The organism is Janthinobacterium sp. HH106, assembly GCF_001758725.1.
Lineage (GTDB): Bacteria > Pseudomonadota > Gammaproteobacteria > Burkholderiales > Burkholderiaceae_D > Janthinobacterium.
Map to the genome: position 1 here is coordinate 114,769 of NZ_LRIC01000015.1, position 55,175 is coordinate 169,943.

Here is a 55,175-nt window from a genome sequence, read left to right on the forward strand (position 1 = left end):
TGTTCGCCGTCCGGCAGGGGCGGCAATTCGATGCCGCCGCTTTTCTTGACCTGTTTCTCGGCCAGTTGCGCCAGGGTACGTGCATAGCCGTCCCAGTCGCGCGCTTTCAGGGCGCGCTGGAAACGCTTGCCAAAGTCGCCCAGTTCGCCCGCCGATTCGCTCATCTTGGCGGCGAATTGCGTCAGGACGTTTTCCGCGCCGCTCTCCGTGGGTGCGCTGGCGGCCAGCACGGCTCCCGGCGTAGCCGGCGTCTCGGCCGCTTCGCTGATGCCCGCGATTTCATTGTAGATATCGCGGTAGGCGCTCGGCGTGGGGGCGATGCGGCGCGTGGCCAGGCGGCGAAACGCTTCGCGGGCGATATCGGCCGGGTTCATCGCCGCAGCGGCGGCGGTATTCGTGGCGCCAGCGGGAGCGCCTGCTGGTGAGGATGGCAATTTACTGGACATGTAGGCACAGCCTTTTTAGATATTTCTCATTATCCTCATGATATGCGAGTTGGCAAAGAACTTATTGTGCGAGAAGCAAGGAGAAGTCCTGTCAATTCGCCCGATGCCAGCGGGCATGCCACTTTGCCGTCAATCCACCAGCTGGTTGCGGATGGCGTAATGCGTCAGTTCCGCGCTATTCTTGAGCTTCATCTTGACCAGCAAGCGGGCGCGGTATTCGCTGACGGTTTTCACGGACAATTTGAGCTCTTCGGCGATGGCGCCCACCGCCTTGCCCGAGGCAATCATGACCAGCGTCTGGTACTCGCGGTCCGACAAGGTGTCGTGCAAGGCCGTTTCGTGGTCTTCGCCCACCGTGTTGGCCAGTTCCTGCGCCAGCGAGGCGCTGATGTATTTCAACCCTTGCGCCACTTGCCGGATGGCCGTGACCAGCTCGCGCGGCGCGCTCTGTTTCGTCAGGTAGCCGGCCGCGCCCGCCTTGAGCGAACGGATGGCATACTGGTCTTCGCGGTGCATGGACAGCATCAGCACGGCCAGTTCCGGCTTTTCCTTCTTGATCTGCTTGAGTATCTCGATGCCGCTGCGGTCGGGCAGGGAGATGTCAAGCAACAACACCTGGCATTTCGAGCCGCGGAACAGTTTGATGGCGTCGTGGCCATTTTCAGCTTCGCCGGCCACGATGATGTCTTTCGTGTCGGCGAGGATTTGCTTCAAGCCTTCGCGCACGATCGCGTGATCGTCGGCGATGAATACCCGGATGGTGGCTTTTTCTTTCATGACTGCATTGTTTCCTATCTAATTCACCCACTAGGCCGCGTCTGGCGGCGGCCCGCTGTGCGCGGGCGCACTGGCTGCAGCCGCTATTATCGCCTCTCGCGGGGTGGTCAGACGGATTTTTATGCTCAGGATGGTGCCGCCGTCCGGCCCATCCATCAGGCTCAGGCTGCCGCCCAGCGCGCTGGCCCGTTCGGCCATGCCGCGGATGCCGAACGACTGCGGCTTGGCGCGGTCGGACAGGCGCATGCCGACGCCATTGTCGGCGATGGTCAGGCTGATATGCTGGCGCTGCCGGGCCAGGCGCACGCTGACCTTGCTCGCCTGCGCATGCTTGGCGATATTCGTCAGCGCCTCCTGGGCGATGCGGAACAGGCTGGTCGCCTGATCCAGTTCCAGTTCGATGTGCTGGCGGTTGGAAATGAACTGGCACTCGATGCCGGCCTGGCGCGCGAATTCCTTGACCTGCCAGTCCAGCGCGGCGACCAGGCCCAGGTCCAGCATGGAGGGGCGCAAGTCCAGCGAAATGCGGTGCACGGCGTCGATGCTGCGGTCGACCAGGGCATCGACATAGTCGGCCTTTTCCTGCAGCAGCGGGTCGTCCGGCGGCAGGCGGCGCGCCAGCATGGCCAAGGCCATCTTGATCGCCGTCAAATTGCCGCCCAGGTCATCGTGCAATTCGCGCGCCAGGCGCGTGCGTTCGTGCTCCTTGACCTTGTCGATATGCGCCGTCAGCTCGGCCAGGCGCGCGCGCGACTGGCGCACTTCGATCTGTTCGAGCCGGCTTTCCGTGATATTCGTCATGATGCCTTCCCACTGCACCGTGCCGTCGGCCAGCGCGCGCGGCGTCGAGCGCAGGTTGATCCATTTGACGTCCTTCCAGGCATCGATCCAGATCCGGCCTTCCCAGTTCCAGCTCCACAAGGCGCTTTTCGAGGCTTGCATCGATTCCAGATACGAGGCGCGGTCGTCGGCCAGGATCAACTGGTAAAACAGTTCCGGGCGCGCGTGCAGCAGCGCCGGGCTCAGGCCCAGCAGGGCCTGGCAGCCTTCGCTCAGGTAGGCAAAGGACGCCCGTCCATCCGCATGCAGGCAGAACTGGTACACGAGGCCCGGCGTATTCGAGACGATGGCGTTGAAGCGCGACTGCACCTGCGCCAGGGCGGCGGCCGTCGCCTGCGGCGTGCGCAAGTCTTCGCCCTCGGCCAGCAGCAGGGGGCGCCCCTGGCGCTGGGCGCGCGACAGGTGCAGGCTGAGCGAATACAGGCTGCCATCGCGGCGCCGCTGCTGCACGTGCAGCCTGGCTTGCGCGCCGATGCTGTCGTCCAGGGTGGCCAGCACGGCGGCCAGCTGCTGCGCGTCGAGCTGCGGCGCCAGCGTGAAGGGCGTCATCGCCAGCAATTCCTTGCGCGCATACTGCAAGTTGTCGCAGGCGGCATCGTTGGCGTCCAGCAATTGCAAGCTGGCCGCGTCGTACAGGTAGATTTCCGGCGCCGCCGCGCGCAGGGCGGGGGCCAGCCGGGGAGTGTCGTGCATGGAGTTGCCTTTCTTCATCAGCGGCGGGCGCGCCAGAAGGCGGCAAAGCGGCGCAGCACCCTGGCTGGGCGGGAATTATGACGCCCTGGCGTGCCCTTGCGCAAGCGCTGCCACCAAGCGCGGCGGGCGCGGCCCAGGGCGGCCGACAGGCGGCTGACACGGCGCCACGGGCGCGTGGCGCGCAGCCGGGCGATCCAGCGGTCCTTGGTTTCCATGAAGAGGCCATGCCAGCGCGCAAACCACGGCAAACTGAGCAGGGTAGGGCGCGTCAGCGAATACAGGCGCGCGACGGCGGCCGCGCCGCCCAGCTTGGCGATGACGATCACGCCGATGCCGGAAAACGCATGGCCGCGCGCGATCGCCAGCAGGGCCAGCAGCTTGACGGGAAACAGCAGCACGGCCGGCAGCACGAAGATGGCCAGCGCCCAGTAAGGGGGCAGGCGCTTGATCCACGCTTCGAGCGCATGCAGGGGAGGGAATTGCGACACCACCTGCATGATGCGCGCGCCCGTCGCCCACAGCCATTCCTCGATCAGCAGGCAGATGGCGGCCAGGTAGACCAGCGGCGCGAACAGCCAGCGCCTGACTCTGTAGATTTTTTTCATCCGTCTCCGTGTGCGGCCCACGTTTGCCGCGATTGCCACGATGATACGTCAAAAAAGCCCGCCTGCGCCCGCATCCCGTGTGCCCATGGCTTCCTGGCGGGGCTACAATAGGCGGATGAATAAAGCCTTTGTAAAAGAATCGGACAACGACGACGATGAAGAAGCGGTCGCGCTGGCGCTGGCCATTCCCGCCGGCGCCAAGAACTACATCACGCCGGCCGGCTACCAGCGCATCAAGGAAGAGCTGCTGCAGCTGATCGACGTCGACCGTCCGGAAGTGGTGCGCATCGTCCATTGGGCGGCGTCGAATGGCGACCGTTCGGAAAATGGCGACTATATCTATGGCAAGCGCCGGCTGCGCGAAATCGACCGCCGCATCCGCTTCCTCACCAAACGCATGGACCTGGCCGCCATCGTCGATCCCAGCGTGCACCATGGTAACGACCAGGTGTTTTTCGGCGCCACGGTAACCTACCGCACCAGCGACGGCGAAACGCACACCATCACCATCGTCGGCATCGACGAATTCGACCCCCTGAACGGCAAGATCAGCTGGGTCTCGCCCATGGCCCGCACCATCACCAAGGCGCGCGAAGGCGATGTGATCACCCTCAACACGCCGCTGGGCGAGCAGGAACTGGAGTTGCTGGAAGTGACGTATCCGGCGCCGGGGGAGGGGTAAGCTTGCGGTGACGCAGGACGCCAGAGGCGCGCGCTGGCACACTGACCATTCAGTTGGTATCAGGAGTTGCCATGCCCCGTCGCCTTCGGCTCGTCTTGCCCGGCGTTCCCTTACATGTGGTGCAACGTGGCGTGAATCGCCAAGCCTGCTTTCTTGATGGGCAAGACAAGCAGCGTTATCTGGATTATCTGCACAGTTGTTTGGCGCTTGCACCATGCCATCTGCATGCGTATGTGCTGATGAATAATCATGTGCATCTATTGCTTTCCACGCAAAGCACAACGTCCCTGTCGTTGCTGATGAAAATGCTGAACCAGCGTTATGTGCAGTATTTCAACTGGCGTTATGGCCGCACCGGCAGTTTGTGGGAGGGCCGCTACAAATCTTGCCTGGTACAGGGCGAGCGTTATTTATTGATTTGCCAGCGCTATATCGAACTTAACCCTGTCAGGGCCGGTATCGTGGCATTGCCTGGTCAATATTGCTGGTCCAGTTATCGAAGCAATGCGCAGGGCGTGCATGATGATCTGCTGTCTCCGCATTCTTTATATATGCAACTTGGATGTGATGTGCTTGAGCGGCAAAAGACATACCAATCGTTATTTCAGGATGAATTAGGCGATCGCTGCATCGGACAACTGCGAGAAGCAGTCAATGCTGAATTTGCGGTGGGGGATCAGGCGTTTTTACGACGCGTTGCGGAACTGAACCGGTAGCCCGCAGCGGAGATCCGGGGTCAGTCGCTTCGCGATCGGAATACGTCCCATTGGGACGTATTCCCCCGGCGGGTCTGACCCCAGCTTTTTGCCGCGTGAATCAGTTACGCTCGCGCAGGATGCGGTTGACGCCGGCCACTCTGCGCACATTGCGCAGCAGGGCGGCCAGGTGGACCCTGTCCTTGACCTGCACGGTGAAGCGCAGCTGGTCGAGCACGTTGTCCTTGTCTTCGTCCATGCCGACATAGATGATGTTGGCGTCCGATTCGCCGATTTCGGCGGCCACGCGGGCGAGGATGCCCCGTTCGCTGTTGATCAAGACCTTGATGCGGCAGTCGAAGCGGCGGTTCAGTTCGGTTCCCCAGCGCACGGCGATCCAGCGGTCCGGTTCCTTGGCGCGCTGGCGTTTCGCTTGCGAGCAGTCGCTCGTGTGCACGAGCAAGCCCTGGTCGCGGCGCAGCTGGCCGATGATCTGGTCGCCCGGAATCGGCAGGCAGCAGGGCGCCAGTTGCACCGAGACGCCTTCGCTGCCGCAGATGGTGACGGGGTCCAGTTCGCTGCCGCTATTGTGTTCCACGGGCATGCTGGCCGCTTCGCCGCCGATCAAGCCGAAGATGTGGCGCGCCACCAGGGTGGCCATGCGCTTGCCGATGCCGATGTCCGCGTACAGCTCGTCCATGGAATTGGCGCTCGATTCGTTGAGCAGGCGTTCGACCAGTGGCGCTTGCAGGTCGGCGTCGATGTTCAGGGTGTGCAGCGCCTGCGACAGCAGTTGCTGGCCCAGGGCGATCGATTCGGGCAGGTTGATCGTGCGCAGATGGTGGCGGATGGCCGAACGGGCCTTGCCGGTGCGCACGAACGACAGCCACGTCGGGCTGGGGCGCGACGAGGAATCGGTGATGATCTCGACGATGTCGCCATTGTGCAGCTCGGTGCGCAAGGGCGAGGTTTCGTTGTTGATTTTCACGGCCACGGTCTGGTCGCCGATGCCCGTGTGGATCGAATAGGCGAAGTCGATGGCCGTGGCGCCGCGCGGCAGGGCGATGATCTTCGACTTCGGCGTAAACACGTAGACGGAATCGGGGAACAGGTCGACCTTGACGTGTTCAAGGAATTCGGCCGAGTCGCCCGTCTGCTGCTGGATGTCGAGCAGCGATTGCAGCCACGCATGGGTGCGCTGCTGCAGGTCGGACGGGTTCGATTCGCCGCTCTTGTACAGCCAGTGCGCCGCCACGCCCGATTCGGCCGTGCGGTGCATTTCCTGCGTGCGAATCTGGAATTCCACGGGCGTGCCGTACGGGCCGATGACGGTCGTGTGCAGCGACTGGTAGCCGTTCAGCTTGCGGATCGCGATGTAATCCTTGAACTTGCCCGGCATGGGTTTGTACAGGCTGTGCAGGGTGCCCAAGGTCACGTAACAGTCGGCAAAGCTGCCCACCACCACGCGGAAACCATATACGTCCAGCACTTGCGAGAACGACAAATGCTTGCTGCGCATCTTTTTATAGATGTCGTACAGGGTCTTTTCGCGGCCCGTGACATCGGCTTCGAGCTCGGCCATGGACAAGGTGCTTTTCACCGCTTCCATGATCTTGTTGACCACCTCGCGCCGGTTGCCGCGCGCCGCCTTGACGGCTTTCGCCAGGGTGCGGTAGCGCATCGGATACAGGTGCGAGAACGACAGGTCCTGCAGCTCGTGGTAGATGTTGTTCAGGCCGAGACGGTGCGCGATCGGCACGTACACTTCCATGGTCTCGCTGGCGATGCGGCGTTTTTTCGCCGCCGTCATGAAGTCCAGGGTGCGCATATTGTGCAGGCGGTCGGCCAGCTTGATCAGGATCACGCGCACGTCGGACGCCATGGCCAGCAGCATCTTGCGGAAGTTTTCCGCCTGCGCCTCGATCTGGCTCTGGAATTCGATCTTTTCGAGCTTAGACAGGCCGTCGACCAGGTGCGCCACCGGAGCGCCGAAGCGCTCGATCAATTCTTCCTTCTTGACGTCCTGGTCTTCCATGACGTCATGCAGCAGGGCGGCCATGATGGCTTGCGCGTCGAGCTTCCAGTCGGCGCAGATTTCGGCGACGGCGATCGGATGCGAGATATACGGCTCGCCCGAGCGGCGCATCTGGCCCAGGTGCATTTCGTCGGAGAAGCGGTAGGCTTCCTTGACTTTTTTCAGGTCGGCGGGAGACAGGTATTCGGCCAGCTTGTCGGCCAGGTGGCTGACGGAAGCCACGCCGAGGGCGGGCGCTGGCGGTGCTGCGGGGGTGTTGCTGCCGGACGTGCCGGCGCCGGGCGCGGAAGCGCCCTGCGATTTTGCCGCCTGGCGCGAGGCCAGGGGCGGCAGTGCTGCGGAAGTCGTGTCGGCTGGGGTCAGACTCATAAAACGTCGCGTTGCTTCACAGTGTGAATAAAGGATACGGTAGAACCAGGGGTCAGCACTGTTCCGGCACGCGGGTTCCCACTTACATCGGGACCTTTTTCAGCATTTCGATGCCGACTTTACCGGCAGCGATTTCACGCAGTGCGACGACGGTAGGCTTGTCCTTGGCTTCCACCTTTGGGGTGTGGCCTTGCAACAACTGACGTGCGCGATAGGTCGCAGCCAGGGTCAGCTGGAAACGGTTAGGGATCTGCTTCAGGCAATCTTCGATTGTGATACGGGCCATAGTAACTCCTAAAATTTTTGCGTGGTGCTGTGTGAACTGGCGTGCCGTTGCAGCGTTTTTACTCTGCGTGCAGGCCCAGCTGGGCGAATAGCGATGCGTTGCGGGCCGCTTGTTGCGCAAACCGGCAACGGGCCGCTCTCACGATCGCGCTCAGTTCGGACAAAGCGACCGTAAACTCTTCATTGATAATAACATACTCGAACTCGGGAGCGTGTGCGATTTCGCCGCCGGCCGCCAGCAGGCGGCGCGTGATCACGTGCGGCTCGTCCTGGCCGCGCTTGTTCAGGCGTTCTTCCAGCGCATCGATCGATGGCGGCAGGATGAAAATGCCGGCCGCGCGGGGAAATTGCTTGCGCACCTGGCGCGCGCCCTGCCAGTCGATTTCCAGCAGGATATCGGTGCCGGCGGCCATTTGCTGTTCCACCATGATGCGCGAAGTGCCGTAGTAGTTGCCGTGCACTTCCGCCCATTCCAGGAATTCGCCCTGGTCGGCGCGCGCGACAAAGTCTTCCGCCGTCGTGAAATAGTACTCGCGGCCATGCTGCTCGCCCGGACGCGGGGCGCGCGTGGTGGTCGAGATCGACAATTTGATGCCGGGCTCTTGCGCCAGCAATGCATTGACCAGTGTCGATTTGCCGGCGCCCGATGGCGCGGCGACCACGAACAGGCTGCCGGAGAAGGCGGTAGGGTGGCTCATGCGGATCTTTCCATTTGCGTGTGATGGCGGCGCGTGCGCTTGCATGGGCGCCGCCCAATTCGGTATTTTACCAAGAGGCAAGGCGACGAGCCAGCCCTGCGATGCGCCTGGCCGCCGCGCCTGCGCATTTTTTGCTTGTTATCCTGAAGAAATAGTTATCTAATTTGGAATATTTTTTCTTTATCGACAGGATGTGCGCATGAAAAATTTCCCGTTTCTCAGTATTGCCCAGGCCATGCTGTTGCTGCGCGTGGCCATCGCCGTGATGTTCATGGCGCACGCCATCACCCGCATCGCCAACGGCACCATTCCCCGCTTTGCCGGTTTTCTGGAAGACAAGGGATTTATCTATGGCCTGGCTGTCGTGTGGGCGATTACCATCGTCGAGATCGTTTGCGGCAGTTTGCTGATCGCCGGCAAATACATGCGCTGGGCGGCGGCCGGCCTGATGGTGATCTGCCTTGGCGGCATCGTCATCGTGCATGCGGCCAAGGGCTGGTTCGTGGGCGAGCATGGCGCCGGCGGCGTGGAGTACAGCATCGTGCTGTTTGTCGCCTGCGTCGTCATCGCCGCCAGCGACAGGGCGCGCACCGGAGCGCGCCTGGCGTAAGTTGCATGCCCTGTCTCAGCGGGGCAGCCGGCCCAGGGCGATTTCGCCGCTATTGAGCACGATGGCCCGTCCATTCACATCGGTGCAGTCGCGGTTGCTGATGCGCACGATGGCGCTGTCGACCGAGACTTCCGCGCCCAGGTTGCTGCGCGAGCAGATGCGGTAGGAGGCGGCGTCGGCGCCCGTGTAGATGGCGGCGCCGCGTTCCTTGAGAGCGAAACACCCGGAGGCGCAGCCTTCAACCGCATACGGCGACGGCTGCTGCGCAGGTTGCGCTTGCGCGCCTGCCGCCAGCAGCGCCAGGGTGACGCTGGCGAGCGTCAGGATGCGTGGTGCGGTCATGGTTTATTCCAGGTTCTGCACCTGTTCGCGCATCTGCTCGATCAGCAGCTTCAAGTCCATCGAGGCGTCGGCCAGTTCCTTGACGGAGGCCTTGGCGCCCAGCGTATTGGCTTCGCGGTTGAGTTCCTGCATCATGAAGTCGAGGCGCTTGCCCACTTGCCCGCCCTTGGTGAGGATGTGGCGCGTTTCGCCCAGGTGGGCCGACAGGCGCGCCAGTTCTTCGGACACATCGATGCGGATGCCGTACAGGATCACTTCCTGGCGGATGCGTTCCATGGCGTCCTGGCGCGACAGGGCCGAATTCGAGCCCTGGCTGGCCAGGCCCAGCGCATCCTGCATGCGCTCGATGGCTTTTTGCTGGAAGGCCGCCACCACTTGCGGAATCAAGGGCGTGATGCGCTTGACGATGGCTTCCATCGCTTCGATGCGCGACACCAGCACCGCTTCGAGCGCCGCGCCTTCGCGCTTGCGGCTGTCGACGAAGGCGGCCACGGTGCGGCGGGTCAGCGCGCCCACGTCCGCCTGCAGGGACTCCTGTCCCACTTGCGCTTCTTCGATGACGCCAGGCCAGCGCAGCAGTTCTGCCACCGTCATGACGGGGGCGGAGACAAAATGCTGGCCCACTTCGTTTTGCAGGCGCGCCAGTTCGGTCAGCAGGGGCACGTTCAGCGCCTGCGTGCCGGCGGTCGCAGCCTTGCGGCCAAAGCTCAGGCGTACCTCGACTTTGCCGCGCGTGATGGCGGACATGACGGCGGCGCGCAAGTCAGGTTCCAGGGCCCGCAGATCGTCGTTGATCCGGAATTGCAGGTCGAGAAAGCGTGAGTTGACGCTCTTGATTTCAATTGTCAGTGTGCCTGCAGCACCTTCGCTGGTGGCAACCGCGTAGCCTGTCATGCTTGAAATGCTCAAAGGATTCCCCGATTTGATCTTGTATACAGTCACTTATACACTTAATCAGCCAGCGCAGGCAATACTGCCCGCGCCGCGAAACAGGACCGAAGTGCCCGATGGCCTGAAAATTGCTGAATAGTGTGCGTTTTACGGCATTGTAAAGAAAATTGTGTTTGGCGGGGCAGGATTGTAGGGATCATGTGTGCGCCGCCCGCCATTGCGCCCTGCGCTGTTGCATGACTGCAAATGGGCGCGCGCGCGGTGGTAGAATCGCTGCCGCAACCCCAATCACACAGGACATCCCCATGACATTCGAATCCCGCCCGAGCGGCCGCGCCGTCGATGCGCTGCGCGCCATCCGCATCACCCGCCAGTACACCAAACATGCCGAAGGGTCGGTGCTGATCGAGTGCGGCGACACCAAGGTCATCTGTACCGCCAGCATCGAAGACAAGGTGCCGGGCTTCCTGAAGGGCAAGGGCCAGGGCTGGTTGACGGCCGAGTACGGCATGCTGCCGCGCTCGACGCACACGCGCATGGACCGCGAAGCGGCGCGCGGCAAGCAGTCGGGCCGCACGCAGGAAATCCAGCGCCTGATCGGCCGCTCGCTGCGCGCCGCCTTCGATTTGCAGGCGTTCGGCGAACGCACCCTGCACCTCGATTGCGACGTGATCCAGGCCGACGGCGGCACGCGCACGGCCTCGATCACGGGCGCCATGGTGGCCGCGTATGACGCGTTTTCCCAGCTGCAGGCGCGCGGCGCGATCGCCGCCATCCCCGTGAAAAGCTTCGTCGCCGCTATCTCGGTGGGCGTCTACCAGGGCATGCCGGTGCTGGACCTCGACTACGTGGAAGACTCGGGCTGCGACACGGACATGAATGTGGTGATGACGGAAGCGGGCCACTTCATCGAAGTGCAGGGCACGGCCGAAGGCGCCGCCTTCGACCGCGCCGGCATGAACCGCCTGCTGGACCTGGCGCAGGGCGGCATCGCCGACCTGATCGCCCTGCAAAAGCAAGCTCTCGGCATGTAATCTTTACATAAATTTACATGTCTTCGCCCGCTGCGTCGGCCAAAAAGCCCGCACCTGCCGTTTTTTTTCGGCAGCGGCGGGCCAGGGTGAGGGGAGCGCAAAAGGTTTACAATGTCGGCACTTCAACCGGACTACTGACATGACCCAACGCCTCATCCTCGCCTCCAACAACGCCGGCAAGCTCAAGGAATTCAACGAGCTGCTCTCGACCATCGGTTTTTCCGTCCACGCCCAGGGCGAATACGATGTGCCGGAAAGCGACGAACCGTTCCACACCTTCGTTGAAAACGCCCTGCAAAAGGCGCGCCACGCATCTCGCCTGACGGGCTTGCCGGCGCTGGCCGACGATTCGGGCGTGTGCGTCAATGCGCTCGGCGGCGCGCCCGGCGTGTACTCGGCCCGCTATGCGGGCGAGCCGAAATCGGATGCGGCCAACAGCGCCAGGCTGATCGCCGACCTTGAGGCGCATGCCGACAAGTCCGCGTATTACTACTGCGTGCTGGTGTATGTGCGCCATGCGGACGACCCGCAGCCGGTGATCGCCGACGGCCGCTGGAACGGCGAGATGATCGCCACGCCACGCGGCAACGGCGGCTTCGGCTACGATCCGCATTTCTTCATTCCCGCGCTGGGCAAGTGCGCGGCCGAACTGACGTCCGATGCAAAGAACGCGCTGTCGCACCGCGGCCAGGCCCTGCGCGCGCTGGTGGAAAAGCTGCGATGATCCCGATCAAACTGGTGGGCGCCGTTGCCCAATCGGCCGCCAGGTCGGCAGCCAGGCCCGCGCCGCAGGAAGGCATTTCCGGTGCGGCCGGGGCGGCCCTGAAGTACCTGCAGCCGGGCGCGCTGAACCTGACGGCCCTGCCGCCGCTGTCGCTGTACATCCACTTTCCGTGGTGCGTGAAAAAATGCCCGTATTGCGACTTCAATTCGCACGAGGTGCGCGGCGACCTGCCGGAAGCCGAATACCTGGCGGCCCTGCGGCTGGACCTGGAGATGGCGCTGCCGCTGATCTGGGGCCGCAAGATCCACACCATCTTCATCGGCGGCGGCACGCCCAGCCTGATGTCGGCGGCGGGCCTGGACCGGCTGATGTCGGACGTGCGCACCCTGCTGCCCCTGGAGCCCGATTGCGAAATCACCATGGAAGCCAATCCGGGCACCTTTGAAGCGGAAAAATTCAAGTCTTACCGGGCCAGCGGCATCAACCGGCTGTCGGTCGGCATCCAGAGCTTCAATGGCCGCCATCTGCAGGCGCTGGGGCGCATCCATGACGACAACGAGGCGCGCCGCGCGGTGGAGATCGCGCATGCCAACTTCGACAATTTCAACCTCGATCTGATGTACGCGCTGCCCACGCAGACGCTGGACGAAGCGCGGCAGGACCTGGAGACGGCGCTGTCGTTCGCGCCGCCGCACCTGTCGCTGTACCACCTGACCCTGGAACCGAACACCCTGTTCGCCAAGTATCCGCCCGCGCTGCCGGACGACGACGAGAGCGCCGATATCGCCGACATGGTGGCCGCGCGCGCCGCGCAGGCCGGCTATGGCCGCTACGAAGTGTCGGCCTATGCGCAGCCGGGCCGCCAGGCACGCCACAACCGCAATTACTGGGAATTTGGCGACTATCTCGGCATCGGCGCGGGCGCGCACTCGAAGATTTCGTTCCCGCACCGCGTGCTGCGCCAGGCCCGCTACAAGCAGCCGCGCGCCTACATGGACGCGGTACTGGCCGGTAATCCGGTGCAGGAAGAGCGCGAACTGGCGCGCGAGGAAATGGGCTTCGAATTCATGTTGAATACCCTGCGCCTGACGCAGGGCTTTGCGCCGAACCTGTTCGCCGAGCGTACGGGCCTGGCCCTCAACGCCATCGAGCAGCCGCTCAATGCGGCCGAAGCGAAAGGCTTGCTGTACCGCGACCACCAGGTCATCCGTCCGACGGAACGGGGATTGTGCTTCCTGAATGACCTGCAGCAGATGTTCCTGGAGGATTAATGCGTGGTGACGGCGCGCAGGCGCTGCAGCTTGGCCGCATACAGAGTATGGTCGCTGCGCGTGGTGCTGTTGTTCATCGCCAGTTCCAGCTGCTTGCCGGCCTGCTCCATCTGGCCCAGGCGCGCATAGGCTTGCGCCAGCCAGAAGTGAAATTCGTGGTAGTACGGGTCGCGCGCGATTTCACGTGAAAACAGCTGTATCGCCCGCACGTAATCGTTTTGCTGCATGGCCGCCTTGCCCAGGTTGAAGTAGTGGAAAGGCGGCTGCGGCTGCAGCGCCAGCAGGCGCCGGCGCAGCGGCAGCGCTTCTTCGGGCAGGCCGGACGCTTCCAGCACCTGCGCCAGGTTCGACAGCAGCACCGTGTTGTCCGGCGTGCGCGTCAGCGCATGGGCGAAAGTGCGCCGCGCTTGCGCCAGGTCGCCATGGCGGAACTGGATCACGCCCAGGGTGTTGTAGGCGCCGCTGAACGAGGGGTCTTGCAGCAGCGCTGCCCGGGCCCACCAGTATGCCTGATTCAGCTGGCCCTCGCTCATGGTTTCGGCGGCGCGGTTGTTCATGTACATGGCGAGCACGGTCGCTTCGTCGAGTTCTCGCGTGCGGTAGCCGCCTATCTCCGCGGACGGCAGGAAATCGATCACCATCATGCCCTTGGCATCGTACCTGCCGGATTTGTCGTCCAGCCGCTGGCCCAGTACCAGGTTGACGTGGCCGGCGACAAAATACATGTCGCCGCTGCGGCTCCAGCTTTCTTCGCCGAGCACTTCCTGGTAGCGCACCTGCAAGCCCATTTCATGTGCCAGCGCCGCCGTCATGATCACCAGCGACAGGCAGTTGCCCTGACGCGCGGCGAACGTTTCGCGCGCATTGCGGGTCATGGCCGCATCGTACTCGAGTTTCAGCCTGCTCTTGTCGTACAGGGCGTCATACAGGGCCGCGCGGTCATTCTTGTTGCGCGCTTCGCGCCGCACTTGCGTGCGCACATACTGGCGCATGGTCTCGTCGATGGCAAAGACCTGGCTGGCGTCGATGGCGGCGGCCGGCGCGAAATCGCCGTCGTTGAAGATGGGGGGCAGGCTGGCTGGCGGTGCTACGCTGCAGGCCGCCAAAGCGCCGCAGAGCAGGGCGGCGCCCAGGCGCTTGAAGCAAGCGGCGAAAACAAGATAGGGGCGCATGGTCTCTCCCTGGAGGCGCCGGCTGTCTCATGTCGCGGTGGCGCGCCAGTCCCACCTGAAACCAGTATCGGCGCGCCTGGCGCCGCTGTCAAATGGTTTCAAGCGCCTTGCCGCCGCCTGCACGGTGCTTGAAAGCGGGTTTAACGCCGGACTTAAAACCGCGGGCTTAAAACTCTTCCCAGTCCTGCTCGCCGGCGATGTGCGATGGCGTTTTGCGCGCCGCGGCGCCGGCCGCCTTGGGTGCTGCGGGTTTGCCGGCCCTGGCCTGGGGCGGGCGTGGCGCGAGTTTTTGCGTGGTGGCAATGGCGGCCTTGGCCGGCCGCGCGGCGCGCACCGGCGCCGCCGTGGCCACGTGCTCGAGCTGGAAGCCGGCCGCCACCTGCGCCAGGCGCGCCGCCTGGTCCTGCATGCTTTCGGCTGCCGCCGCCGCTTCTTCCACCAGCGCCGCATTTTGCTGCGTCACCTGGTCCATCTGCGCGATGGCCTGGTTGACCTGGTCGATGCCCATGCTTTGCTCGGCGCTGGCGGCAGTGATCTCGGCCATGATGTCGGTGACCCTGCGCACGCTGTCGACCACTTCGCCCATGGTGCTGCCGGCCTGCTGCACCAGCCGCGTGCCGTTGTTGACCTGTTCCACCGAGTCACCGATCAGGGTCTTGATTTCGCGCGCCGCCGCGGCCGAGCGCTGCGCCAGGCTGCGCACTTCCGTGGCGACGACGGCAAAGCCGCGCCCCTGCTCGCCGGCGCGTGCCGCTTCGACGGCCGCGTTCAGGGCCAGGATATTCGTCTGGAAGGCGATGCCGTCGATGACGCCGATGATGTCGACGATTTTCGTCGAGGCCGTATCGATGGCGCCCATGGTGTCGACCACCTGGCTGACGATGCCGCCGCCCCGTTCGGCCACGCTGGAGGCGGCCACCGCCATCTGGTTGGCCTGGCGCGCGTTGTCCGCATTCTGCTTGACGGTGCTGGTCAATTCTTCCATCGACGACGCCGTCTCTTCCAGCGAACTGGCCTGCTGTTCCGTGCGCGCCGACAGATCCTGGTTGCCGGCGGCGATTTCGCCCGACGCCGTGGCGATCGCATTGGTGCCCGTCTGCACTTCCGACACCACCTTGCGCAGCGCCTCGTTCATGCCGTGCAGCGCGCGCATCAGGTCGCCGATTTCATCGCTGGCAGGCGTGCCGAAATGCGTGCGCAAGTCGCCGTCGGCCACCGTTTCGGCCACCTTCACGGCGGCCTTCAACGGCTGCGTGATCGAGCGCGTGATCAGCCAGGCGCAGACGCTGCCCAGCGCCACCACCAGCGCGCACAAGGTCAGCAGCAGGGTGAAGCTGCGCCCGTTGGCCGCCTCGATCGCGTGCGCCGTGGCGTCGATGGCCTGGCGCTGCTGCGACAGCAGGGCCTTGACGTTGTTCTGGTACTTGGCGGCGGCCGGCGCGAAGCTGTCGCGGTAGACGCTTTCCGCCTGCGCCGCATTGCCGCCCTTGCGCGCATTCATCACCAGGGTCTTGGCATCCTGGTACTTGACGCGTTCGGCAATGGACGCCTTGAAAATGGCCTTTTCCTCGTCGCTGACGAGCAGGGTTTCGATTTGCTTCAGCAGCTCGCCGCCCTGCTTGGTGCTGTCGGCGATGGTGTCGGCAAACACGTTCGACAGGGTTTCATCCGTGCTCCTGGCGATCATCGAAGTGCGCGCGATGGCCGAGTAAATCAGTACGTACCAGTCCGATACGAGGCGTTCCTTGGCCAGCGGCTTTTCCATCATTTGCCGCGTCGCTTCGGCATTCACGCTGGCGCTGTACAGCGCGTACGAGGTGGAGATCACGGACAGCAGCAGCACCAGCGCGAAGCCTGCAGCCAGGCGCGTGCCGATACGAAGGTGGGAGAGGGCGTGCATGGTTGGAACTCCTGTCGCAGAGAGATTAAAGGTTGCCTGTGCGACATAGTATGCACTGATAAGTGACCAAGAGGCGAGGGAAAAGCGCGCTTGTCTTTGCGCCTGTTGCAGCCACGCCCGTGCTACAGCTCGCCCGCCTGGCGCAGGTCCGGCTGCTCGGCCCAGCGGGCGAAGGCGGCCGCCATGCGCTCGCTTTCCGCGATGGCGCGGCGCCAGTCGCGCATGCGCGCCGCGTGGTCCTGGCCGTAATGGGGGAAGTCGCGCCGGTCCGGCAATTTGCCGTTGGGCAGGCTGGCCACGAAGGCGGGCGAGGGCGAGACGAGGATCATGTTGTCGAGTGCGCCATCGCCGCGGCGCGCGCGGCGCCAGGGCATGGTCTTGTCCAGCCAGCCCGGCACGATATGGTCGGCAAAATGCGGGTACAGCACCAGGTCCGGTTCGCGCTGGTAGGGCAGGTGCAAATGATAGTCGACCAGGCCGCCGTCCCAGTAGCGCCCTGGCGGCGCGCCGGCGATGTCCGTGACCGCGTCGAGCACCAGCGGGATGGAGCCGGAAGCGAGCAGCGCGTCGCGCAGGTTGTCCTGCGCCAGCGGCACGAAATGCGAATGAAAGGCGTCGAAGCGCGAGCGCAGCCAGCTGGCGCCGTCCGGTCCGGCATGGAACACGGTGCGTTCCAGCGAGGCGGCCAGCCGCGCGCGCGCCACGGCGTTGCCGGCGGCCGCCAGCAGGAAGCCGCGCCGGTCGCGCCATTTGCCAGGTTGCGCCAGCGCGCCGATGCCGCGCACGGCCAGCACCGACAGGCTATGGCGCTCGTGCCGCAGCAGTTGCGCATCCTGGCCATCGAGGACGGCGTCGAGCAGGGCGCGGCACGTGCGGCTCACGTGCGCCGCATCGGGTTTGTCGGGATAGCGCTGGCCCACGTATTCGCGCACCAGGCGCCGCTGCGCGGCCACCGGGTCGGGGAACACGGCGGCGGCCATGCGCCAGGCGCCGATCGAGGCGCCGACGAACTGGCGCGGGCGCGGCGCCTGCGCCAGGAAGTCGCCGAACAGCCAGCAATCGAGCTGGTGCAGGATCAAGCCTTTCGGCCCGCCCGCGGCGGCGGGAACGATGGCGATGTCGCTGGCGCGCACCCCGTTTTCGGCGATGCGCGCCCGGGCGCGGCGGCCCAGGCGGATGGTGATCGGTGATTGCATGAGTAGTCGCTGGCGGCCTGTAGCCAGGTATTTTACCGCCAGCGCGGCGACACGGCACAGACGCGCTCGGTATAGTCACATTGTTAGTATTAATAAATTTCTTTAAGGCAACCATTCTATTGAGAAATGTTGCATAATATTGGACGTTGAATTTTTGGCATGTGCCAAGGATTCCTTATGTCTTGCTTTTTTTTATTGGAATCGTATGCAACTGAATCACGCTTTTGTTCTGACCCTGATCGCCGCTTCGCTCGCCGCTTGCGGTGGCGGCGGTTCGTCTTCCCCATCCGACACGACGGCTGTCGTGAATACGGCCAAGCCTGCCGATCCGGTGGCGCCCGTCGTTCCCGTCGTGCCAACGGCCACCGGCGAAAACACGGGGGCCGTCAGCGCCCGTTTCGCCAATGGCGACAACAGCCGCTACATCTTTACGTCGATCGGCTTGCAGAGCAGTGGCAAGGCCAGCCCGCTGGTACAGGATGCCTCCGGCGCCCTGAGCACGATCAGCGGCATCGTCTTCACGGGCAACCCGGCCGTGACGCGCGAAATCAGCGGCGACGCGGCCTTTGCGCAGGGACGCTGGTTCAAGGGCGCGTTCAGCAATAGTACGGGCGCCACTACGTTGAGCGGCAACAATGCCAGTGGGCATTACGTCGCCTATAACGTGCTCGCCGCGCTGCCAGCGACCGGCACGTTCACCTGCGATGCGGGCACGTTCACGGCGCCTAGCTATACGGGCGGCAGCAGCGTCTCGTCGACCGCCAACTTCGGCACGGCCAGCGGCACTGCCAGCATGTCCTTCGATGCCTCCGGCGCCAAGGTCGTGCTGGTCATCGACGCCAGCGCCGGCGGCAGCACGGGCAAGGTATCGGCTTCGACGACCATGGCGTCGGCCGCGTCGAGCAGCATCACCGGCGGCTACCTGTCGAATGGCACGGGCGCGCAGCTGATGCTGGGCGACGGCGGCGCTGGCCGCTATCTGCTGATCGCCGCCTACAAGGCGCAGCTGGCGAATGGCGCCAACTACCAGGGCGTGGCCACCTTCCGCTGCTCTTGATGACGCCTGACGGCACCTGCTGCGCGTCGTGATTTGCGGCCGCTCGCAATGGTGCCGTTAGTCGCCGTGAGGCCAACGAGGACGACTAGAATAAAAAAAGCGGCGTCCGTGCAATGCACGGCGCCGCTTTTTTTCGCCGGTCGGAATGATGCGATTACCGCAGCGCCGCGATCATCTGTTTCAGCTTGCCGGAATCGACGCAGAAGGCGCGGATGCCTTCGGCCAGTTTTTCCGTCGCCATCGCGTCTTCATTCATCATGAAGCGGAAGGCTTCTTCGTTCAGCGACATTTGCACGATATTGGTCGATGGCGCCGCTTCGGCGCTCAGCTTGCGTTCCACCGGCGCATCGCTGTCGGCCAGCTTTTGCAGCAGGTCGGGGCTGATGGTGAGCAGGTCGCAGCCGGCCAGTTCGAGAATTTGCGACGTGTTGCGGAAGCTCGCGCCCATCACCTCGGTCTTGTAGCCAAACTTGCGGTAGTAATTGTAGATGCGGCGCACCGATTGCACGCCCGGGTCTTCCGCGCCCACGTAGTCGATGCCCGTCGATTTCTTGTACCAGTCGTAGATGCGGCCGACGAACGGGGAAATGAGCTGGGCGCCCGCTTCGGCGCAGGCAATCGCCTGGGCCAGCGAGAACAGCAGGGTCATGTTGCAGCGGATGCCTTCCTTTTCCAGGATGGCGGCGGCGCGGATGCCTTCCCAGGTGGAGGCGATCTTGATCAGCACGCGCTCGCGGGCAATGCCCGCGTTCGAATACAGGGCGATCAGGTCGCGGCCCTTGGCCACCGTGCCCTGCGTGTCGAACGACAGGCGCGCATCGACCTCGGTGGAGACGCGGCCGGGGATGGTTTGCAGGATTTCCACGCCAAACGCGATCAGCAGGCGGTCGATGATCTCGGCGGTCGAGGCGTTCGGATGGTCGCGCACGGCCTTTTCCAGCAGCGGCTTGTATTCATCCTTCTGCACGGCCTTCAGGATCAGCGACGGATTCGTCGTCGCATCGCGCGGCGTGTAGGCCTGGATCGATTGGAAGTCGCCGGTGTCGGCCACCACGGTAGTAAATTGCTTCAGTTGTTCGAGTTGGTTCATGGCTGCACAGGAAAGAGTGAATGGGCTTGCCAGGGTATTGTACCGAATGCGGGACGGTGGCGGCGCTTTTAACCCAAGGGCTAAAGTGCCGGGGTCGGACCCGGCGGGTCTGGCCCTGGATTGCCGCTTTTTAGCCGATAAACGAATCAAACTGCATGTCGAATTCCTGCAGCGCCTTTTGCGCATTCTGCATCTTCTTGCGGAATTCCGGTCCCCGTTGCAGGGCCAGGCCCACGGCCAGCACGTCGATCACGACCAGGTAGGCCAGGCGCGCCGAAATGGGCGTGTAGGGGTCGGTGTTGAAGACCAGGTCGATCGGGATCAGCACGGTGGCCAGGTCGGCCAGCGGCGTGCCCGATGGGGCCAGCACGACGACGTCGGCGCCGCCGCGGCGCGCCAGTTTCACGGAGCGCACCAGGGCGGGGCTGTTGCCGCGCTGCGAGATGGCCACCAGGCAGTCGCCGCCGCGCAGCAGGGCCGCCGCGATGCTGTGGATGTTCGGGTCGCTGTAGGCCACCGTCGGCACGCCCGAGCGGAAGAACTTGTGCTGCGCGTCGGCCGCCACGATACCCGACGTGCCCTGGCCATAGAATTCGATCTTGCTGGCGCGCGACAGGATGTCGAGCGCGCGCTGGATCGCTTCCGGATTCAGGTTGTTGCGCAGGTCGAGCAGGGTATTGATCGAGCGGCTGCAGATTTTATTCACCAGGTCGGCGGCCAGATCGTCCTGCGCCGGCTGCTCGTTCGCGCCCGGCATGGCCAGCGCCAGGCCCTGCGCCAGTTTCAGCTTGAATTCATGCCAGCCGTCGTAACCCAGCGTGCGGCAAAAGCGCACCACGGTCGGTTCCGACACCTGCGCGCTTTTCGCCAGCGCCGTGATGTTCTGGCTGACCGTCTGGTTGGGCTGGTCAAGCACGGCCAGCGCGACCTTTTTCTCCGACTTGGAGAGCGAATCGAGCTGGGTGCGGATGGAATCGAGTAGCATTGATTGATCTTCTGGCAGTAATGCCGTAAGTTTGCGTCCTTTTCACCCCAAAAGCAAAGTTCCGGGGGCGGACCCTCAGGGTCCGACCCCAGTATTTCGCCGTTCAGGGTTAAGCCAAATCTTAACGGCTTCAGTCCTCTGGCAAGGCCTCTTCACGCCACTGCAAGCCATCGCGGCCGATCAGGGCGCTGGCGGCCGCCGGGCCCCAGGTGCCGGCCGTGTACGGAATCGGCGCGCTGTCGTTCTGTTCCCAGTTGTCGAGAATCGGCTCGACCCATTCCCAGGCCGCTTCCAGCTCGTCGCCGCGCATGAACAAGGTCAGCTGGCCGCGCAGGACGTCGAGCAGCAAACGCTCGTAGGCGTCCATGCGCGGGGTCTTGAACGATTCGCGGAAATCGAGTTCCAGTTCCGCCGGTTTCAAGCGCATGCCGTCGCCCGGGGTTTTCGCCATCAGGTTCATGCGCAAGCCTTCGTCCGGCTGCAAACGGATCACCAGGCAGTTCGGCTGGAAGCTCGACGTCGGCTGGTTGAAGATCGAATGCGGAATTTGCTTGAAGCGCACGACGATCTCGGCCAGGCTGTCGGCCATGCGCTTGCCCGTGCGCAGGTAGAACGGCACGCCGGCCCAGCGCCAGGTGTCGATTTCCGCCTTCAGCGCGACGAAAGTTTCGGTGCGCGAATGTTCCGGCGCATCGGGCTCGTCGCGGTAGCTCGGCACGGTGGCGCCGTCGACGTGGCCGGCGCGGTACTGGCCGCGCACGATGTTTTGCGCCAGGGTGGTCGGTGTGAATTTTTTCAGCGAGCGCAGCACTTGCAGCTTTTCATCGCGCACGGCGTCCGGCGCGATCGAGGTCGGCGGTTCCATGGCGACGATGCACAGCAGTTGCAGCAAGTGGTTTTGCAGCATGTCGCGCAGCGCGCCCGAGGTGTCGTAGTAACCCATGCGGTTGCCCACGCCCAGCTTTTCGGCGATGGTGATCTGCACGTCGGAAATCCATTCGCGGCGCCACAGCGGCTCGAACAGGATGTTGCCGAAGCGCAGGGCCAGCAAGTTCTGCACGGTTTCCTTGCCCAGGTAATGGTCGATACGGTAGATCTGCGATTCCTGGAAGACCTTGCCCACTTCGGCATTGATCTGCTTGGCGCTGGCCAGGTCGCGGCCCAGCGGCTTTTCCAGCACCACGCGCGAATTCGGCGTGACCAGACCGTTGTCTTCCAGGTTGTCGCATATCAAGGCAAACAGATGCGGCGGCGTCGCCAGGTAGTACACGCGCGTCAGGTCGGCGTCGCCGCGCAGCGCTTCGACCAGCGGCGCGTACGTGGCCGCATCGCTGGCGTTGAGCGACACATACACGATGCGCGCGCAAAACTTGCTCCAGGTGGCGGCGTTCAGGGTGCTGGCCTTGATGTGGGGACGCGAATTGGTCTCCACCATTTTCAGGAAGGCATCCTGGCCGCTGTCCTGGCGGCCCACACAGATGATGCGCGCCGTCGGCGGCAAATCGTTCGCGACGTCGCGCGCATACATTGCAGGCAACAACTTGCGCATTGCTAAATCGCCGCTGCCGCCAAACAGGACCAGGTCAAAATCGGTAAGTGCCATAAGTGAGTGTCGTCGCAAAAGTAAAAGGGCCGGAGCGGGGAGAAAGCCGACCGGAAGTGCCAGTCTGTCGCTACTATAATCGGTGGTGTAAATTTACTACGTAGAACAGGCAATTGCAAGAAATTTTACTACATTCCATCCGCTGCCGTCGCCATTTTTCCCGGTATGCCTGCCTGCGATGCCGGCATGGCCATTATATGCCGTTCGCCGGCGCCGGCGCAGCGTCATGCTTGTTATCGGCTTTGCAAAGCAACCATGGTTGCCAGGGAAATTTTCGATTCTCTCCGTCATCATTTGCGCTGTAGCAACAAGGAAATCAAGAAATGCTGTCAGGATCGCCGTTGGCAGCGTAAAGTAGCTTTGAAGAAAGTAAAAAACCGTATAATTCAAGCTCGAATCGATAGCAACTATTGGTTGTATGAAGTTGTACGATATACACTGCACCGTTAGCGCCGGCCATGCCCCAAACCCGCCGTCCGGCGTCCATGCGACGTGCAGTCCGCACTGTCCGCAGCATCAGGGGCGGGCGACTTAACTTTACAAGACGGCTCAAGGGGACACAATGAATTCAATGCAGCAAGATGTCGATGAACGCACCAGCCTGACAGGCAATAACAAATTCGAACTGTTCCTGTTCAAGCTGGGGACCAGTGATCACTCGGCCAGCCGCGAACTGTTCGGCATCAATGTGTTCAAAGTCCGTGAAATCATGGAAATGCCGGCCATCACGGCGGTGGCTGGTTCGCACCCGCACATGCTGGGCGTGGTCAATATCCGTGGTCAGATCGTTCCCGTGATCGACTTGCCGATGGCGGTCGGTTGCAAGAGCAGCGGCTTGAAGATCCTGATGGTGACGGAATTTGCCCGTTCGACACAGGCGTTTGCCGTGGAAGAGGTCGATGAAATCGTGCGCCTCGAATGGAATCAGGTCTTGTCGGCCGAATCGAGCGTCGGCGGCGGCCTCGTCACCAGCATCGCCCGCCTCGACGGCGACACGGACAAGACACGCCTGGCGCAAGTGCTGGACGTGGAGCAAATCCTGCGCAACGTGCTGCCGTCGGGCGACCCGGACGTGGACGAAAACAGCATCGGCCCGCAAGTGCGCTTGCCGGCCGGCGCCGTGATTCTCGCAGCCGACGATTCCTCGCTGGCCCGCTCGTTGATCGAAAAGGGCCTCGAAGCGATGGGCGTGCCTTTCATCATGACCAAGACGGGCAAGGAAGCGTGGGAGCGCCTGCAAGCGATCTCGGCCCAGGCGGCCACGGAAGGCAAGACGGCGAAAGACAAGGTCGCGCTGGTGCTGACCGACCTGGAAATGCCGGAAATGGACGGTTTTACCCTGACGCGCAACATCAAGAACGATGGCCGCTTCTCCAACATCCCCGTGGTGATCCACTCGTCGCTGACGGGCTCGACCAACGAAGACCACGTCAAGGGCGTAGGCGCCGATGGATATGTGGCCAAGTTTGTGGCGGCTGAATTGGCCGAGACGATCCGCAAGGTGCTGTCGCGGTAATCCGACGGCACCATGGCCAACACTGTTGTCGGATTACGCGGGGCCTTGCCCCGCTAATCCGACCTACGTGAGCGTTAAAAAAGCGCCGGACCCTCGCGGGTGCCGGCGCTTTTTTCGTACCTGACCGTGTTACGCCTGGTAAGGCGTTTCCGGCTGGCCCGCCACGTCCACGCGCACGGACAGCACGTGACCCGTCAACGGATAGTCGGCGATTTCTGCTGCCGAGCGGTTGTGGCTGGCGCTGGTGATGTACAGGGTGCGCAGGTCGGGGCCGCCGAACGTCACCATGGTGGGGCAGCGCACGGGCACCGTAATTTCGCCCAGCAAATGGCCATCGGGGGCGAAGCGCAAGATCTTGCCGCCTTCAAACATGGCCGACCAGTAATTGCCTTCGCTGTCGACGGCCGCGCCATCGGGGCGCCCGCCGTAATCAAACGCCTTCTTGTCCATGGAAAAGCGCTGGAACGGTTGTGGCGCGGAAATGGCTCCCGTGGCCGCATCGAAGTCGAAACGGTCGATGCGGTGCGTGGTGGTATCCGAGTGATACATGGTGCGCCCGTCGGGACTGAAGCCCAGGCCGTTCGACACGGTCATGCCGCCCGACCAGACCTTGCGTACTTGTCCCTTTTCCAGCACGAACATTTCCGCTGCGTCAGTGTTGCGCGGCTCGAAAATCGTGCCGACCCAGAAACGGCCGGCCGGGTCAACCTTGCCGTCGTTGAAGCGCGTGGTGGTCATGTCGAACGGCGCCGGCGCGATGTGCGCCAGGCTGCCCGTCTTCGTGTCGAGGTGGGCAAAGCCGCTGCGCAGGGCGACGATCAGGCCGCCGCCGGCGTTGATGGCCAGCGCCGACGGTTCTGTCGGCATGGTCCACTGCGCATGCTTGCCACTGGCCGGGTGCAGCCGGTGCACGGCGCGGCCATCGATGTCGACCCAGTACAGGGCCGCTTCCTTGCCATGCCATAGCGGGCATTCGCCCACTTGCATGGCCTTGTCGCTGACTACTTTGATTTCGTAAATATTCATAAACCTCAATTAAGTTAATACGCCGCCTTGGCGGCTTTCGCCAGGGCAATCAAGCCATTGGTCGAGCTGTCGTGGTGGTCGGGACGGGCTTCGCCCGTCAGTTCGGCCTGGATTTTCTTCGCCAGCACCTTGCCCAGTTCCACGCCCCACTGGTCGAAACTGTTGACGTTCCACAAGACGCCCTGCACGAAGGTCTTGTGTTCGTAAAGCGCGATCAGGGCGCCCAGGGTGGTCGGGGTCAGCTGGTCCATCAAAATGGTGTTGCTGGGGCGGTTGCCGGGGAAAGTCTTGTGCGGCACCAGCGCTTCGATTTCGCTTTCCGGCAAGCCCTGCGCCTGCAGGTCAAGGCGCACTTCCTCGGCCGTCTTGCCTGTCATGAAGGCTTCCGACTGGGCGAAGCAGTTCGCCAGCAGGGCATCGTGGTGGCCCGGCAAATCGTGCGTGGCGCGCAGGGCGGCGATGAAGTCGATGGGGGTGATGTCCGTGCCCTGGTGCAGCAGCTGAAAATACGCGTGCTGGGCATTCGTGCCGCAATCGCCCCAGATGACGGGGCCGGTCGGCACATCGACGGGCACGCCATCCTTGGTGACGCGCTTGCCGTTGCTTTCCATGTCCAGCTGTTGCAGGTAGGCGGCGAAGCGGCTCAGGTCCTGGTGATACGGTGCGATGGAAACGGAGCCGCAATCGAGGAACTGACGGTTCCAGAAGCCGACCATGGCCAGCACGACGGGCATGTTGTCTTCGAGGGGCGCCTGGCGGAAATGCTGATCCATCGCATGCGCACCGGCGAGGAAATCGCTGAAATATTCAAAACCGACGGACAGGGCCACGGCCAGGCCGATCGAGGACCAGACGGAATAACGGCCGCCGACCCAGTCCCAGAACGGGAACATATTGTCCGGCGAAATGCCGAAATCGACGATGGCTTGCGTGTTGGTCGAGACAGCCACGAAGTGTTGCGCCAGATCCTTTTCTTCGCCTTCGAGCAGGAACCAGGCGCGCGCCGTGTTGGCGTTGAGCATGGTTTCAGCGGTAACAAAGGTTTTCGAGGCAACAATGAACAGGGTGGTTTCCGGATCGACTTTCGACAGGGTCGCTTCCATGTCGTGACCGTCGACGTTGGAAACAAAGTGCATTTCCAGCCCCGGGTTGGCATACGAGCGCAGCGCCAGGCACGCCATTTTCGGGCCCAGGTCCGAGCCGCCGATGCCGATATTGACGATGTCGCAGATGGGCTTGCCCGTGTAGCCGAGCCAGCTGCCATTGCGGACCTTGTCCGTAAATGCCTTGACGCGCTGCAGTACATCTTGCACGTCAGCATCGATATCCTGGCCATCGACCATCAGCCTGGTGCCGCGCGGCGCGCGCAAGGCGGTATGCAGAACGGCCCGATGTTCGGTAAGATTGATTTTCTCGCCGGTGAACATGGCTTCGCGCTGCGCTTCCACGCCGCGCTCGCGGGCCAGGTCCATCAGCAGCGCCATGGCGGTGGCGTCGACCCGGTTCTTCGAGTAATCGAGCAGCAGGCCGGCCGCATCGACCGTCATCGTCGAGAAACGTGCGGGGTCGGCGGCGAACAGCTGGCGCAGATGCACTTCGCGCAGGCTGGCGCCATGCGCTTGCAGGGACTGGAAACTGGCGGTGGCGGTGATGGCAGGAGTAGGTGCTGGCTGGCGCATGGCGGTCGGCTTGGGTGCTTGTCTCGGTTGAAAGGAGCGCGGCGCGTTCGTGGTGGCGAACAGCGGGTCCGGCATTGGTATGAGAATAATACATCAGAAAAACGTAATTTCACTACAGTTTGTGACGTGAGGCCGATTTTTGTTGTGCTTTTTTTAGCGATTGCGCCCGTGCCATATAAGAGCTATGTTGACAGCTGCCGATACGCGATATTTGCCGGGCTTGCCTTGATACGCCGCAATCCGTGGCTTATTTGTGTGGTCGGCCCATGCAAGAGTGCTTCTTCTTCACCGTTTTGTAGTAAAATTTCACGAAATACTCATTTTTAAGGAAATCCATATGGCGCTGCATCCAGTAGTCGAATCCGTAACAGCGCGCATCATCGCGCGCAGCCGGCCATCGCGCGGCGCCTATCTGGCGCATCTGGATGCGGCCCGCATCCAGGGCGTGCAGCGCGGCGCCCTGTCGTGCACCAACCTGGCGCACGGCTTTGCCGCCTTTCCCGCCAACGACAAGCTGTCGCTGAAGGAGTACAAGAAGCCGTCCGTGGCCATCGTGTCCTCGTACAACGACATGCTGTCGGCGCACCAGCCCTTCGAAGGCTTCCCGCAGATCATCAAGCAAGCCGTGCGCGAAGTGGGCGCCGTCGCCCAGTTCGCCGGCGGCGTGCCCGCCATGTGCGATGGCGTGACGCAAGGCCAGCCGGGCATGGAATTGTCGCTGTTCTCGCGCGACACCATCGCCATGTCGACGGCCGTGGCGCTGTCGCACAATATGTTCGACGCGGCCCTGTACCTGGGTGTGTGCGACAAGATCGTGCCGGGCCTCTTGATCGGCGCGTTGCACTTCGGCCATTTGCCGGCCGTCTTCGTGCCGGCCGGTCCGATGACGTCGGGCCTGTCGAACCAGGAAAAAGCCAAGGTGCGCCAGCTGTATGCGCAAGGCAAGGCCACGCGCGAAGACTTGCTCGAAGGCGAGTCGAAAGCCTACCACGGCGCCGGCACCTGTACCTTCTACGGTACCGCGAACAGCAACCAGATGCTGATGGAAGTGATGGGCCTGCATTTGCCGGGCGCCGCCTTCATCACGCCGAACACGCCGCTGCGCGATGCGCTGACCAGGGCCGCCGCCCAGCGCGCGGCCGTCATCACGGCGCAAAGCGGCAGCTACTTGCCAGTCGGCCATATCGTCGACGAGAAATGTATCGTCAACGCCGTCGTGGGCTTGCTGGCCACGGGCGGCTCGACCAACCATACCCTGCACCTGGTGGCGATCGCCAAGGCGGCCGGCATCGTCATCGACTGGAACGATTTCAATGAACTGTCGGCCATCGTGCCGATGCTTACGCGCATCTACCCGAACGGCGACGCCGACGTGAACCATTTCCACGCGGCCGGCGGCACCGGTTATCTGATCCGCGAACTGCTGGACGCGGGCTTGCTGCACGAGGACGTCAACACTATCCTGGGCCACGGCTTGCGCGCGCACTGCATGGAGCCGTTCCTCGGCGAAGACGGCAAGGTCTTCTGGAAAGATGCGCCGGCCGCCAGCGCCGACGAAAACGTGCTGCGCCCGGCCAGCAATCCTTTCGCGCCGGACGGCGGCATGGTCCTGGTGGCGGGCAACCTGGGCCGCGCCGTGATGAAGGTGTCGGCCGTCAAGCCGCAGCACCGCACGGTCGAAGCGCCTGCCCTGGTATTCAATTCGCAGGAAGACTTCATGGCCGCCTACAAGGCCGGCACGCTGGACCGCGATTTCGTCGCCGTGCTGCGCTTCCAGGGTCCGCGCGCCAACGGCATGCCGGAACTGCATGCGCTGACCCCGGCGCTGGCCAACCTGCAGGATGCGGGCCGTCACGTGGCGCTGGTCACCGATGGCCGCATGTCGGGCGCGTCGGGCAAGGTGCCGGCCGCCATCCACGTCTCGCCTGAAATCCTCGCCGGCGGCCCGCTGGGCCTCGTGCGCGACGGCGACATCATCCGTCTCGACGCCTTCACGGGCGTACTGGAGGCGCTGGTGCCGGCCGACGTCTGGCACGCCCGTTCGCTGGTCACGGCCGACCTGTCGCCGAACCACGTCGGCATGGGCCGCGAGCTGTTTTCCATGTTCCGTTCCACCGTCAGCGCGGCGGAAGAAGGTGCCACCACCTTCGGCCTGCCGTCGCCGATTCCCACCACCGTCGCCTTGCACGACGCCGACAATGTCGGCGATACCGTACCGGGTTCCGATGAAGACTTTTTGGCTAGGAAATAAGAGATGACCATGACACTACTGGAAATTATGCGCACCTCGAGCGTGATCCCCGTGATTGCGATCGACGATCCTGAACACGCCGTACCGCTGGCGCGCGCGCTGGTGGCGGGCGGCATCCGCGTGCTGGAAGTGACGCTGCGCACCAAGCACGGCCTCGAAGCGATCCGCGCCATGTCGGCCGTGCCGGGCGCCATCGTCGGCGTGGGCACCTTGACCCGTCCCGAGGAATTCGTGCAGGCACGTGATGCGGGCGCCGTCTTCGGCGTTTCGCCGGGCCTGACGTCGGCCCTGGTGGCGGCGGCGAAAAGCAGCGGCCTGCCCTTGCTGCCAGGCGTGATGACGCCAGGCGAAGTGATGGCGGCGCGTGAAAACGGCTTCCAGCAGCTGAAACTGTTCCCGGCCGTACCGGCGGGCGGCATCGGCATGCTCAACGCGATCTACGGCCCGCTGCCGGACATCACGTTCTGCCCGACGGGCGGCATCTCGCAAGAGACGGCGTCGCAGTTCCTGGCGTGCAAGAACGTCGCCTGCGTGGGCGGCTCGTGGCTGACGCCGAAAGACGCGATCGCGGCCGGCAACTGGGACCGCATCACGGAAATCGCCAAGGCCGCCAGCGGTCTTCGATTGGCTTAAGCGGCACCCGCGCGGCAGGCTTTACGCTTGCCGCGCTTTCTTCTCTTCTTATGCGAGTCTTGCGCCGCCCCCTCACCATCGGCGAAACCGCCATGGCCCGCAGCGTCTTCCAGGGCGCCATCGACTACGCGCGCGTGCGCGTCGTGCGCGGCTCCTTTTTACCGTTCGGCTTGCAGGACCAGAACACGGCGATGACGCCGCGCGGCAGCCTGCATTTCATGCCGGCCCAGTACCGCGACGATTTTTCCCGCGAAGGCAACAGCGGCAAGCTGTTCTTCATCCACGAAATGGTGCATGTGTGGCAGTACCAGCTCGGCTACAGCGTGCTGCTGCATGGCGTGCTGCTGGCGCTGCGCGGCGGCTACATTGCCCAGCGCGCCTACCGCTACGATGCGCGGGCTGGCGGCGTCCTGTCCGACTTCAACATGGAGCAGCAGGGCGACATCATCGCCCACTACTTCGGCGCGCGCCAGCTGGGCATTCCCGCCTACGTGGCGAAGCTGCCGCAGCTGCAGGATATCCTGCAGGGCTTCCTGATCAACCCCGCCGACCGCCGCCTGCTGCCGCGCTGATGCCTGCGTCACGGTGTCGCGTTCGATGCCAGGCGCACGTCCGGCGCGCGCAGGCTGGCCGCCGCATCCTTGCCCAGCAATAAACGCAGGTCGGCGCCCGCGCCGATGCCGCTGTCGTCCGCCGCTTGCAGCTGCGGCATGCCGCCCAAGGCCAGCGCCAGGGCGGCGGCCGCCTGCGCATGGCCTGGTCGGTAGACGATGCTGCTGGCCTGGACGCCGTACGGCCGCTGGTTACCCAGCCGCAGCACGCTGATGCCCATGCCGCCCAGCATGCCGCGCATGCGCGCCGCCATCCCCGTTTCGCCATTGCCGTTGATGACTTCCAGCCGTGGCAGCGGCGCCGCCTGCTTCGCCAGGGCGGGCACGGCGGCCGGCGCGGCGCGTGGCGCCACGGGCGTGTCGCGCCAGCTCAGCGTGAAGATATTCGGCTGCGACTGCGTCAGCTGCAGGCGGCTGGCCGGTGCCGCCGGCTTGGGCGCAGGCGCCAGATCGGGCGCGACGGCGTCCGCAGTGGCATCGATGGCATCGACTGTGCTGACGCTGCGCGCCAGCGCCGCGATGGCCAGGTCCAGGTTGGCGCGCGCCGGCTGCTGGCCGTTGTCGAGCTGCAGCGACTGGCGCAGCACGCTGGCCGCCTGGGCGTAGTCGCCCTGCAGGTACAGCACGTAGCCGAGGTTGTTGTAGGTCCTGGCCGTCGGCGCTTCTTGCGCCAGCGCCTGCAGCATGGCGCGCGCCGTGTCCAGCTGGCCCAGCTGCGCGTGCAGCACGGCGGCGCCATTGCGCGCGTCGGCCGAGTCGGGCTCAAGCAGCATCGCTTCGCGGTAGGCGGCCATCGCCGCGCGCGGATCGCCCAGTTCCTGCATGCGCTTGCCCAGCTTGCAGAACGCGGCGCTGCGGGCGGCGGGGCTGTCATCGCCGCGCGCCTGGGGTGGGGCGGCGTGATTGGCCTGGCTGTGCTGGCTGGCGGGACCGGGCAGGTGGCCGCAGGCGGGCAGCAGGCCGGCGCAGGCGAGCATGAGCATCAGGGTGGTGTGCTGTGACATGGCGGTTCTCCGGTCAGCTGCCGCTGCCCATGCTGGGCAGGAGCACGCGGTAAATTTGCAGGAAGGCTGGCCCCATCAGGACGACCAGCAGCGAAGGGAAGATGAAAAAGATCAGCGGGAACAGCAGCTTGAGGGCGATCTTCGCCGCTTCTTCCTCGGCCATCTGGCGGCGCTTGGTGCGCAGCTGGTCCGACTGCACGCGCAGCGAGGCGGCGATGCTGGTGCCGAAGCGCTCGGCCTGGATCAGCATGGCCACCAGCGCGTCGACATCCTCGACGCCCGTGCGCAGGGCCAGGTTGCGCAGCGCCCGCTCCTTGGTGTTACCGGCGCGCAGTTCCAGCATCACCAGATGCAATTCCTCGGCCAGCACGGCGCTTTTCAGGGCGATCTCGGCCGCCACCCGGGCCAGCGCCGCATCCATGGCCAGGCCCGCTTCCACGCACACCGTCATCAAATCCAGCGCATCGGGAAAGCTTTCGAAGATATCGCGCTGGCGCCGCTTGATCATTTGTGCCAGCACGATATTGGGCAGGTAGTAGCCGATGGCGGCCACGATCAGCAGCCAGAACAGCAATGCCTTGCCCGCCATCTGGCTGCCCGAGGCGCTCAGTCCCAGGAACAGCAGCAGGGGCAGGCCGATGGCCAGCATGGTCTTGGCGGAAAAGAACAGGATGGGCGCCGACGCCTGGCGCAGGCCGGCATTCATGAAGCGCCGGCGCATCACGGAGCCTTCCCAGCCCTGCTCGGGCAGCGACAGTTTGGCCAGGGGGCCGCTCAGGCGCACCATGCGCGCCAGCCAGGGGCTGGGCGCCGATGCGCCGGGCGCCGCCGCGCTCTTGCCGGTGGCGTTGTCCATGCGCTGGCGCAAGGGATCGGGCGCAAAGCTGCGCATGGCCACCAGCACGGTGCCGAAGACGGCAATGAAGAGCAGGGCGAGAAAGGCGATATGCACGGGATTCATGAGGGTTCTCCTTGCGGGCTCAGACGCGGATGCGGATGATATTGCGCATGACCAGGATGCCGCACACCATCATCACCAGGGCGCCGGCGAGCATCTTGCGTCCGCCCGGGTCGACGAACAGCATTTCCAGGAACTGCGGATTGGTCAGGTGGATCATGGCCGCCGCGCCGAAGGGCAGCAGCGACAGGATCCAGGCCGACAGCTTGCCTTCGGCCGACAGCACGCGCACCTGTCCCAGCAGCTTGATGCGCTCGCGGATGATGCGGCTGATGCTGTCGAGCAGTTCGGCCAGGTTGCCGCCCGTTTCGCGCTGGATCAGCACGGCGATGACGAAGTAGCGCAAGTCCGTGCTGGGCACGCGCGTGGCCAGGTTCATCAGGGCGTCCTGCATGGCGATGCCGAAATTGACTTCGTCGAAGGTGGCGCGAAATTCCACGGCCAGCGGCGCGTTCATTTCATCGCCGACCATTTTCAGGGCGGTGGGGAAGGCATGGCCGGCGCGCAGCGCGCGCGCCATCAGATCCAGCGCGTCGGGCAATTGCTGCTCGATGCGCTGCAGGCGCTTGGCCTTGGCGCGCAAGACCACCAGCAGCGGCAGCAGTGCCGCGCCGGCCACCAGCGGCAGGAGCAGCAGCCACGGCACACTGAGGTAGCTGAGCAGCAAAAATGCGGCGCCGGCCGTGGCCAGCATCACGCCGGCGAAGCTGGCCACGCTCCAGCTCAGGCCCGACTGCTCCAGCAGGCGGTCGAGCGCATGCACGCGGGGCACGCTGAGCAGCACGCGCTGCAGGGCCGGGGTGTCGCTCAGCAGGCGCTTCTTGATCATCGAACTGCCCGTGTCGCCATGCGCGCCGGCCGACATGATGCGCAGGCGGCGCGCGACCCTTTCCGCTTCCGGGCCGCGCGAGGTGTTCCATGCCAGGTACACGCCCTCGATCAGCAGTACCACGGCGATGAAGGTGAGGATGGCGAATACGTAATAGAGATAGTCCATGATGCTCCCCTTAATGGTACTGGCGGGCGGGATCGAACAGGGTTTCCGGCAGGCTGATGCCGAAGGCGCGCAGGCGTTCCAGGAAACGCGGCCGCACGCCGCTGGCATGGAAATGCCCCTGCACCGTGCCGTCCTCGCCGATGCCCGTCTGGCGGAAGGTGAAGATTTCCTGCATGGTGATCATCTCGCCTTCCATGCCCGTGATTTCCTGGATCGACGTGACCTTGCGCTTGCCGTCCGTCAGGCGCGATACCTGCACCACCACGCTGATGGCTGAACTGATCTGCTGGCGCATGGCTTTCACGGGCAGGGCCGCGGAAGCCATGCTGATCATGTTTTCCAGCCGCGTCAGCGCGTCGCGCGGGGTGTTCGCGTGGATGGTGGCCATCGAGCCTTCATGGCCCGTGTTCATGGCGCCCAGCATGTCGAGCGCCTCGGCGCCGCGCACCTCGCCCAGGATGATGCGGTCGGGGCGCATGCGCAGTGCGTTGCGCACCAGCGCCCTTTGCGTTACCTCGCCCTTGCCCTCGATGTTCGCGGGCCGCGTTTCCAGGCGTACCACGTGCGGCTGCTGCATCTGCAGTTCGGCCGCGTCCTCGATGGTGACGATGCGTTCGGCCGTGCTGATGAAACCGGAAATCGCATTGAGCATGGTGGTCTTGCCGCTGCCCGTGCCGCCCGAGATCAGGATGTTGACCTTGGCCTTGCCCAGCGCCTGCAGGGTGGTGCTCATTTCCTCCGTCAGGCTGTGCTTGAGCAGCAGGTCGGCCAGGCGCAGCGGCTGGGCCGAGAAGCGCCGGATCGACATCACGGGGCCGTCGATGGCCAGCGGCGGGATGATGGCGTTCACGCGCGAACCGTCGGGCAGGCGCGCATCGACCATGGGGCTCGATTCATCGATGCGCCGGCCCACGCGCGAGACGATCTTGTCGATGATCTTCATCAGGTGGGCGTCGTCGGTGAAGCAGACGTCGCTCAGCTCCAGGCGGCCATGGCGCTCGACATACACCTGCCGATAGGTGTTGACGAGGATGTCGGACACGCCGGGATCGGCCAGCAGCGGTTCGAGCGGGCCGAAGCCGAGCACCTCGTCCTGGATGTCGCGGATCAGCGAGCGCCGTTCCAGCTCGTTGATCACCACATTGTCTTCCGTGAGCACGTCGCTGACGAGGATTTTCAGCTCTTCGCGGATCTGCTCGCGCGACAGGCGCTGCATGCCCTCCAGGTCGACGCGGTCGAGCAGCGCCTGGTGGGTGCGGTGCTTGAGCTGCTGGTAGCTGTGGCTCGCTGCGCCCTGGTGCGCGGCATCGTCATTCAGGCTGGCGTCATCCTGGGCATAGCCCAGGCGGTCCCGCAGGGTGAGTTTTTCGGCAGTCATGGTCGGTCTCCGGTGAGTGGGGCGGTATCAGGCTCGAGGATCAGGCTGGAGCCTCAGGCGCGCGCGAGCAGCCGCGAAACCCAGCTTTGCGCGGCGGGCGGGGTTTCGCCTGCCAGGCTGGCGGCCAGTTCCTGCAGGGCGCGCGAGACGGCGTTGTGCGGCGTCAGCTTGAGGATGGGCACGCCCTGGCTGACGGAGGCCGCCACCGCTTCATAGTGGTTGGGGATGGATTTGTAGACGTGCTTGCCATACGCCGCTTCCAGGTCGGCCACGCGGATGCTGTCGCTGCTGGCATAGCGGTTCAGGATCAGGCGGACCTTGTCTTCGCGGTAGCCGAGGCCGCGGAACACGTCGAGCAGGCGCTTGCCGTCGCGCACATACGGCAAGGTTGCCTGCAGCACGGGGAAGATCAGGTCGGCCCGGTCCAGCGCGCGCACGCTGACGGGGTCGAGTCCGCGTCCCACGTCGAGCAGGATGTAGTCGTACTGGCTGCGCGCCAGGGTCAGCAGCCGGTCGATATGGTCGGCCTCGACGTCGGCCGCATGGGCCGGGTCGTCGGCGGCGGCCAGCACGCTGTAGGCGGGCGTGATCTGGATCATGCTGGCGCTGAGCAGCGACGCATCGAGGCGCACGATCTGCTGCGACAGCTGCGACAGGGTGGTGGCCGGCTTGTGGTCCGAGACGAACAGGGCGGCGTCGCCGAACTGCAGGTTCAGGTCGAACAGCGCCACCTTGCGCTGTTCGCCGGCGGCCAGCGCGTAGCCGAGGTTGGCGGCGATGAAGGTGGCGCCGCTGCCGCCCTTGCACGAGACGAAGGCCAGCACCTGGCCCTTGCGCGTGACCTGTTTCTGCAGCTTGTCCTCGATGCGGCGCAAGGCGGCGCACAGGGCCGCGTCGTCGTCGGGCTGCAGCACTTCGCGCACGCCGGCGCGCATCGAGCGCAGCAGGAATTGCGGACTTTGCTGCGGACATTGCACGATGATGGCCAGGTTCGGATGGCGCCCGCCCAGCAGTTCGAGCCGTTCCAGCTCCGCCTCGCCCGTCTGCTCCTGCTCCAGCAGCAGCAAGTCCGGCGTGACGCCGTTGTCGAACACATCCGGTATGCTCGCCAGCAGCGAGACGCGGTCGGCCGCGCTGCGTTCGCGCAGCAAACGGGTCAGCCGCTTGAGCTGGGCTTCATTCTTCGAGACGATGACGATATTCACTTGGTACTCCCCGGTAAAGGCATTCGGTAAAGGCGTTCAGTTGATCTGGAAGCCCAGGCTTTCGGCGTGCATGACCACCACCGAGGCTGGCACGGCGATATTCAGAAAGCCGAACAGGCTGACCATCGGCGTGTAGCTGACGTTGTCGATCGATACGCGCACGCTGTCGATGCAGCTGGCCGTGCGCGTGATGTCGCCGCAGGCCGACAGGTTGTCGCCCGGGTCAGTCGGCGGCAAGGTCACTTCGGCGCCGCTCTTGTTCAGGTAGCGGATGGTGATGTTGGCAGCCGTCAGTTCGGGCGCGGCCGGCAGGGCCGTGCCGCCGAACAGGGCCAGGGTCTTGACGGCGTCGGTCTGGTCGATCCAGCGCACCACCGCTTCGCGCGCGGCGCGGCGGCTCACTTCCTGCACCGTGTTGTACAGGTACAGCATGCGGCCGAATTCCAGGATGCCGAACAGCAGGGTGAAAAACAGCAGCGACACCAGGGCGAATTCGACGGCGGCGGCGCCGCGCTGGCGCCCGGCTGGAGGAGACGATGAAAGGCGGTGGCGCATGGCGTTCTCCTTACAGCATGTAGCGCATGGTGGTGCGCGGTGCGAGCGGCGTGGCATAGGTGCTGGCTGCGCCGATCACGAAGGGCAGGTACTGGCCCACCGACAGCGTGTAGTTGACGACTTCGACGCGGATGCCGCCCGGCGCCGTGCCGTCGGTGCAACTGCTGTCGTTGAATGCCGCGTCCAGGCAGGTGACCGTCACGTTGGCCGTGGTGAAGTCGCTGATGCCGGCGCTGACGGCCGCATCGGCCACCGTCTGTCTGGCCGCCGGCACGCCCTGCGAGGCGATGCCGGCCTTGGCCTTGACGGACATGTTGCGCGCCGCGTCGCGCGTGGCCTTGTTCAGCGCGTCGTAGTACCAGAAAGCGCGGCCGAAGCCGAAGATGCCGGCCAGCAGGGTGATCAGCAGTGCCAGCACGATGCCGAATTCGACGGCGGCGCCGCCGCGCTGGCTGAGAGGGGAAAGGTGGATGCGCATGGCCGCCTCACTTGTAGAGTTTGATTTCGGAATTCGGCACGGGCTCGATCAGGCCCGCGAACTCGACGTCGAGGCGCTTGGTGCCGCCGCTGAAATCGGCTTTCATCGTCATGAAGAATTTGCCGATACCGACCGCGTTCATGGTGCCGCACGAAGCCGGCCCGACGGGCGCCGTGCGGCAGTCGACCAGCACCACGTTGAGGATGCGGCGGTTGCGCTGGCCCGGATGGGCCACCGATGGCGCCTGGAACGTGGGGCCGCTGGTCTGGTTGTATGGCGCAGGCGGCGTACTGGCAGGAAAGCCGGCGCCGGCGCTGACGGGGTAGCTGGCCGTGTCGAAGTAATTCGCCTTGGCCGTGCTGTACATGGGGTTGGCGTTGCCGTCCGCGACGCTGTAGGCCGTGCCGGCCTTGGCCGGGGTGGCGCCATTGCTTTGGTAGGCGGGGCCGTAGGACCACAGCACGCCGTAGCCGGCGAACTGCGCGAACGTGGCCGACGGTGCCGGGACGGGACCGGCTGACGGCAGCTGGTAATTCGGTTTGTTGCCGGCCAGGCTGACCGGCTGCTGGCTGGGCAAGGTGCTGGCGCCCGGCTGCATCCAGCCGGTGGGCGGCGAGTTGGCGGCAGCGGCGGCGCAGGGCGACGCGGCGCCCACGCACGGATATTCCTTGATGTTGGTGTCGGGCGGCGCCGTCGCGGGGTCGCACACGGATGGCCCGCCGTAGTCGTCGAAGCGCGAATTGAGCGAGGCGGCCAGCGAAGCCGTCAGCCCCGTGTTCGTGTAGACCTGGCCCGTGCCGCTGGTGATGACGGCGCTGCTGCCCGTGCACATGAATGGCGCGGTGGAGGCGGCGCTCGCGTGCGAGGCGCTGCAGCTGCCGGGCGGCGCGTCGACGGGGTTGATCAGGTAGGGATCGGACGGCCCGCCCAGCGGATTGAGGCCGAACAGGTTGTAGGTGACGCCGCGGCGAAAGCCGAATTCCACCAGCTCCGTCAGGCCCGTGCCGGCCGGCGCGGCCGGATACGTGTATTGCGCCGTCTTGTTGGCCGGATCGACGGCGCACACGCCGATCGGCGTGACGTCGTTGACGAAGCGGCCCGCCACGGCCACGCCCGAGGTGCTGGTGCTGGCGATGCCGGCGATGCCCATCAGGTAGGTGGCGAAGGTCTTGCTGCCCGTGTCGACGCGGATGAAGGTCTGGCCCTGCGGGCTGGTGCGGGCGCTGGCGCCGGACGACCAGGGACCGTCCGGGCTGGGGCCGAAGCTGATGTTGGCGGCCGTGATGGTCAGCGCGGTGGAAAAATCGTAGCGGTTCTTTTGCGCGATGGCGATGGCCTTCGTCTGCGCGTTGTCGATGCCGGCGGCGCTTTGATTGAGTTCCACGGCGCCCGCCAGGGCGGCGCTGTCGGCGCCGTTCTGCAGTTCCGTCTTGGCGATGTACAGGTGGCCCAGGTCCAGCACCAGGCCGCCCATGGCGAACAGCACCACCAGGGTCAGCCCCAGCACGATGGCGATCGCGCCGTGCTGCCTGTCGTGCCTGCGAAATGCGGTCTTCATGGCTGTCTCCTGGTGGCCTGGGGGGAGTGCGTCGCGAAACTGGCGCCTACTGGCGTCCGCCCACGCCGATGGTGAAGACATTCGGCTGCGGTTCCGGCGCGGCGAACGATTTCTGGTAGCGCTGGTAGGCGCTCGCGCCGGCCTTGCCGTCGATGCCGCTGACGGGGTCCATGTTGCGGTAGGCGTCCGGATACATGATCTGCTGCGCCTTGAGCAGGGCCACCGATTCGCCGAAGTGCGAATCGAGCACGGGCGTGGTGGTGGCGGCGCAGCCGGCTAACAGCAATAGCGACAGCAGGGTGGCGCAAGGCAGGCAATGTGCGGTTTTCATGGTGTTCTCCTATTTGAGGTCGAAGCCGGCGGCGGACTGGGGCGCGGCCGCTTGCGGCTGCATGGGCGCTGCCGGCGCTGCGGGGGCGGCAGCAGGAGTGGGCGCGCTGCCTTCCATTTTTCCCTGCATGAACATGTCGCCGCGCGTCGGCTGGATGTAGCCGTCGGTGGGCAGCTTGTAGTCGGCCGGCAGCGGCTTGACCAGGTGCGGCGTGATGATGAAGACCAGTTCCGAGCGGTCCGTCTGGAAGTCCGTGCTGCGGAACAGGGCGCCCAGCACGGGCACTTCGCCCAGGCCTGGCAGGGCCTTGATATTGCTGGTCACGTTGTTCTTGATCAGGCCGCCGATGGCGAAGCTCTGGCCGTCGAACAGCTGCACCGTGGTGGTGGCGCGCCGCGTCGTGAACGAGGGCAGGATGGCCGTGGCCGAGATGCCGGTGGCGGTGATGCCGATGCCGTCCTTGTTCAGGTCCGACACTTCCGGCGCCACCTTCAGGTTGATGCGCCCCCCATCGAGCACGGTGGGCGTGAATTTCACGGCCACGCCGAATTCCTTCTCTTCCAGGGTGATGGTGGGCACGCCGTTATTGTTGCTCTGGCTGACGGGGATGAAGATTTTGCCGCCGGCCAGGAAGCTGGCCTCCTGGCCGCTGATGGCCATGATGTTCGGTTCGGCCAGCACCTTGATCAGACCATCGCGTTTTTGCGCGTCGAGGTTGAAGAAGTTGTTCTTGCTGGCGCCGCTCAAGCCGCTGGGATTGTTGCTGAGAAGGCTGGACAGCAGCGAATACGACCAGCTGCCGATGGTCTTGTTGATGCCCAGACTGGCGCCCAGCTGGTCGACCAGCACCTTCGACACTTCGGCCACCTTCACTTCCAGCATCACCTGCTGCGGCGCGGCGATCGACAGCAGGTTGATCACGCGCGGTGCGGCCGCATCGGGCGTGGCGGCGGGAGCGGCAGCGGCGGCGCCCGCGCCTGCGGCTGGCGCGGCGCCGGAGCTGGCCGCGCCGCTGCGGGCGCTGCGCTGTACATAGGCGTTGGCCAGCGACAGGGCCTGGTCGGCCTTGACGACGTCGCTGACCATGCCCGACAGGATCAGGGTGTCGCCCGCCACCGTGACGTGGATTTTTTCGTTCGGCAGCAGTTCGGCCATGCGTGCCTGCAGGCTGCTGCTGTCGATGCCGACGGCCAGGTCGATGATGGTGGCGTCATTGCTCTTGTTCCACAGGATCAGGTTGGTGGTGCCGACGGAACGCCCCAGCAGGTACACCTCGTTGGGATTGAGCAGGATGACGTCGGCGATGCGCGGGTCGCCGACGGACATGCGGCTGGCGGCGAACGGCAGGCGCATCAGGGTCGACTTGCCTTCGGCCAGGCTCATTTGCGGCGCCATCTCGGTGCGGCCGGCGCGCGATTCGCTTTGCGGCGGCGTGGCCCTGGGCCGGGCGGCGGCCCGGCTGCTCCTGGCGGCGCCCGTGTCGGTGCCGGCGGCGGTGGCGGCAGCGGCGACGGGTTCGCCGCGTGCCTGGGGCGCCAGGGCGCCGATCATGGCGAGGGCAAGCGCCAGGCTCAGTACCCGGCTTCCGCTTGCTGTGCAATATGTGCTCATGGCGTGACTCCTCTGATGCAGGTTAGAATTGTTGGGAGCTGCGTTCCAGCCCCTTGATGACATCGACGCGTGGACCGGCCTGAGGCGCGGGTGCGGCGGCGGGACGGCGGCGTGGCAGCGGCTTGGCTTGCACCATGGCGGCGGGGGCGGCCATGGCGACCTTTTCATCGAGCAAGCTGGACTTGGTGGCGCCTTCCGTGTTGACGGGCTTGTCCTCGATCTGGTTGCGCAGCACCAGCGACAGGGTGCCCACGCTGCGCGCCAGGTCGAGTTTTTCAGCCTGATCCGGCGTCAGCTCCAGGGTCACGGCGTTGACCACCTTGGGCTTGGTGTCGTCGCGGCTCGATTCCTGGGCGATGGCCAGCACGAGGATGCGTTCGAGCACGATCTTGGAAATGTTCGGATCGCGGTCCGGCGTCTTGCGGGCCCCTTCGCCCTGGGTGTTGACGAGGATGTCGACGAAGTTGCCGGGCAGGGCGAAGCCGGCCACGCCCACCACGTCGTTGACGCGCACGGTCATGGCGCGCTTGCCCTCGGCGACGACGGCCGACAGGCCCCCTTGCGTGCCGGGAGGCGCCAGCTTGCCTTCCATGATCGGTTCGCCGTGCTGGATGCTGGTGCGCGTGACGCGCGTTTCCAGCAGTTTCGGATCGTTGATGGCACCGGGCGGCAGCGCGTTCGATGGCCAGTCGACCATGCGCACCATGTCGGGCGTCAGGCGCGCGCCCAGGCTGATGTCGACCTGGGCCACGGCCACCTTGTTGATGTTGCCCGAGGCTTGGGCATTGATCCAGCGCGCGGCCACGATGACCGCGGCGAACGCCAGGATGACCGCAATGGCCATCATCGTCAGAGCGCGTGCGTTTCTCATTTTGCTTCCCCTTTGTGCTGGACCGCTGCCGGTCCGGTGTGTGTGCTTGCGAGGTCGTTATCGCTGCCGAAATAGTTTTGCCATGCCCAGAACAGGACTTCCGGAGACAGTTGCGCCGGGTGGTCTTCATAACGCGCCTGGTCGCAGACCTGCGCGAGGATGTCGCGCGGATAGCAGGCGAGCAAGGGCCGCTTGTAGAGGCTATGCAGGTGCAGCAGGTAGGTGTAGGAGGCTTCGTCGAAATTGATGCCCAGCTGGGCGCAGGTGCTGCGGAACACGGCCAGGTAGTGGTAGGCGCTCAGGGGACCCACATGGATCTTGTAGCCGATGCGGCGCAGGAAGGAATCGTCGGCCAGCTGCTGCGGCGCCAGGTTCGACGAGAACACGACGATGACGTCGAAGGGCACGGGGAATTTGTAGCCCGTGTGCAGCGACAGGTAATCGATGTGGCGCGCCATCGGCACGATCCAGCGGTTCATCAGTTCCACGGGCGAGCAGCGCTGGCGGCCCAGGTCGTCGATGATGAAGATGCCGTTGTTGGCCTTCAGGTGCGGCGGCGCCTGGTACAGGCGGGTGCCCTGGTCGAATTGCAGGTCCAGCATGTCGAGCGTCAGCTCGCCGCCCGTCAGCACGGCGGGGCGTTCGGCGCGCACCCAGCGCGGGTCGGATGGCACGCGGCCTTTGCTTGACAGGGTGTGCAGCATGGGGTCGAGGAAGGGCAGCACTTCGCCGTCGACCATCACGGCATGGGGCAGGGCGATGGCGCCGCTGAGCAAGCCGTTCAGGCGCTCGGCCAGGTAGCTCTTGCCGCTGCCGGCGGGGCCGTGAAAGAACAGGGCGCGTCCGGAATTCATCGCTGCGCCCAGCTGGTCGAGCACGGCCGAACTGGCCACCACGTCGCGAAATTCGCGCTGCACGTCGTCGCGCGTGACATGCATGTCGGCCACGCTTTGCGCCAGCACCTGGTTGCTGTAATCGGCCAGGGTGACGGGGGCGGGACCGCTGTAGGCGTTGCGGCGCATGTATTCGGCGGCGCGCAGGCGGCCCTGGTCGCCCAGCAGGTAATACAGGTCGGCGTCGGTGCCGCTGCCGCCGTTGCGGCGCGCTTCGCACAGCTTTTCGGCGCGCATGAATGTGAGCAGCGGTTCGAGCACGCCGGCGCCCAGTTTCACGTGCGTCGACAGGGCGGGCAGGCCGATCTGGCCGCGCAGGAAGAGTATCTTGACCAGCAGTTCGACCAGGAACAGGAAGGGCAATCCCGTTTCCTCGACCGTGCGTGGCGCGCGCTTGGCCGCCGGTTCGGCGCCGCCGCCGTCGCTGCGTTCTGGATAGGTGTCAGGCATGATGGATACTCCTCGCTCGGATGGCCGGATATCAGAAGATGAAGGGCAGCAGGCGGTACTTCACCTGGCGCATGTAGACGCGGTAGCGCACGTCGGCGGACAGGAAACGCTCTTCGCGCAGCAGGCGCATCACCATCATGCCCATCGTCGCGACATAGATGACGGTGTTGGCGGGCGAAGTGTTGGCCAGCAGGTAGCCGCTCAGGGAAATCAGGTAGCTGGCATACAGCGGATGGCGTATCACGCGGTAGACGCCGCCCGTCTTGATCTCGCGCTGCGCCGCCACCAGGCCGAAGCTGCGGTTCAGCGACAGCAGGCCGGCGATCTGCAGCAGGCTGCCGACGGCCAGCAGGTAGCGCGCGCCGGGCCAGATGGCCATGTCGGCGGGGGACAGTAGGAAGGGCGCGAAGGTGGCGCCGATGGCCAGCAGCCAGTCGCCCGCATCGGTGGAGACGCTGACGGGGGCCGAACGCACGATGAAGAACAGGGCGGCCAGGGTTTCGGCGGCGCAGAACAGCAGATAGCTCCAGTCGCCGCTGTGCAGGAATCCCACCACGTGGGCGCTGGCAAAGAACGTCCACAGGCAAGCCATGGCGATGCTGGTGAACAGGCTGGCGTGGCGCGAGTGGCAGAGGGTGGCGAGGGTGTCCATGGTCAGGTCCTATGGTGGCTGGTCGTCGGAGCGGCGCGTTTCAGCGCAGGCTCCACAGGTGGGTGTATTGCAGGAAGACCTGCAAGCCGGTGCCGCTGGCAATGGCGAAGGCGTAGGCCAGCTTGCCGGTGGCTGGCGGCGGTTCGGCGATCGTGGCGGCGCCGCCGGCCAGGCTGTGCAGCAGCGCGCCCAGCATCATGTGCCAGGTATTTTTCAGCACCTGGCGCAGGCGCTGGCCGGCCAGCGCGGCGGCCAGGGCCAGCACGCCGCCGCACAGGAAGGTCAGCAGGGCCGCTTCGAGCACGGCGTCGGGACCGAGGAAGGCGCCGCACATGGCCATCAGCTTGACGTCGCCGGCGCCCAGGGCGCGCAGCAGGTACATGGGCAGCAGCAGGGCCAGTCCGGCGGCGGCGCCGGCCAGCGCCTGCAGCAGTCCCAGGCCGCCGAAGGAGGCGTCGAACAGGCCGGCGCCCGATGGCACGAAGCCGTTGAGGATCAAGCCCGCCAGCGTGCCCCACAACACCAGCCGGTTCGGGATGCGGCGCGTGCGCAGGTCGTGCCACAGGGCGCTGGCGAGCAGGGTGGCCAGCACGGCCAGGCACAGCAGCATGGGCAGGTGGGCGTTCATGACGTCAGTCCTTCCTTGCTCATGCAGGGCGCCGTGGCCATGTGCATGGCCGGTGCCGCGGCCTGGCTGCCCAGCAGCCGTCCCACCAGGCGCCACACCAGCGCCGCGCCGGCCGCACCCACATAGCCGTCGAGCGCATAGTGCCAGCCCAGGTGGATGGAGCCGAGCAGGATCAGCACGGCGAAGGCGGACAGGGCGATCCCTGCGGCGCGGCTGACCTTCCAGCCCATGATGGCCATCAGCACGGCGGTGGCCACATGCATGCTGGGCATGGCGGAGATCCCCAGTTCGCCGTTCGCGCCCTTGCTTTGATAGCCTTGCCACAGCATCTCCTGCACCTGCAGGGCCCAGACGGGAACGTGCTGGTTGGCGTCATGCAGGTAGGCCATCAGCGGCGCATACGGATCGCTGGCGTGCAGGTGGCCGTAGTAGCAGGGACCGACCGAGGCAAACAGCACGGCCAGGATGCTGCCCAGGGCGATCCAGGTCAGCGCAAAGCTGAGCAGGAACTGCATGCGCAGCAGCGGGCGGCGCGTGTCGAGGATCAGCCAGTACAGGATGGCGTAGAACAGGAAGAACCAGAAGTGGTAGCTGAAGTTGAGCAAGCCCGTGACGAGCGGGTGGCCCAGCAGCGGCTGCAGCCTTTCCCATGGGGCCATGCCGCCATGCAGCGCCATGTCCCAGGCGGACAGGGTGGCATCCCAGGTGTAGGGATGCAGGCGCGGAATGGCGCCCTTGAAGACGGTGAAGCTGGAGGCGAAGACGGGAATCAGCAGCATGGCTGGCAGCGCGTGCAGCAGTCGTTCGTTGCTCAGGTAGCGGCGCAGATCGTGGTACAGATAGTGGCACAGGCGGTGCGGGCGTTTCATCACCATGACGTGGATGGTGTAACCGCACAGGATGAAGACGGGACCCGTGAGGATGGCCACGAAGAAGCCGGCCAGCACGTTGAGGATCTCCGATGCGCTGGGCAGGCCGCCGGCCAGCAAGGTCGCGGCGGCGGCGTACAGCAGCACGATCAGCAGCAGGGCGCGGTGGGTGTGCAGCGAGGCGCGCAGGGTGTTCATGACAGGGCCAGGACCACTTGGTCCTTGACGTAGACAAACAGCAGCTTGACCTGGTCGCCCAGCACGGTGATCGTGACCACCAGCACTGCCGCGATCAGGCCCGCCAGCAACGCGTATTCGATCGCTGTAACGGCGGACTCGTCGGATAAACGGCTGAAGAGAGATTTCACGATGGGCCTCGCTAGGCGGTATCAAGGTGGGCGTGCCGGAAATATGGGGAAGCGTAGTCCGGGCTGGCGCTGGGCCGGCCCGGACGGCACCGCGTCAGGCATTGGCGGTGGTCAGCTTGGTGCCGATGGTGCTGAAGGTTTTTTTCAGCTGCGTGCCGACGATGGTGATGGCGGCGATGATCACCACGGCGATCAGGGCGGCGATCAGGCCATATTCGATTGCGGTGACGCCATCTTCTTCGCGGATAAAGTTTTTGATGAGGTTCATGACAACTCCTGGTGGTGGTTAAGCTACGACGGTGGGTAAAACGGCATGGCGGTGTTGCTTCCTGTTGCTACGCTCTCATGGGCTTTCGCCCAGTGCGAGCAGTCCGATGATGCACACCACCGCCATGAGGGCCGCCACCAGGGCATAGCGGTAGAACGCAGCCTTTTCCTTGCCCTGCAAATAGGTGATCAGGGCTGTCGGAAGAAACTTGTCAAGGCGCATGCTGTGCTCCGTGTCGTGGTGGGCCGCGCGGTGATTTGCACTCCGGTAAATCCACTATAGAAGTTGGCACCTTGATCTACATCAGAAGAACATCCTTTTATTGCAAGGAGGAATTGCTTGTTTTTTTCGTGACAATTGTCATGGTCGAGTCTGGCGTGCGAGCGCGCGGGCGCAGGCAGCGCCGGTGGCTGGCGAAGGGGGCGGCGGAGGGAGTGCGCGGCCGGGCAGTGGCCGTGCCGGGGGACAGCGGCGTCAGGCGCCGGGCGGCAATTGGCCCAGCTGGTGCTTGGTGGCGTAGGCGTACAGTTCCAGGCGGTTGTATACGCCCAGCTTGCGGTAGATCGACGTCAGGTGGTTGCGCAGGGTGTGTTCGGAGATGAACAGCTGGTCCGCCAGCAGCTTGGCCGGCGTGCCGCTGCCGTGCACCAGCGCGGCGATGATCTTTCTTTCCTTGAGGGTCAGGCTGGCGATGGCGATGGCTTGCGCCGAGCCGCCGCCGGGCTGGGTCAGCTGCGTCAGCATGCGTCCCAGCATCGCGTGTTCCAGCCACAGCTCGCCCTGGTATACCTTTTCGATGGCCTTCAGCACCATCTCCGCCGGCGCATCCTTGCTGACGATGCCGCGCGCGCCTTTCAGCACCGTCTGGTCCAGGACGGCCTGGTCGTGGCTGGCCGTCAGCACCAGCACGCGCGTGCTGCCGCACTGCGCCAGCGCGGGCAGGATGGCCAGCGAGCTGATGCCGCCCAGGTCCAGGTCCAGCACGATCACATCCGGTTGCAGCGCCTTCGCCTGCTCCAGCGCCTCGGCGCTGTCGGACGCCGTGGCGACCACGCGCATGCCCGAGTGCTCGCCGCCGATCAGCCGCTCCAGGCCCCACAGCATGGTCTTGTGATCGTCCACCAGCATGACGCTGATGACATGGCTGGCCGGGGGCGTGTAGCGTAAGTCGTTCATATGGGGATCTCGATCTGCACGGAGGTGTTGCCCAGCATGCCATGCGTGACGCGGGCCGTGCCACCCAGGGCGGCTGCCCGTTCGGCCAGCGAGTCGGGCAGAAAATCGGGGACGTGCGCGGCCGCGCATTCGTTGTCGATGCTGATGTGCAGCGCGCCCTGCACGCAGGTCAGCTTGACGGCGCCGTGGCGCGCCGACGTATGCTTGCGGATATTGCTCATGCCTTCGTTGACGATCTGGAACACCTCGGCCGCCAGGCGGTCGTTGATGTGCAGGTCGCCTTCGATTTGCAGGGCGATGTCGATGCCATAGAATTCGCGGATCTGCGTGGCCTGGCGGCGCAGCGCGACCAGCAGTTCCGGCTCGCTTTGCACCTGGCCGTTCTTGAACGTGCGCGCGTAGCTGCGCAGGTCGGCGATCACCTGGCCCGACATGATGATCAGTTTTTCCAGTTCGGGCAGCAGCGGGTTGCCGGGCGTGGCTTCGTTGCGCAGGGCGGCCAGGCCGTGGCGCAGGCCGATATACGGCTGCACGGCCGTGTCATGCAGGTCGCGGGCGATCTTTTCGCGCTCGCGCGAGGCCGCCTGCGACGCCAGGCGGTCGAGCAGGTCGATGTTTTCAATGACGGGAAACGCCTGCGCGCCGATATGACTGAGAAACAGGGCGTCCGTCTTGCTCATGCTGGTGGCGGAGACGATGAAGATGCGGCCCTTGCCATTGCGCAGGGGCAGCGGTGCGCTGATGAAGGCGTGCGCTTCGAGCAGCTCGGCCAGGCGGTCGCCTGCCGCGTCGTCGTGCCGCAGCCAGCGTCCGCTGTCGGGATCGAGCATGCGCGCGCCGCCTGTCCACGGCAGCCAGCGGCCGGCGGGCTGGTTGTACAAGGCGATTTTATCGTGCGGGAAAGCGAGCAGGGGACTGGCCGCGTCATCGCTGAGGAGCGAGCTGGTGTGCACGACGCCCGTTGCCGTTTGCAGCACGCTGCGCAGCGACCAGACCCGCGTGCCCTTGTCCTGCATGATCAGCAGGCAGCTGCGGCCGTTGAAATAACTGCGGGTTTTTTCCAGCACGGAGGTAATGGTCTGGTCGACGCCAAAGCGCGGATTGGACAGCTGGCTGACATCGCGCAGCAGCGCCAGGTGGCTGCGCTGCGTGATGGCCGAACCGCCCCAGTAGGCGATCATGTAGCCGAGCGCCAGCAGGAAGGTGGTACGCAGCAGCAGGCGCGACAGCTCCGCATCCGATTCGCCGAACAGGGCCGTGGCGGCGAACAGGCCGGCCGAGGCCAGGGTCACGCGCGCGCCTTCCTCGAAGCCCCGCTGGAACGACGAGGTCAGGATGGCAAAGAAAAAAAACAGGAAGAATAAATTGTTGTGGCTGCTGGTGGAAAACACGATCAGCGCATACCAGGCCACGTCGAGCCAGTACAGCAAGATGTCCTGGGGCAGGCTGAAGCCCAGCACGGCCAGCACATAGAGCAGCAGGCTGTGCATGGTGTAGGCGGAAAAGATCAGCCAGGTAATCTTGCTCAGCTTGCCGGCGCTTTCGGGGTCGATGAACAGGGTCAGCAAGGTGGCGCTCGACAGCAGCAGGCGCATGCCGTTGACCATGGTCGTATCCATGCCGGCACCCGGCAAGCCGGATCTGAGGGGAGGATCGAGATTCACAAGCGCTCCTGGCCATGTCCCGCATGGTGAGCCATGCGCAGGGATAGATACCACAGATAAATTCTTGTTATTGTTGCTGCAATCAATGACGAGTCTACGCACACGCCATAAAGATGTCTACTGGAATCCTTTGCCCTGCGTTGCTTTTTTTACAGCGGCTGCACCATCACGCGGTTGCGCCCGGCGCCCTTGGCCAGGTACAGGGCGCGGTCGGCGGCGCCGATCAGGGCGGAGATGGTCGGCTGCTGCTGCGGGTGCTGGGTGGCGATGCCGATGCTGACCGTGATGTGCTTGACCTCATTGCCCGTCTTGGCATGCGGAATGCGCAGTCCGGCCGCGTGCTGGCGGATTACCTCGGCCATGCGCAGCGCCTGCGCCGCGTCCGTGTCGGGCAGGATGGCGGCAAATTCCTCGCCGCCATAGCGCGCCAGCAAGTCTGTGGGGCGCTGCAGGATGGCGGCCAGTTCGGCCGCGACGCGGATCAGGCAATCATCACCTTGCTGGTGGCCGTAATGGTCGTTGTAGTCCTTGAAGTGATCGATATCGATCATCAGCAGCGACAGGGGGCTGCCCGTGCGCATGGCGCGCCGCATTTCCTTCTCGATCGCCACGTCGAAGTGGCGGCGGTTGGCGATGCCCGTCAAGCCATCGGCAAAGGTTTGCGAACGCAAGACCATGGTCTGTTCGCGCAGCAGCTTTTCGCGGCCCACGGCGATGGTGACATCATTGATCTGGATCAGGCAGTGGCGCGGCGAATCGGGCAAATTGATCGGCGTGACGGCGATCGCCTGCTGCATGCGCTCCCGGCCTTCGGCCGCGCCATGCGTGTACAGGGGAAACGGCGCCTTGTGCAGGGTTTGCGACAGCAGCGACTGGAAATTGTCGCGCAGGGCCTGGGTGATGGCCGAATCGATGCGCTTGTGGCGCAGTTCCGGATAGACGGTGAAGAAATCCTGGCCCAGCACGGCGTCGGCCTGGCATGCCGAGTGGCGCGCCATCCAGTGGTTCCACAGCACGATGCGGTGCTGCTCGTCGAGCACGATGGCGCCCAGGTTGACGGCGCCGAGTATGCTCTCGAGCAGGGCGAGTCGGTGTAAGGCATCGGGCATGATCGTCACGCCTGTCCCAGGACCTTGGCCAGATAGTGGCTGACCTGCTGCTTCAGGTCGTGCAGGGCGGACAGGTCGAGCACGAATGCCACATAACCGTGGATCTGGTGCTTGGACAGCACGAAGTCGATATGCAGCATCAGTACGACGGCCTCGTCATCGTGGCCGCCGAACGAAGACAGGATTTCCGCGCTGGTGCCCACGTGGTACAGGGGCAGCGAGCCATGCAGTTCGCTGTCGAACAGGTTGGCCAAAGTCCCTACGCAGGAATTGAGGATGATGTTGCCGATTTCGCTCATCGCTTCCTGTTCCATCTCCGTCAGTTCCTGCAGCGGCATGGCGTCGCCCACCATCAGGCGCACGATTTCCAGGCTTTTATCTTCCGGGAACATCAGGATGGCTTCGGTGGCGAAGGCGCCATCGTAATGCTGGCTGACGCCGCAGATGCGTTCGCCATCCTTCTTGCTGCCCAGCAGGGCAGCCGCATCGGCACGGTTCAGGAAAGTGATCGACGGCACCGACATGGTGACCTCTTCATTGACGATCTCGCTCATCGCGGCGGCCGCATGGCCCACCCCGATGTTGAATATCTCCACGAGGGCATCGTTTTCCAGTTCGGAGAGATTGACCATGCTCACAGTCCCAGTGACTCGATCAGCTGGTGGATGCGGGTTTCCGTGATCGGTTTTTCCATGAAGCCGACACGAAGTTCGATGGCGCGGTTGCGGATGGCGTTTTGCACGTTCGCCGTGACGAGAACGATGTGCGTTTGGGGGCACAGCGCGCGCAATTGTTCCGCCGCCGCCACACCGCCCATGCCGGGCATGTTGACATCCAGTAATATCAGAACAGGGCTGACAGTCTTGACTTTTTCCAGGGCTTCCTCACCCGTCGCCGCCTCAATCACTTGCCAGTCGGCATGTTTGCTGAGGATGAACTGATGCGACATCAGACGTGAAACCCGGCTGTCATCGACAACAAGTACCTGCTTACTGTGATTCATGTGCTATTCCTGAAACGTCATATCGGTCAATCGTTCCATTTTCGCATATTTTAGAGGGCATAGAGAGTAATTGGCTGGGCAATTGCCTTGGGGCAAGTCTTTTCCACTTGCCTGTTGTATCCCGTCGCCAGGTCCGTCATCATGGCCGGCTGGCCGGGCCGGCAATCCGTTAAAATAGCGGCATTCCTCACTTTAGCCTTTTTTTGCCATGACCCAAGACGAATTGAAGCAAGCCGTAGCCCGCGCCGCCATTAACTATGTGGTGGACGGTGAAATCATCGGTGTCGGCACCGGTTCCACCGCCAACTTTTTCATCGATGAACTGGCCAAGATCAAGGACCGCATCAAGGGGACGGTCGCGTCGTCCGAAGCGACGGCCGCGCGCCTGGCCGGTCATGGCATTCCCGTCTTCGACCTGAACGACGTCGAGTCGATCGCCGTCTACATCGATGGCGCCGATGAAATCACGGCCAGCGGCGCCATGATCAAGGGCGGCGGCGCGGCATTGACGCGCGAAAAGATCGTCGCGTCCGTCGCGAAACAGTTCGTCTGCATCGCTGACGGTTCGAAGCTCGTCGAGACCCTCGGTGCCTTCCCGCTGCCGGTGGAAGTGGTGCCGATGGCGCGCGCCGCCGTCTCGCGCCAGCTGGCCGCGCTGGGCGGCACGCCACGCTTGCGCCTGAAGCCTGGCAGCACGGAAGCCTTCATCACCGACAACGGCGGCGAGATCATCGACGTGCTGGGCTTGCAGATCGCCGACCCGGTGGCGCTGGAACAGCAGATCAACCAGATCGTCGGCGTCATCGCCGTCGGCCTGTTCGCTGTGCGCGGCGCGAATGTCTGCCTGCTGGGCATGCCGGAAGGCGTGCGTACCTTGGCGTACTGATACGCAGCAGAAATCCGGGGTCAGTCACTACTTGATCGGAATGCGCCCCACTGGGGCGTATTCCCCCGCCGGGTCTGACCCCAGCCTTCCGTTTGCACCGCCCGGTACACGGCCACGGTGCGCAGCAAGCCGCCGAGGAAGATGCCGCTGAAGCAGCCATAGGCGAGGCAGACAGGCACGATGAAGCCGGTCGCATGGGCGTAGGCCGGCGCGATGGCCAGGGTCACGGCCACCGCATATTTCATGCAGAAAATGCTCATCATCAGCATCAACGGCACCCAGCTGCCGGGGCGCTGCACGCTGGTCCGTTCGGGTATGGCGACGATCTTGCGCGCATCGACCAGCGTCCAGGCCAGTGCCGCGCCGGCCAGGGCGCCGGCGGCCCAGGCGAACGGCGCCACGCCGGCCAGGCCGAAACTGCCCTGCACGCCGCTCAGCGACAGGGCCAGCATGACCAGGGGAATGATGCACAGCTTGCGCAAGGTCACTTCGCGTGCGCGGCTGGCCAGCACGCCCCGGTAGACGAGCAAGCCCAGGATGGCCCAGACGTAGAGGGGAGTGTGGCTGAAGATGTGCTGCAACATGGTGTCCGCCTTTGGAGTGAGGTTGTCGATGGACGTACTGTGCCAGCGGGCGGCATGGGCGGCGAGCGGTGTGCGACGAAACGGGGAGGCGGTGCCGTGAAACGGCGGAGGAGGGCGTGAAACGCAGGTGAAACTGCCCGTGACGCGGCGGTCACGGGCAAGCGATAAAACTTATTCCGTTGGCGGCACGTAGCCCATGGCGGCATCGGCGCCATCGCCGAAGAAATGCTTTTCCATCTGCGTGGCCAGGTATTTGCGGGCGCGCGCGTCGGCCAGGTTCAAACGGTTTTCATTGACCAGCATGGTCTGGTGCTTGAGCCAGGCGGCCCATGCTTCCTTCGACACGGATTCGTAAATCTTCTTGCCCAGTTCGCCCGGGTACGGCGGGAAATCCAGTCCTTCGGCTTCCTTGTTGAGTTTGATGCAGTGGATCGTGCGGGCCATCTGTGCTCCTGAATCAGTGTAGAGATAAAGCGTGATTATAAGGCACTTTGCGCCTGCCCTCGCGGGGTCGTCGCGGCCTGGCGACACGCCGTTTGCCGCGCCCTTGCGCTGGATCAAATTTGATCTGCGCCGCCCTAGCTAGTAAGATGCCTTATCGCGCCAGCCGCTGGCTGCGCCTCTTCCAAGCAAGTAGTAACAATTAACCAATATGGAATCCCTATGACCTCAGTGAAAGTCCATGGCATCGATGTCAGCAATACCGGCAGCTTCGCGCTGTTTGGCGGCATCAACGTGCTCGAATCGCGTGATCTTGCCATGCGCGCCTGCGAAGAATATGTGCGCGTCACGCAAAAACTGGGCATTCCCTATGTGTTCAAGGCCAGCTTCGACAAGGCCAACCGTTCCTCGATCCATTCCTACCGGGGACCGGGCCTGGAAGAAGGCATGCGCATCTTCCAGGACGTCAAGGCGGCGTTCGGCGTACCCGTGATTACCGACGTGCATGAGCCATGGCAGGCGCAGCAGGTGGCCGAAGTGGTCGACGTGCTGCAATTGCCCGCCTTCCTGGCGCGCCAGACGGACCTCGTCGTGGCGCTGGCGAAAACGGGTAAAGTGATCAACATCAAGAAGCCGCAATTCCTCAGCCCAGGCCAGATGGCCAATATCGTCGAGAAATTCAAGGAAGCGGGCAACGACCAGTTGATCTTGTGCGACCGCGGCACTTGCCTCGGCTACGACAATCTGGTGGTCGACATGCTGGGTTTTGGCGTCATGAAAAAGACCTGCGACGACCTGCCCATCATCTTCGACGTCACCCACGCCCTGCAGCAGCGCGATCCCGGCGGCGCCGCTTCGGGCGGCCGCCGCCAGCAGGTGGCCGACCTGGCCCGCGCCGGCCTGGCCGTCGGCATCGCCGGCCTGTTCCTGGAAGCCCATCCGGACCCGGACAATGCCCGCTGCGACGGCCCCAGCGCCTTGCCGCTGGACCAGCTGGAGCCGTTCCTGGCGCAGTTGAAGGCGCTCGACGATCTGGTCAAGTCGTTTGCGCCGCTGAATATCAAGTAACTAGTCACTAGCAGCTGTTTTTCGCGCGTTCTGTGAGCAAAAACACCACCGGTTCCGGTGGTGTTTTTTTTTGCCTGCAGCGGCTGCGGGTGCTGTTGTCTGGCATGCGTGTTGTGTTAACGCCCGATGGGGAGAATTTGTCGAAATTGCTTACTTGCAGCATTTTATAATGCCATTAATTGCTTTTGCCGAAAAGTCCTGGCAAGCCCCGATGTCATCACGTCAGATCGGAACATCACATGAATCGAATTCATCGCACGGTATGGAACCGCCGCCGCAACGCGGTCATGGTCGTGGCAGAACATGCCGGCAGCGGGGGCAAGCGCTCCGGCACCACAGGGACGCTGCTGGCCAGCGTGCTGACCGGCGTGATGCTGGGCGGCGCGGCGCAGGCGGCGGACCTTGCCGCCACGGCCTTGCCCAGCGGCGCCGTGGTGACGGCGGGACAGGCGCACGTCGGCCAGCAGGGCGCGGCCATGACCGTAACCCAGGCCAGCGGCAAGGCGGCCATCGAGTGGAACAGTTTTTCGATCGGCAAGGATGCCAGGGTCAATTTCGTGCAGCCGAATGCCGCCGCCGTGACCTTGAACCGGGTCCGGGGCAATGAAGGCTCGGTCATCGACGGCGCGCTGCATGCGAATGGCCAGGTGTTCATTTTGAATCCGAATGGCGTGCTGTTCGGCAAGGGCGCCAGAGTCGATACGGCGGGCCTGGTAGCGAGCACGCTCAATCTCGGCGATGCCGATTTTCTGGCAGGCAAGACCAGTTTCACCGGCAAGGGCGGCGCCGTCCGCAATCTGGGCAGTCTGAACGCCAGGGATGGCGGCTACATCGCGTTATTGGGCGCGCAAGTGCGCAATGACGGCGTGATCAGCGCCAGGCTGGGGACGGTGGCGCTGGCGGCCGGCAACAAGGTCAGCCTGACTTTCGATGGCGGCGCGCTGGTGGGCGTGGCCGTCGATGAGGCGGCGCTGGCCGCGCTGGTCGCCAATGGCAACGCCGTGCACGCCGATGGCGGCCTGGTGGTGCTGACGGCGAAAGGCGCCGACGGTCTGTTGAGTACCGTCGTCAACAACACGGGCGAAGTGCGCGCGCGCACCATCAACGAGCGCGGCGGGCGGATTTTCCTGCTGGGCGAAGGCGGCGCCGTGGAAGTGGCCGGCAAGCTCGATGCCAGCGCGCCGCAGGGCGGCAATGGCGGCTTCATCGAAACCTCGGGGCCGGTGCTGCGCGTGGCTGACGGCACGCGCGTCGACAGCAGCGCCGTTGCGGGCCGCAGCGGCTCCTGGCTGATCGATCCCACCGATTTCACGATCGGCAGCGGCAGCGCCGCGCAAGGCGCGAGCGGCATCGGCGTCGATACCCTGCAAGCGGCGCTGGCTGCCGGCAATGTCACGATTCAGACCCAGGCGGCCGGCAGCGAAGCGGGCGATATCCACGTCAACGCGCCGCTGGCCTGGAACGCCAACCAGCTGACCCTGGAAGCGCACGGCGACATCAATGTCAACGCCGTCATGAGCGCCACCGGCAGTTCGACCTTGAACCTGAAAACAGGCTACAACTTCAATCCCGGCAGCCCGACGTTTAACACGAGCAAGAATGTGCTGGTGGGTATCGATGACGCCGGCGTCTTCAAGGGCCGCATCGATGTCGACCGCGCCGGTACGGGGTTGCTGACGATTAATAACATCGGCTATACCCTGATCAATGCATTGGGCAGCGCCGGCAGCACCAGCAGTCTCGATTTGCAGGGCATCAACGGCGGCGCCGGCGGCCACTATGCACTGGCCGGCAATATCGACGCCAGCGCCACCAGCGGCTGGAACGGCGGCGCCGGCTTCGCTCCCGTATCCCTCTCCGGTGTGTTCGACGGCCTGGGTCATACCGTCAGCGGCTTGCGCATTATCCAGCCGTCCGGCACGTATGTTGGCCTGTTTGGCAGCAACAACGGGCGGGTGCGCAACGTGGCGATGTCGAATGCGGTGGTCAGCGCCAATCAGGGCGTGGGGGCGTTGATCGGATTGAACATGGGCAGCGTTTACAACAGCTACGCCGCGGGCAGCGTGACGGGGCCGGGCGGTTACGTGGGCGGCCTGATCGGTGCGATCTTCGATGGCACGCTCACCCGCCTGCATTTCGACGGCACGGTCAATTCGCAGGGCAATAACATCGGCGGACTGACCGGTTACCTGGCGTACCAGATCACCCTGGCCAACAGCTATGCCAACGCCACGGTGACGAACACGGCCGGCACCTGGACTGGCGGCCTGGTCGGGCAAAACGATTACGGCTACATCGTCGACAGCCATGCCGGCGGCAGCGTCATTGGCAAGGGCGACACGGGCGGTCTGGTCGGCAATAACAACAGCGGCAGAGTCACCGGCAGCTACGCCACCGCCACCGTGACCGGCACCACGAATACGGGCGGCCTGGTCGGCAACAACAATAACGGCA

The 55,175-nt window shown here is 64.5% G+C and carries 57 protein-coding genes (2 of these 57 only partly in view); 14 read left to right on the forward strand and 43 right to left on the reverse strand.

What is annotated here, in order from left to right:
• The 4 genes from JAB8_RS08115 to JAB8_RS08130 form a co-directional block, all read right to left on the reverse strand.
• Positions 1-374, reverse strand: partial view of a diguanylate cyclase gene (locus JAB8_RS08115; RefSeq protein WP_070222378.1) — the 5' portion only. It extends 1,198 nt beyond the left edge of the window; only the first 374 of its 1,572 coding nucleotides appear in the window; the start codon lies at positions 372-374; its stop codon lies off the left edge, out of view.
• A gap of 201 nt (positions 375-575) precedes the next feature.
• Positions 576-1,223, reverse strand: coding sequence for a response regulator transcription factor (locus JAB8_RS08120; RefSeq protein ID WP_070289141.1), 648 nt, complete (start codon positions 1,221-1,223; stop codon positions 576-578).
• Positions 1,224-1,253: 30 nt separating this feature from the next.
• On the reverse strand, positions 1,254-2,756 hold the full coding sequence (locus JAB8_RS08125) for a PAS domain-containing sensor histidine kinase (protein WP_240453430.1): 1,503 nt from the start codon (positions 2,754-2,756) through the stop codon (positions 1,254-1,256).
• Positions 2,757-2,773: 17 nt separating this feature from the next.
• The gene (locus JAB8_RS08130) at positions 2,774-3,361 is read right to left on the reverse strand and encodes a hypothetical protein (protein WP_070222380.1); all 588 of its coding nucleotides are present in this window, start codon (positions 3,359-3,361) and stop codon (positions 2,774-2,776) included.
• Positions 3,362-3,476: 115 nt separating this feature from the next.
• Between JAB8_RS08130 and greB the strand changes: the two genes are divergently transcribed.
• On the forward strand, positions 3,477-4,043 hold the full coding sequence (gene greB, locus JAB8_RS08135; RefSeq protein WP_070222382.1) for a transcription elongation factor GreB: 567 nt from the start codon (positions 3,477-3,479) through the stop codon (positions 4,041-4,043).
• 71 nt (positions 4,044-4,114) lie between these two features.
• The gene (locus tag JAB8_RS28055; RefSeq protein ID WP_071653818.1) at positions 4,115-4,759 is read left to right on the forward strand and encodes a transposase; all 645 of its coding nucleotides are present in this window, start codon (positions 4,115-4,117) and stop codon (positions 4,757-4,759) included.
• Positions 4,760-4,859: 100 nt separating this feature from the next.
• Here the strand turns inward: JAB8_RS28055 and JAB8_RS08140 are convergent, their stop codons facing one another.
• From JAB8_RS08140 to gmk, 3 genes are all read right to left on the reverse strand, one after another.
• The gene (locus JAB8_RS08140; protein ID WP_070222384.1) at positions 4,860-7,142 is read right to left on the reverse strand and encodes a bifunctional (p)ppGpp synthetase/guanosine-3',5'-bis(diphosphate) 3'-pyrophosphohydrolase; all 2,283 of its coding nucleotides are present in this window, start codon (positions 7,140-7,142) and stop codon (positions 4,860-4,862) included.
• A gap of 82 nt (positions 7,143-7,224) precedes the next feature.
• A complete protein-coding gene (rpoZ, locus tag JAB8_RS08145; protein ID WP_010400723.1) occupies positions 7,225-7,428 on the reverse strand; it encodes a DNA-directed RNA polymerase subunit omega in 204 nt (67 codons plus the stop codon).
• Between the two features lie 58 nt (positions 7,429-7,486).
• Positions 7,487-8,125, reverse strand: coding sequence for a guanylate kinase (gmk, locus tag JAB8_RS08150; protein ID WP_080753685.1), 639 nt, complete (start codon positions 8,123-8,125; stop codon positions 7,487-7,489).
• A gap of 199 nt (positions 8,126-8,324) precedes the next feature.
• Here gmk and JAB8_RS08155 point away from each other — a divergent pair, with 199 nt between their 5' ends.
• Positions 8,325-8,735, forward strand: a complete 411-nt coding sequence (locus tag JAB8_RS08155) for a DoxX family protein (protein ID WP_071650226.1) — start codon at positions 8,325-8,327, stop codon at positions 8,733-8,735.
• 15 nt (positions 8,736-8,750) lie between these two features.
• Here JAB8_RS08155 and JAB8_RS08160 read toward each other — a convergent pair whose 3' ends face one another.
• Together JAB8_RS08160 and JAB8_RS08165 are read right to left on the reverse strand one after the other, a co-directional pair.
• Entirely contained in the window at positions 8,751-9,077 is a 327-nt protein-coding gene (locus JAB8_RS08160; RefSeq protein ID WP_070222386.1) for a hypothetical protein, read from the reverse strand.
• Between the two features lie 3 nt (positions 9,078-9,080).
• Positions 9,081-9,971 carry a YicC/YloC family endoribonuclease gene (locus JAB8_RS08165; RefSeq protein ID WP_070289142.1) on the reverse strand — a complete coding sequence of 297 codons (891 nt, stop codon included), beginning with the start codon at positions 9,969-9,971 and terminating at the stop codon, positions 9,081-9,083.
• A gap of 302 nt (positions 9,972-10,273) precedes the next feature.
• Between JAB8_RS08165 and rph the strand changes: the two genes are divergently transcribed.
• From rph to hemW, 3 genes are all read left to right on the forward strand, one after another.
• Complete coding sequence (gene rph / locus JAB8_RS08170; RefSeq protein ID WP_046685905.1) at positions 10,274-11,002, forward strand: ribonuclease PH; 729 nt, start codon at positions 10,274-10,276, stop codon at positions 11,000-11,002.
• 139 nt (positions 11,003-11,141) lie between these two features.
• The gene (rdgB, locus tag JAB8_RS08175) at positions 11,142-11,726 is read left to right on the forward strand and encodes an RdgB/HAM1 family non-canonical purine NTP pyrophosphatase (protein WP_070289143.1); all 585 of its coding nucleotides are present in this window, start codon (positions 11,142-11,144) and stop codon (positions 11,724-11,726) included.
• Complete coding sequence (gene hemW / locus JAB8_RS08180) at positions 11,723-12,997, forward strand: radical SAM family heme chaperone HemW (protein ID WP_070222392.1); 1,275 nt, start codon at positions 11,723-11,725, stop codon at positions 12,995-12,997. The genes rdgB and hemW overlap by 4 nt, the downstream gene beginning before the upstream one ends.
• On the opposite strand, the gene JAB8_RS08185 is transcribed toward hemW, so the two are convergent.
• From JAB8_RS08185 to JAB8_RS08195, 3 genes are all read right to left on the reverse strand, one after another.
• Positions 12,994-14,169 (reverse strand): tetratricopeptide repeat protein, encoded by a 1,176-nt coding sequence (locus tag JAB8_RS08185; RefSeq protein ID WP_070222394.1) that lies wholly within the window; start codon positions 14,167-14,169, stop codon positions 12,994-12,996. The genes hemW and JAB8_RS08185 overlap by 4 nt on opposite strands.
• A gap of 166 nt (positions 14,170-14,335) precedes the next feature.
• Positions 14,336-16,069 (reverse strand): methyl-accepting chemotaxis protein, encoded by a 1,734-nt coding sequence (locus JAB8_RS08190; RefSeq protein WP_070289144.1) that lies wholly within the window; start codon positions 16,067-16,069, stop codon positions 14,336-14,338.
• A 122-nt stretch (positions 16,070-16,191) separates the two neighbouring features.
• Complete coding sequence (locus JAB8_RS08195) at positions 16,192-17,265, reverse strand: patatin-like phospholipase family protein (RefSeq protein ID WP_070289145.1); 1,074 nt, start codon at positions 17,263-17,265, stop codon at positions 16,192-16,194.
• Positions 17,266-17,470: 205 nt separating this feature from the next.
• Here JAB8_RS08195 and JAB8_RS08200 point away from each other — a divergent pair, with 205 nt between their 5' ends.
• On the forward strand, positions 17,471-18,322 hold the full coding sequence (locus JAB8_RS08200; RefSeq protein WP_070289146.1) for a hypothetical protein: 852 nt from the start codon (positions 17,471-17,473) through the stop codon (positions 18,320-18,322).
• 154 nt (positions 18,323-18,476) lie between these two features.
• On the opposite strand, the gene tal is transcribed toward JAB8_RS08200, so the two are convergent.
• From tal to JAB8_RS28920, 4 genes are all read right to left on the reverse strand, one after another.
• Positions 18,477-19,412: a transaldolase gene (tal, locus tag JAB8_RS08205; RefSeq protein WP_070289147.1), complete on the reverse strand. Its 936-nt coding sequence runs from the start codon at positions 19,410-19,412 to the stop codon at positions 18,477-18,479.
• 130 nt (positions 19,413-19,542) lie between these two features.
• Positions 19,543-20,397 carry an SIS domain-containing protein gene (locus JAB8_RS08210; protein ID WP_034750862.1) on the reverse strand — a complete coding sequence of 285 codons (855 nt, stop codon included), beginning with the start codon at positions 20,395-20,397 and terminating at the stop codon, positions 19,543-19,545.
• Between the two features lie 130 nt (positions 20,398-20,527).
• On the reverse strand, positions 20,528-22,000 hold the full coding sequence (gene zwf / locus JAB8_RS08215; protein WP_034750861.1) for a glucose-6-phosphate dehydrogenase: 1,473 nt from the start codon (positions 21,998-22,000) through the stop codon (positions 20,528-20,530).
• 96 nt (positions 22,001-22,096) lie between these two features.
• A complete protein-coding gene (locus JAB8_RS28920) occupies positions 22,097-22,390 on the reverse strand; it encodes a hypothetical protein (protein ID WP_139142971.1) in 294 nt (97 codons plus the stop codon).
• A 172-nt stretch (positions 22,391-22,562) separates the two neighbouring features.
• Here JAB8_RS28920 and JAB8_RS08220 point away from each other — a divergent pair, with 172 nt between their 5' ends.
• The gene (locus tag JAB8_RS08220) at positions 22,563-23,516 is read left to right on the forward strand and encodes a chemotaxis protein (RefSeq protein WP_070222400.1); all 954 of its coding nucleotides are present in this window, start codon (positions 22,563-22,565) and stop codon (positions 23,514-23,516) included.
• Between the two features lie 129 nt (positions 23,517-23,645).
• Here JAB8_RS08220 and JAB8_RS08225 read toward each other — a convergent pair whose 3' ends face one another.
• Both JAB8_RS08225 and pgi read right to left on the reverse strand, forming a co-directional pair.
• Positions 23,646-24,542 (reverse strand): SMP-30/gluconolactonase/LRE family protein, encoded by an 897-nt coding sequence (locus JAB8_RS08225; RefSeq protein ID WP_070289148.1) that lies wholly within the window; start codon positions 24,540-24,542, stop codon positions 23,646-23,648.
• A gap of 14 nt (positions 24,543-24,556) precedes the next feature.
• Positions 24,557-26,221: a glucose-6-phosphate isomerase gene (gene pgi / locus JAB8_RS08230; RefSeq protein ID WP_070289167.1), complete on the reverse strand. Its 1,665-nt coding sequence runs from the start codon at positions 26,219-26,221 to the stop codon at positions 24,557-24,559.
• A 337-nt stretch (positions 26,222-26,558) separates the two neighbouring features.
• On the opposite strand from pgi, the gene edd reads away from it, so the two are divergent.
• Genes edd through JAB8_RS08245 form a run of 3 tightly spaced genes read left to right on the forward strand, consistent with a single transcriptional unit; the run spans position 26,559 to position 29,677 of the window.
• Positions 26,559-28,472 carry a phosphogluconate dehydratase gene (gene edd, locus JAB8_RS08235; protein WP_070289149.1) on the forward strand — a complete coding sequence of 638 codons (1,914 nt, stop codon included), beginning with the start codon at positions 26,559-26,561 and terminating at the stop codon, positions 28,470-28,472.
• A 3-nt stretch (positions 28,473-28,475) separates the two neighbouring features.
• Positions 28,476-29,105 carry a bifunctional 4-hydroxy-2-oxoglutarate aldolase/2-dehydro-3-deoxy-phosphogluconate aldolase gene (eda, locus tag JAB8_RS08240; RefSeq protein ID WP_070222407.1) on the forward strand — a complete coding sequence of 210 codons (630 nt, stop codon included), beginning with the start codon at positions 28,476-28,478 and terminating at the stop codon, positions 29,103-29,105.
• Positions 29,106-29,164: 59 nt separating this feature from the next.
• Entirely contained in the window at positions 29,165-29,677 is a 513-nt protein-coding gene (locus tag JAB8_RS08245) for a hypothetical protein (RefSeq protein ID WP_083287614.1), read from the forward strand.
• A gap of 8 nt (positions 29,678-29,685) precedes the next feature.
• On the opposite strand, the gene JAB8_RS08250 is transcribed toward JAB8_RS08245, so the two are convergent.
• The 23 genes from JAB8_RS08250 to JAB8_RS08350 all read right to left on the reverse strand — a co-directional run bounded on the left by JAB8_RS08250 (position 29,686) and on the right by JAB8_RS08350 (position 49,742).
• A complete protein-coding gene (locus JAB8_RS08250) occupies positions 29,686-30,720 on the reverse strand; it encodes a LytR C-terminal domain-containing protein (RefSeq protein WP_070289151.1) in 1,035 nt (344 codons plus the stop codon).
• 13 nt (positions 30,721-30,733) lie between these two features.
• On the reverse strand, positions 30,734-31,681 hold the full coding sequence (locus tag JAB8_RS08255; protein ID WP_070289152.1) for a type II secretion system F family protein: 948 nt from the start codon (positions 31,679-31,681) through the stop codon (positions 30,734-30,736).
• Positions 31,682-31,700: 19 nt separating this feature from the next.
• Positions 31,701-32,675: a type II secretion system F family protein gene (locus JAB8_RS08260; RefSeq protein WP_070289153.1), complete on the reverse strand. Its 975-nt coding sequence runs from the start codon at positions 32,673-32,675 to the stop codon at positions 31,701-31,703.
• A gap of 10 nt (positions 32,676-32,685) precedes the next feature.
• Positions 32,686-34,053, reverse strand: coding sequence for a CpaF family protein (locus JAB8_RS08265; RefSeq protein ID WP_070222417.1), 1,368 nt, complete (start codon positions 34,051-34,053; stop codon positions 32,686-32,688).
• 53 nt (positions 34,054-34,106) lie between these two features.
• Positions 34,107-35,258 carry an AAA family ATPase gene (locus JAB8_RS08270; RefSeq protein ID WP_070222419.1) on the reverse strand — a complete coding sequence of 384 codons (1,152 nt, stop codon included), beginning with the start codon at positions 35,256-35,258 and terminating at the stop codon, positions 34,107-34,109.
• A 36-nt stretch (positions 35,259-35,294) separates the two neighbouring features.
• Entirely contained in the window at positions 35,295-35,813 is a 519-nt protein-coding gene (locus tag JAB8_RS08275) for a TadE family protein (protein WP_070222421.1), read from the reverse strand.
• A gap of 10 nt (positions 35,814-35,823) precedes the next feature.
• Positions 35,824-36,291 carry a TadE/TadG family type IV pilus assembly protein gene (locus tag JAB8_RS08280; RefSeq protein WP_070289154.1) on the reverse strand — a complete coding sequence of 156 codons (468 nt, stop codon included), beginning with the start codon at positions 36,289-36,291 and terminating at the stop codon, positions 35,824-35,826.
• Positions 36,292-36,298: 7 nt separating this feature from the next.
• Positions 36,299-37,849 carry a TadE/TadG family type IV pilus assembly protein gene (locus tag JAB8_RS08285; protein WP_070289155.1) on the reverse strand — a complete coding sequence of 517 codons (1,551 nt, stop codon included), beginning with the start codon at positions 37,847-37,849 and terminating at the stop codon, positions 36,299-36,301.
• A 46-nt stretch (positions 37,850-37,895) separates the two neighbouring features.
• Positions 37,896-38,180 (reverse strand): hypothetical protein, encoded by a 285-nt coding sequence (locus tag JAB8_RS08290; protein WP_070222427.1) that lies wholly within the window; start codon positions 38,178-38,180, stop codon positions 37,896-37,898.
• Positions 38,181-38,189: 9 nt separating this feature from the next.
• Positions 38,190-39,791, reverse strand: a complete 1,602-nt coding sequence (locus JAB8_RS08295; RefSeq protein WP_070289156.1) for a type II and III secretion system protein family protein — start codon at positions 39,789-39,791, stop codon at positions 38,190-38,192.
• Between the two features lie 22 nt (positions 39,792-39,813).
• Positions 39,814-40,662, reverse strand: a complete 849-nt coding sequence (gene cpaB, locus JAB8_RS08300; RefSeq protein WP_058049598.1) for a Flp pilus assembly protein CpaB — start codon at positions 40,660-40,662, stop codon at positions 39,814-39,816.
• Positions 40,659-42,005, reverse strand: a complete 1,347-nt coding sequence (locus JAB8_RS08305; protein ID WP_070289157.1) for an ATPase — start codon at positions 42,003-42,005, stop codon at positions 40,659-40,661. Before JAB8_RS08305 ends, cpaB begins: the two co-directional genes overlap by 4 nt.
• A gap of 31 nt (positions 42,006-42,036) precedes the next feature.
• On the reverse strand, positions 42,037-42,657 hold the full coding sequence (locus JAB8_RS08310) for a methyltransferase (protein ID WP_070222435.1): 621 nt from the start codon (positions 42,655-42,657) through the stop codon (positions 42,037-42,039).
• A 40-nt stretch (positions 42,658-42,697) separates the two neighbouring features.
• On the reverse strand, positions 42,698-43,285 hold the full coding sequence (locus JAB8_RS08315) for an A24 family peptidase (protein WP_217494210.1): 588 nt from the start codon (positions 43,283-43,285) through the stop codon (positions 42,698-42,700).
• Complete coding sequence (locus JAB8_RS08320) at positions 43,282-44,352, reverse strand: phosphatase PAP2 family protein (protein ID WP_070289158.1); 1,071 nt, start codon at positions 44,350-44,352, stop codon at positions 43,282-43,284. Before JAB8_RS08320 ends, JAB8_RS08315 begins: the two co-directional genes overlap by 4 nt.
• Entirely contained in the window at positions 44,349-44,522 is a 174-nt protein-coding gene (locus tag JAB8_RS28060) for a Flp family type IVb pilin (protein WP_071654391.1), read from the reverse strand. The genes JAB8_RS08320 and JAB8_RS28060 overlap by 4 nt, the downstream gene beginning before the upstream one ends.
• A gap of 94 nt (positions 44,523-44,616) precedes the next feature.
• Positions 44,617-44,790, reverse strand: coding sequence for a Flp family type IVb pilin (locus tag JAB8_RS08325; RefSeq protein ID WP_070222439.1), 174 nt, complete (start codon positions 44,788-44,790; stop codon positions 44,617-44,619).
• A 75-nt stretch (positions 44,791-44,865) separates the two neighbouring features.
• Complete coding sequence (locus JAB8_RS29460) at positions 44,866-45,012, reverse strand: hypothetical protein (protein ID WP_157814672.1); 147 nt, start codon at positions 45,010-45,012, stop codon at positions 44,866-44,868.
• 252 nt (positions 45,013-45,264) lie between these two features.
• Positions 45,265-45,966: a response regulator transcription factor gene (locus tag JAB8_RS08330; protein ID WP_070222441.1), complete on the reverse strand. Its 702-nt coding sequence runs from the start codon at positions 45,964-45,966 to the stop codon at positions 45,265-45,267.
• A complete protein-coding gene (locus JAB8_RS08335; RefSeq protein ID WP_139142972.1) occupies positions 45,963-47,630 on the reverse strand; it encodes a histidine kinase in 1,668 nt (555 codons plus the stop codon). The genes JAB8_RS08330 and JAB8_RS08335 overlap by 4 nt, the downstream gene beginning before the upstream one ends.
• 149 nt (positions 47,631-47,779) lie before the next feature.
• Positions 47,780-48,739, reverse strand: coding sequence for a GGDEF domain-containing protein (locus JAB8_RS08340; RefSeq protein ID WP_070289169.1), 960 nt, complete (start codon positions 48,737-48,739; stop codon positions 47,780-47,782).
• A gap of 5 nt (positions 48,740-48,744) precedes the next feature.
• Entirely contained in the window at positions 48,745-49,371 is a 627-nt protein-coding gene (locus JAB8_RS08345) for a chemotaxis protein CheC (protein ID WP_070222465.1), read from the reverse strand.
• A 2-nt stretch (positions 49,372-49,373) separates the two neighbouring features.
• Entirely contained in the window at positions 49,374-49,742 is a 369-nt protein-coding gene (locus JAB8_RS08350; protein WP_070222443.1) for a response regulator, read from the reverse strand.
• Between the two features lie 208 nt (positions 49,743-49,950).
• Here JAB8_RS08350 and rpiA point away from each other — a divergent pair, with 208 nt between their 5' ends.
• Positions 49,951-50,628: a ribose-5-phosphate isomerase RpiA gene (rpiA, locus tag JAB8_RS08355; RefSeq protein WP_070289159.1), complete on the forward strand. Its 678-nt coding sequence runs from the start codon at positions 49,951-49,953 to the stop codon at positions 50,626-50,628.
• Positions 50,629-50,648: 20 nt separating this feature from the next.
• On the opposite strand, the gene JAB8_RS08360 is transcribed toward rpiA, so the two are convergent.
• Complete coding sequence (locus JAB8_RS08360; protein WP_254679473.1) at positions 50,649-51,212, reverse strand: DUF6622 family protein; 564 nt, start codon at positions 51,210-51,212, stop codon at positions 50,649-50,651.
• A gap of 171 nt (positions 51,213-51,383) precedes the next feature.
• Positions 51,384-51,656, reverse strand: a complete 273-nt coding sequence (locus tag JAB8_RS08365; RefSeq protein WP_034750797.1) for an oxidative damage protection protein — start codon at positions 51,654-51,656, stop codon at positions 51,384-51,386.
• A gap of 219 nt (positions 51,657-51,875) precedes the next feature.
• Between JAB8_RS08365 and kdsA the strand changes: the two genes are divergently transcribed.
• Both kdsA and JAB8_RS08375 read left to right on the forward strand, forming a co-directional pair.
• Positions 51,876-52,721, forward strand: coding sequence for a 3-deoxy-8-phosphooctulonate synthase (gene kdsA, locus JAB8_RS08370; protein WP_034750794.1), 846 nt, complete (start codon positions 51,876-51,878; stop codon positions 52,719-52,721).
• 239 nt (positions 52,722-52,960) lie between these two features.
• Positions 52,961-55,175: the start of a YDG domain-containing protein gene (locus JAB8_RS08375; protein ID WP_071654392.1), read on the forward strand. The gene runs 2,261 nt beyond the window's last position; the window shows 2,215 of its 4,476 coding nt (coding positions 1-2,215); it begins with the start codon at positions 52,961-52,963; its stop codon lies beyond the right edge, outside the window.

What these genes read in the sequence shown, in the direction of transcription:
- JAB8_RS08120 (WP_070289141.1), bottom strand. Translation starts at nt 1,223, where the DNA reads ATGAAAGAAAAAGCCACCATCCGGGTATTCATCGCCGACGATCACGCG.
- JAB8_RS08125 (WP_240453430.1), bottom strand. Translation starts at nt 2,756, where the DNA reads ATGCACGACACTCCCCGGCTGGCCCCCGCCCTGCGCGCGGCGGCGCCG.
- JAB8_RS08130 (WP_070222380.1), bottom strand. Translation starts at nt 3,361, where the DNA reads ATGAAAAAAATCTACAGAGTCAGGCGCTGGCTGTTCGCGCCGCTGGTC.
- greB (WP_070222382.1), top strand. Translation starts at nt 3,477, where the DNA reads ATGAATAAAGCCTTTGTAAAAGAATCGGACAACGACGACGATGAAGAA.
- JAB8_RS28055 (WP_071653818.1), top strand. Translation starts at nt 4,115, where the DNA reads ATGCCCCGTCGCCTTCGGCTCGTCTTGCCCGGCGTTCCCTTACATGTG.
- JAB8_RS08140 (WP_070222384.1), bottom strand. Translation starts at nt 7,142, where the DNA reads ATGAGTCTGACCCCAGCCGACACGACTTCCGCAGCACTGCCGCCCCTG.
- rpoZ (WP_010400723.1), bottom strand. Translation starts at nt 7,428, where the DNA reads ATGGCCCGTATCACAATCGAAGATTGCCTGAAGCAGATCCCTAACCGT.
- gmk (WP_080753685.1), bottom strand. Translation starts at nt 8,125, where the DNA reads ATGAGCCACCCTACCGCCTTCTCCGGCAGCCTGTTCGTGGTCGCCGCG.
- JAB8_RS08155 (WP_071650226.1), top strand. Translation starts at nt 8,325, where the DNA reads ATGAAAAATTTCCCGTTTCTCAGTATTGCCCAGGCCATGCTGTTGCTG.
- JAB8_RS08160 (WP_070222386.1), bottom strand. Translation starts at nt 9,077, where the DNA reads ATGACCGCACCACGCATCCTGACGCTCGCCAGCGTCACCCTGGCGCTG.
- JAB8_RS08165 (WP_070289142.1), bottom strand. Translation starts at nt 9,971, where the DNA reads ATGACAGGCTACGCGGTTGCCACCAGCGAAGGTGCTGCAGGCACACTG.
- rph (WP_046685905.1), top strand. Translation starts at nt 10,274, where the DNA reads ATGACATTCGAATCCCGCCCGAGCGGCCGCGCCGTCGATGCGCTGCGC.
- rdgB (WP_070289143.1), top strand. Translation starts at nt 11,142, where the DNA reads ATGACCCAACGCCTCATCCTCGCCTCCAACAACGCCGGCAAGCTCAAG.
- hemW (WP_070222392.1), top strand. Translation starts at nt 11,723, where the DNA reads ATGATCCCGATCAAACTGGTGGGCGCCGTTGCCCAATCGGCCGCCAGG.
- JAB8_RS08185 (WP_070222394.1), bottom strand. Translation starts at nt 14,169, where the DNA reads ATGCGCCCCTATCTTGTTTTCGCCGCTTGCTTCAAGCGCCTGGGCGCC.
- JAB8_RS08190 (WP_070289144.1), bottom strand. Translation starts at nt 16,069, where the DNA reads ATGCACGCCCTCTCCCACCTTCGTATCGGCACGCGCCTGGCTGCAGGC.
- JAB8_RS08195 (WP_070289145.1), bottom strand. Translation starts at nt 17,265, where the DNA reads ATGCAATCACCGATCACCATCCGCCTGGGCCGCCGCGCCCGGGCGCGC.
- JAB8_RS08200 (WP_070289146.1), top strand. Translation starts at nt 17,471, where the DNA reads ATGCAACTGAATCACGCTTTTGTTCTGACCCTGATCGCCGCTTCGCTC.
- tal (WP_070289147.1), bottom strand. Translation starts at nt 19,412, where the DNA reads ATGAACCAACTCGAACAACTGAAGCAATTTACTACCGTGGTGGCCGAC.
- JAB8_RS08210 (WP_034750862.1), bottom strand. Translation starts at nt 20,397, where the DNA reads ATGCTACTCGATTCCATCCGCACCCAGCTCGATTCGCTCTCCAAGTCG.
- zwf (WP_034750861.1), bottom strand. Translation starts at nt 22,000, where the DNA reads ATGGCACTTACCGATTTTGACCTGGTCCTGTTTGGCGGCAGCGGCGAT.
- JAB8_RS08220 (WP_070222400.1), top strand. Translation starts at nt 22,563, where the DNA reads ATGAATTCAATGCAGCAAGATGTCGATGAACGCACCAGCCTGACAGGC.
- JAB8_RS08225 (WP_070289148.1), bottom strand. Translation starts at nt 24,542, where the DNA reads ATGAATATTTACGAAATCAAAGTAGTCAGCGACAAGGCCATGCAAGTG.
- pgi (WP_070289167.1), bottom strand. Translation starts at nt 26,221, where the DNA reads ATGCGCCAGCCAGCACCTACTCCTGCCATCACCGCCACCGCCAGTTTC.
- edd (WP_070289149.1), top strand. Translation starts at nt 26,559, where the DNA reads ATGGCGCTGCATCCAGTAGTCGAATCCGTAACAGCGCGCATCATCGCG.
- eda (WP_070222407.1), top strand. Translation starts at nt 28,476, where the DNA reads ATGACCATGACACTACTGGAAATTATGCGCACCTCGAGCGTGATCCCC.
- JAB8_RS08250 (WP_070289151.1), bottom strand. Translation starts at nt 30,720, where the DNA reads ATGTCACAGCACACCACCCTGATGCTCATGCTCGCCTGCGCCGGCCTG.
- JAB8_RS08255 (WP_070289152.1), bottom strand. Translation starts at nt 31,681, where the DNA reads ATGAATCCCGTGCATATCGCCTTTCTCGCCCTGCTCTTCATTGCCGTC.
- JAB8_RS08260 (WP_070289153.1), bottom strand. Translation starts at nt 32,675, where the DNA reads ATGGACTATCTCTATTACGTATTCGCCATCCTCACCTTCATCGCCGTG.
- JAB8_RS08265 (WP_070222417.1), bottom strand. Translation starts at nt 34,053, where the DNA reads ATGACTGCCGAAAAACTCACCCTGCGGGACCGCCTGGGCTATGCCCAG.
- JAB8_RS08275 (WP_070222421.1), bottom strand. Translation starts at nt 35,813, where the DNA reads ATGCGCCACCGCCTTTCATCGTCTCCTCCAGCCGGGCGCCAGCGCGGC.
- JAB8_RS08280 (WP_070289154.1), bottom strand. Translation starts at nt 36,291, where the DNA reads ATGCGCATCCACCTTTCCCCTCTCAGCCAGCGCGGCGGCGCCGCCGTC.
- JAB8_RS08285 (WP_070289155.1), bottom strand. Translation starts at nt 37,849, where the DNA reads ATGAAGACCGCATTTCGCAGGCACGACAGGCAGCACGGCGCGATCGCC.
- JAB8_RS08290 (WP_070222427.1), bottom strand. Translation starts at nt 38,180, where the DNA reads ATGAAAACCGCACATTGCCTGCCTTGCGCCACCCTGCTGTCGCTATTG.
- JAB8_RS08295 (WP_070289156.1), bottom strand. Translation starts at nt 39,791, where the DNA reads ATGAGCACATATTGCACAGCAAGCGGAAGCCGGGTACTGAGCCTGGCG.
- cpaB (WP_058049598.1), bottom strand. Translation starts at nt 40,662, where the DNA reads ATGAGAAACGCACGCGCTCTGACGATGATGGCCATTGCGGTCATCCTG.
- JAB8_RS08305 (WP_070289157.1), bottom strand. Translation starts at nt 42,005, where the DNA reads ATGCCTGACACCTATCCAGAACGCAGCGACGGCGGCGGCGCCGAACCG.
- JAB8_RS08310 (WP_070222435.1), bottom strand. Translation starts at nt 42,657, where the DNA reads ATGGACACCCTCGCCACCCTCTGCCACTCGCGCCACGCCAGCCTGTTC.
- JAB8_RS08315 (WP_217494210.1), bottom strand. Translation starts at nt 43,285, where the DNA reads ATGAACGCCCACCTGCCCATGCTGCTGTGCCTGGCCGTGCTGGCCACC.
- JAB8_RS08320 (WP_070289158.1), bottom strand. Translation starts at nt 44,352, where the DNA reads ATGAACACCCTGCGCGCCTCGCTGCACACCCACCGCGCCCTGCTGCTG.
- JAB8_RS08325 (WP_070222439.1), bottom strand. Translation starts at nt 44,790, where the DNA reads ATGAACCTCATCAAAAACTTTATCCGCGAAGAAGATGGCGTCACCGCA.
- JAB8_RS29460 (WP_157814672.1), bottom strand. Translation starts at nt 45,012, where the DNA reads ATGCGCCTTGACAAGTTTCTTCCGACAGCCCTGATCACCTATTTGCAG.
- JAB8_RS08330 (WP_070222441.1), bottom strand. Translation starts at nt 45,966, where the DNA reads ATGAACGACTTACGCTACACGCCCCCGGCCAGCCATGTCATCAGCGTC.
- JAB8_RS08340 (WP_070289169.1), bottom strand. Translation starts at nt 48,739, where the DNA reads ATGCCCGATGCCTTACACCGACTCGCCCTGCTCGAGAGCATACTCGGC.
- JAB8_RS08345 (WP_070222465.1), bottom strand. Translation starts at nt 49,371, where the DNA reads ATGGTCAATCTCTCCGAACTGGAAAACGATGCCCTCGTGGAGATATTC.
- JAB8_RS08350 (WP_070222443.1), bottom strand. Translation starts at nt 49,742, where the DNA reads ATGAATCACAGTAAGCAGGTACTTGTTGTCGATGACAGCCGGGTTTCA.
- rpiA (WP_070289159.1), top strand. Translation starts at nt 49,951, where the DNA reads ATGACCCAAGACGAATTGAAGCAAGCCGTAGCCCGCGCCGCCATTAAC.
- JAB8_RS08360 (WP_254679473.1), bottom strand. Translation starts at nt 51,212, where the DNA reads ATGTTGCAGCACATCTTCAGCCACACTCCCCTCTACGTCTGGGCCATC.
- JAB8_RS08365 (WP_034750797.1), bottom strand. Translation starts at nt 51,656, where the DNA reads ATGGCCCGCACGATCCACTGCATCAAACTCAACAAGGAAGCCGAAGGA.
- kdsA (WP_034750794.1), top strand. Translation starts at nt 51,876, where the DNA reads ATGACCTCAGTGAAAGTCCATGGCATCGATGTCAGCAATACCGGCAGC.